Source organism: Rhodoferax sp. RT4P68 (assembly GCF_056521305.1).
Genome location: NZ_JBWMBB010000005.1, coordinates 337,189 through 391,407, shown reverse-complemented (window position 1 = coordinate 391,407; position 54,219 = coordinate 337,189). Strand labels below are relative to the sequence as shown.

Annotated in this window: 58 protein-coding genes (2 of these 58 cut by a window edge); 39 read left to right on the top strand and 19 right to left on the bottom strand. The window is 69.0% G+C overall.

Annotation, left to right across the window (positions count from 1 at the left end; all coding sequences use genetic code 11):
• Positions 1-847: the 3' portion of a glycosyltransferase gene (locus AC099J_RS13810; protein WP_479615926.1), read on the top strand. Its footprint begins 272 nt before the window's first position; the window shows 847 of its 1,119 coding nt (coding positions 273-1,119); the start codon falls outside the window, past its left edge; the stop codon is at positions 845-847.
• A gap of 77 nt (positions 848-924) precedes the next feature.
• Here the strand turns inward: AC099J_RS13810 and AC099J_RS13805 are convergent, their stop codons facing one another.
• A complete protein-coding gene (locus tag AC099J_RS13805; protein ID WP_479615827.1) occupies positions 925-1,680 on the bottom strand; it encodes a glycosyltransferase family 25 protein in 756 nt (251 codons plus the stop codon).
• Complete coding sequence (locus AC099J_RS13800; RefSeq protein WP_479615826.1) at positions 1,677-2,456, bottom strand: hypothetical protein; 780 nt, start codon at positions 2,454-2,456, stop codon at positions 1,677-1,679. The genes AC099J_RS13805 and AC099J_RS13800 overlap by 4 nt, the downstream gene beginning before the upstream one ends.
• Before the next feature lie 137 nt (positions 2,457-2,593).
• On the opposite strand from AC099J_RS13800, the gene AC099J_RS13795 reads away from it, so the two are divergent.
• The 4 genes from AC099J_RS13795 (at position 2,594) to AC099J_RS13780 (ending at position 6,261) form a co-directional block, all read left to right on the top strand.
• Positions 2,594-3,823: an O-antigen ligase family protein gene (locus AC099J_RS13795; protein ID WP_479615825.1), complete on the top strand. Its 1,230-nt coding sequence runs from the start codon at positions 2,594-2,596 to the stop codon at positions 3,821-3,823.
• 15 nt (positions 3,824-3,838) lie between these two features.
• On the top strand, positions 3,839-4,870 hold the full coding sequence (locus AC099J_RS13790; RefSeq protein ID WP_479615824.1) for an NAD(P)H-dependent flavin oxidoreductase: 1,032 nt from the start codon (positions 3,839-3,841) through the stop codon (positions 4,868-4,870).
• A 17-nt stretch (positions 4,871-4,887) separates the two neighbouring features.
• On the top strand, positions 4,888-5,769 hold the full coding sequence (locus AC099J_RS13785) for a LysR family transcriptional regulator (RefSeq protein ID WP_479615823.1): 882 nt from the start codon (positions 4,888-4,890) through the stop codon (positions 5,767-5,769).
• A 243-nt stretch (positions 5,770-6,012) separates the two neighbouring features.
• The gene (locus AC099J_RS13780; RefSeq protein ID WP_479615822.1) at positions 6,013-6,261 is read left to right on the top strand and encodes a CsbD family protein; all 249 of its coding nucleotides are present in this window, start codon (positions 6,013-6,015) and stop codon (positions 6,259-6,261) included.
• A gap of 33 nt (positions 6,262-6,294) precedes the next feature.
• Here the strand turns inward: AC099J_RS13780 and AC099J_RS13775 are convergent, their stop codons facing one another.
• Together AC099J_RS13775 and AC099J_RS13770 are read right to left on the bottom strand one after the other, a co-directional pair.
• Entirely contained in the window at positions 6,295-7,281 is a 987-nt protein-coding gene (locus AC099J_RS13775; protein WP_479615821.1) for a tripartite tricarboxylate transporter substrate binding protein, read from the bottom strand.
• A complete protein-coding gene (locus AC099J_RS13770; RefSeq protein ID WP_479615925.1) occupies positions 7,271-8,137 on the bottom strand; it encodes an amidohydrolase family protein in 867 nt (288 codons plus the stop codon). Before AC099J_RS13770 ends, AC099J_RS13775 begins: the two co-directional genes overlap by 11 nt.
• A gap of 235 nt (positions 8,138-8,372) precedes the next feature.
• Here AC099J_RS13770 and AC099J_RS13765 point away from each other — a divergent pair, with 235 nt between their 5' ends.
• Positions 8,373-8,690 (top strand): hypothetical protein, encoded by a 318-nt coding sequence (locus tag AC099J_RS13765; protein WP_479615820.1) that lies wholly within the window; start codon positions 8,373-8,375, stop codon positions 8,688-8,690.
• Between the two features lie 209 nt (positions 8,691-8,899).
• Here the strand turns inward: AC099J_RS13765 and AC099J_RS13760 are convergent, their stop codons facing one another.
• The 3 genes from AC099J_RS13760 to AC099J_RS13750 all read right to left on the bottom strand — a co-directional run bounded on the left by AC099J_RS13760 (position 8,900) and on the right by AC099J_RS13750 (position 12,430).
• On the bottom strand, positions 8,900-10,162 hold the full coding sequence (locus tag AC099J_RS13760) for a sensor histidine kinase (protein ID WP_479615819.1): 1,263 nt from the start codon (positions 10,160-10,162) through the stop codon (positions 8,900-8,902).
• Positions 10,163-10,251: 89 nt separating this feature from the next.
• Positions 10,252-10,965, bottom strand: a complete 714-nt coding sequence (locus tag AC099J_RS13755; protein ID WP_479615818.1) for a response regulator — start codon at positions 10,963-10,965, stop codon at positions 10,252-10,254.
• Between the two features lie 97 nt (positions 10,966-11,062).
• On the bottom strand, positions 11,063-12,430 hold the full coding sequence (locus AC099J_RS13750) for an AmpG family muropeptide MFS transporter (protein ID WP_479615817.1): 1,368 nt from the start codon (positions 12,428-12,430) through the stop codon (positions 11,063-11,065).
• Positions 12,431-12,479: 49 nt separating this feature from the next.
• Between AC099J_RS13750 and AC099J_RS13745 the strand changes: the two genes are divergently transcribed.
• A complete protein-coding gene (locus AC099J_RS13745; protein WP_479615816.1) occupies positions 12,480-13,310 on the top strand; it encodes a M48 family metallopeptidase in 831 nt (276 codons plus the stop codon).
• 100 nt (positions 13,311-13,410) lie between these two features.
• Here the strand turns inward: AC099J_RS13745 and AC099J_RS13740 are convergent, their stop codons facing one another.
• Positions 13,411-14,409, bottom strand: a complete 999-nt coding sequence (locus tag AC099J_RS13740; protein WP_479615924.1) for a Bug family tripartite tricarboxylate transporter substrate binding protein — start codon at positions 14,407-14,409, stop codon at positions 13,411-13,413.
• 153 nt (positions 14,410-14,562) lie between these two features.
• Between AC099J_RS13740 and AC099J_RS13735 the strand changes: the two genes are divergently transcribed.
• The 4 genes from AC099J_RS13735 to AC099J_RS13720 all read left to right on the top strand — a co-directional run bounded on the left by AC099J_RS13735 (position 14,563) and on the right by AC099J_RS13720 (position 20,747).
• The gene (locus AC099J_RS13735; protein ID WP_479615815.1) at positions 14,563-16,350 is read left to right on the top strand and encodes an IlvD/Edd family dehydratase; all 1,788 of its coding nucleotides are present in this window, start codon (positions 14,563-14,565) and stop codon (positions 16,348-16,350) included.
• Positions 16,351-16,438: 88 nt separating this feature from the next.
• Positions 16,439-16,792 carry a phosphonate transporter gene (locus tag AC099J_RS13730; protein WP_479615814.1) on the top strand — a complete coding sequence of 118 codons (354 nt, stop codon included), beginning with the start codon at positions 16,439-16,441 and terminating at the stop codon, positions 16,790-16,792.
• Entirely contained in the window at positions 16,792-18,558 is a 1,767-nt protein-coding gene (locus AC099J_RS13725) for a putative bifunctional diguanylate cyclase/phosphodiesterase (RefSeq protein ID WP_479615813.1), read from the top strand. Before AC099J_RS13730 ends, AC099J_RS13725 begins: the two co-directional genes overlap by 1 nt.
• Before the next feature lie 167 nt (positions 18,559-18,725).
• Positions 18,726-20,747, top strand: a complete 2,022-nt coding sequence (locus AC099J_RS13720) for a bifunctional 2',3'-cyclic-nucleotide 2'-phosphodiesterase/3'-nucleotidase (protein WP_479615923.1) — start codon at positions 18,726-18,728, stop codon at positions 20,745-20,747.
• 23 nt (positions 20,748-20,770) lie between these two features.
• On the opposite strand, the gene AC099J_RS13715 is transcribed toward AC099J_RS13720, so the two are convergent.
• On the bottom strand, positions 20,771-22,057 hold the full coding sequence (locus tag AC099J_RS13715; protein WP_479615812.1) for a hypothetical protein: 1,287 nt from the start codon (positions 22,055-22,057) through the stop codon (positions 20,771-20,773).
• 515 nt (positions 22,058-22,572) lie between these two features.
• On the opposite strand from AC099J_RS13715, the gene AC099J_RS13710 reads away from it, so the two are divergent.
• The 3 genes from AC099J_RS13710 (at position 22,573) to AC099J_RS13700 (ending at position 23,960) form a co-directional block, all read left to right on the top strand.
• Entirely contained in the window at positions 22,573-22,830 is a 258-nt protein-coding gene (locus AC099J_RS13710; RefSeq protein ID WP_479615811.1) for a PepSY domain-containing protein, read from the top strand.
• A 24-nt stretch (positions 22,831-22,854) separates the two neighbouring features.
• The gene (locus tag AC099J_RS13705) at positions 22,855-23,391 is read left to right on the top strand and encodes a cytochrome b/b6 domain-containing protein (RefSeq protein ID WP_479615810.1); all 537 of its coding nucleotides are present in this window, start codon (positions 22,855-22,857) and stop codon (positions 23,389-23,391) included.
• 80 nt (positions 23,392-23,471) lie between these two features.
• On the top strand, positions 23,472-23,960 hold the full coding sequence (locus AC099J_RS13700) for an acyl-CoA thioesterase (RefSeq protein ID WP_479615809.1): 489 nt from the start codon (positions 23,472-23,474) through the stop codon (positions 23,958-23,960).
• Between the two features lie 7 nt (positions 23,961-23,967).
• On the opposite strand, the gene pdxR is transcribed toward AC099J_RS13700, so the two are convergent.
• On the bottom strand, positions 23,968-25,464 hold the full coding sequence (gene pdxR / locus AC099J_RS13695; protein ID WP_479615808.1) for a MocR-like pyridoxine biosynthesis transcription factor PdxR: 1,497 nt from the start codon (positions 25,462-25,464) through the stop codon (positions 23,968-23,970).
• Positions 25,465-25,581: 117 nt separating this feature from the next.
• Between pdxR and gabT the strand changes: the two genes are divergently transcribed.
• The 6 genes from gabT to AC099J_RS13665 are packed head-to-tail and all read left to right on the top strand — an operon-like array spanning position 25,582 to position 32,809.
• Complete coding sequence (gabT, locus tag AC099J_RS13690; protein WP_479615807.1) at positions 25,582-26,844, top strand: 4-aminobutyrate--2-oxoglutarate transaminase; 1,263 nt, start codon at positions 25,582-25,584, stop codon at positions 26,842-26,844.
• Between the two features lie 34 nt (positions 26,845-26,878).
• Positions 26,879-28,000, top strand: coding sequence for an ABC transporter ATP-binding protein (locus tag AC099J_RS13685; RefSeq protein ID WP_479615806.1), 1,122 nt, complete (start codon positions 26,879-26,881; stop codon positions 27,998-28,000).
• Complete coding sequence (locus AC099J_RS13680; protein ID WP_479615922.1) at positions 27,997-29,118, top strand: ABC transporter substrate-binding protein; 1,122 nt, start codon at positions 27,997-27,999, stop codon at positions 29,116-29,118. Before AC099J_RS13685 ends, AC099J_RS13680 begins: the two co-directional genes overlap by 4 nt.
• 34 nt (positions 29,119-29,152) lie before the next feature.
• Positions 29,153-30,472 (top strand): ABC transporter permease, encoded by a 1,320-nt coding sequence (locus AC099J_RS13675; protein WP_479615805.1) that lies wholly within the window; start codon positions 29,153-29,155, stop codon positions 30,470-30,472.
• An 11-nt stretch (positions 30,473-30,483) separates the two neighbouring features.
• Entirely contained in the window at positions 30,484-31,320 is an 837-nt protein-coding gene (locus tag AC099J_RS13670; protein ID WP_479615804.1) for an ABC transporter permease, read from the top strand.
• Between the two features lie 28 nt (positions 31,321-31,348).
• Positions 31,349-32,809, top strand: coding sequence for an NAD-dependent succinate-semialdehyde dehydrogenase (locus AC099J_RS13665; protein ID WP_479615803.1), 1,461 nt, complete (start codon positions 31,349-31,351; stop codon positions 32,807-32,809).
• A 249-nt stretch (positions 32,810-33,058) separates the two neighbouring features.
• On the opposite strand, the gene AC099J_RS13660 is transcribed toward AC099J_RS13665, so the two are convergent.
• Complete coding sequence (locus tag AC099J_RS13660) at positions 33,059-33,637, bottom strand: hypothetical protein (RefSeq protein WP_479615802.1); 579 nt, start codon at positions 33,635-33,637, stop codon at positions 33,059-33,061.
• A 195-nt stretch (positions 33,638-33,832) separates the two neighbouring features.
• Positions 33,833-34,723, bottom strand: a complete 891-nt coding sequence (locus AC099J_RS13655) for a LysR family transcriptional regulator (RefSeq protein WP_479615801.1) — start codon at positions 34,721-34,723, stop codon at positions 33,833-33,835.
• A 103-nt stretch (positions 34,724-34,826) separates the two neighbouring features.
• Between AC099J_RS13655 and AC099J_RS13650 the strand changes: the two genes are divergently transcribed.
• The 3 genes from AC099J_RS13650 to AC099J_RS13640 are packed head-to-tail and all read left to right on the top strand — an operon-like array spanning position 34,827 to position 38,606.
• Positions 34,827-36,467: an acyl-CoA dehydrogenase family protein gene (locus AC099J_RS13650; protein ID WP_479615800.1), complete on the top strand. Its 1,641-nt coding sequence runs from the start codon at positions 34,827-34,829 to the stop codon at positions 36,465-36,467.
• Positions 36,468-36,495: 28 nt separating this feature from the next.
• Complete coding sequence (locus AC099J_RS13645) at positions 36,496-37,470, top strand: Bug family tripartite tricarboxylate transporter substrate binding protein (RefSeq protein WP_479615799.1); 975 nt, start codon at positions 36,496-36,498, stop codon at positions 37,468-37,470.
• 14 nt (positions 37,471-37,484) lie between these two features.
• Complete coding sequence (locus AC099J_RS13640) at positions 37,485-38,606, top strand: CaiB/BaiF CoA transferase family protein (protein ID WP_479615798.1); 1,122 nt, start codon at positions 37,485-37,487, stop codon at positions 38,604-38,606.
• A 165-nt stretch (positions 38,607-38,771) separates the two neighbouring features.
• On the opposite strand, the gene AC099J_RS13635 is transcribed toward AC099J_RS13640, so the two are convergent.
• Together AC099J_RS13635 and AC099J_RS13630 are read right to left on the bottom strand one after the other, a co-directional pair.
• Positions 38,772-39,437, bottom strand: a complete 666-nt coding sequence (locus AC099J_RS13635; protein WP_479615797.1) for a VPLPA-CTERM sorting domain-containing protein — start codon at positions 39,435-39,437, stop codon at positions 38,772-38,774.
• 523 nt (positions 39,438-39,960) lie between these two features.
• A complete protein-coding gene (locus AC099J_RS13630) occupies positions 39,961-40,341 on the bottom strand; it encodes a hypothetical protein (RefSeq protein ID WP_479615796.1) in 381 nt (126 codons plus the stop codon).
• Positions 40,342-40,461: 120 nt separating this feature from the next.
• Here AC099J_RS13630 and AC099J_RS13625 point away from each other — a divergent pair, with 120 nt between their 5' ends.
• The 5 genes from AC099J_RS13625 (at position 40,462) to AC099J_RS13605 (ending at position 42,586) form a co-directional block, all read left to right on the top strand.
• Positions 40,462-40,887, top strand: a complete 426-nt coding sequence (locus AC099J_RS13625; RefSeq protein ID WP_479615795.1) for a PaaI family thioesterase — start codon at positions 40,462-40,464, stop codon at positions 40,885-40,887.
• A gap of 253 nt (positions 40,888-41,140) precedes the next feature.
• Complete coding sequence (locus tag AC099J_RS13620) at positions 41,141-41,293, top strand: hypothetical protein (RefSeq protein WP_479615794.1); 153 nt, start codon at positions 41,141-41,143, stop codon at positions 41,291-41,293.
• Between the two features lie 32 nt (positions 41,294-41,325).
• Positions 41,326-41,796: an N-acetyltransferase family protein gene (locus AC099J_RS13615; RefSeq protein ID WP_479615793.1), complete on the top strand. Its 471-nt coding sequence runs from the start codon at positions 41,326-41,328 to the stop codon at positions 41,794-41,796.
• 101 nt (positions 41,797-41,897) lie between these two features.
• Positions 41,898-42,152 carry a hypothetical protein gene (locus AC099J_RS13610; RefSeq protein WP_479615792.1) on the top strand — a complete coding sequence of 85 codons (255 nt, stop codon included), beginning with the start codon at positions 41,898-41,900 and terminating at the stop codon, positions 42,150-42,152.
• Entirely contained in the window at positions 42,149-42,586 is a 438-nt protein-coding gene (locus AC099J_RS13605; protein ID WP_479615791.1) for a PIN domain-containing protein, read from the top strand. The genes AC099J_RS13610 and AC099J_RS13605 overlap by 4 nt, the downstream gene beginning before the upstream one ends.
• 57 nt (positions 42,587-42,643) lie before the next feature.
• Here AC099J_RS13605 and AC099J_RS13600 read toward each other — a convergent pair whose 3' ends face one another.
• Positions 42,644-43,456: an N-acyl homoserine lactonase family protein gene (locus AC099J_RS13600; protein WP_479615790.1), complete on the bottom strand. Its 813-nt coding sequence runs from the start codon at positions 43,454-43,456 to the stop codon at positions 42,644-42,646.
• 213 nt (positions 43,457-43,669) lie between these two features.
• On the opposite strand from AC099J_RS13600, the gene AC099J_RS13595 reads away from it, so the two are divergent.
• The 7 genes from AC099J_RS13595 to AC099J_RS13565 all read left to right on the top strand — a co-directional run bounded on the left by AC099J_RS13595 (position 43,670) and on the right by AC099J_RS13565 (position 46,849).
• On the top strand, positions 43,670-44,071 hold the full coding sequence (locus AC099J_RS13595; RefSeq protein WP_479615789.1) for a VOC family protein: 402 nt from the start codon (positions 43,670-43,672) through the stop codon (positions 44,069-44,071).
• A gap of 64 nt (positions 44,072-44,135) precedes the next feature.
• Positions 44,136-44,549, top strand: coding sequence for a DUF1810 domain-containing protein (locus AC099J_RS13590; protein WP_479615788.1), 414 nt, complete (start codon positions 44,136-44,138; stop codon positions 44,547-44,549).
• A 92-nt stretch (positions 44,550-44,641) separates the two neighbouring features.
• Positions 44,642-44,791 carry a hypothetical protein gene (locus tag AC099J_RS13585; RefSeq protein ID WP_479615787.1) on the top strand — a complete coding sequence of 50 codons (150 nt, stop codon included), beginning with the start codon at positions 44,642-44,644 and terminating at the stop codon, positions 44,789-44,791.
• Between the two features lie 69 nt (positions 44,792-44,860).
• Positions 44,861-45,247, top strand: a complete 387-nt coding sequence (locus AC099J_RS13580; protein ID WP_479615786.1) for a YggL 50S ribosome-binding family protein — start codon at positions 44,861-44,863, stop codon at positions 45,245-45,247.
• 11 nt (positions 45,248-45,258) lie between these two features.
• Positions 45,259-45,654 carry a nuclear transport factor 2 family protein gene (locus tag AC099J_RS13575; RefSeq protein ID WP_479615785.1) on the top strand — a complete coding sequence of 132 codons (396 nt, stop codon included), beginning with the start codon at positions 45,259-45,261 and terminating at the stop codon, positions 45,652-45,654.
• 58 nt (positions 45,655-45,712) lie between these two features.
• Positions 45,713-46,303: an HD domain-containing protein gene (locus AC099J_RS13570; RefSeq protein ID WP_479615784.1), complete on the top strand. Its 591-nt coding sequence runs from the start codon at positions 45,713-45,715 to the stop codon at positions 46,301-46,303.
• 33 nt (positions 46,304-46,336) lie between these two features.
• Positions 46,337-46,849, top strand: a complete 513-nt coding sequence (locus tag AC099J_RS13565; RefSeq protein ID WP_479615783.1) for a GFA family protein — start codon at positions 46,337-46,339, stop codon at positions 46,847-46,849.
• A gap of 212 nt (positions 46,850-47,061) precedes the next feature.
• Here the strand turns inward: AC099J_RS13565 and AC099J_RS13560 are convergent, their stop codons facing one another.
• The 4 genes from AC099J_RS13560 to AC099J_RS13545 form a co-directional block, all read right to left on the bottom strand.
• On the bottom strand, positions 47,062-48,354 hold the full coding sequence (locus AC099J_RS13560; RefSeq protein ID WP_479615782.1) for a biosynthetic peptidoglycan transglycosylase: 1,293 nt from the start codon (positions 48,352-48,354) through the stop codon (positions 47,062-47,064).
• Positions 48,355-48,434: 80 nt separating this feature from the next.
• Entirely contained in the window at positions 48,435-49,019 is a 585-nt protein-coding gene (locus tag AC099J_RS13555) for a hypothetical protein (RefSeq protein ID WP_479615781.1), read from the bottom strand.
• Positions 49,003-50,016, bottom strand: a complete 1,014-nt coding sequence (gene xrtQ / locus AC099J_RS13550; RefSeq protein ID WP_479615780.1) for an exosortase Q — start codon at positions 50,014-50,016, stop codon at positions 49,003-49,005. Before xrtQ ends, AC099J_RS13555 begins: the two co-directional genes overlap by 17 nt.
• A complete protein-coding gene (locus tag AC099J_RS13545; RefSeq protein WP_479615921.1) occupies positions 50,013-52,049 on the bottom strand; it encodes a VIT domain-containing protein in 2,037 nt (678 codons plus the stop codon). Before AC099J_RS13545 ends, xrtQ begins: the two co-directional genes overlap by 4 nt.
• 347 nt (positions 52,050-52,396) lie before the next feature.
• Here AC099J_RS13545 and AC099J_RS13540 point away from each other — a divergent pair, with 347 nt between their 5' ends.
• The 4 genes from AC099J_RS13540 to AC099J_RS13525 form a co-directional block, all read left to right on the top strand.
• Positions 52,397-52,705: a hypothetical protein gene (locus AC099J_RS13540; RefSeq protein ID WP_479615779.1), complete on the top strand. Its 309-nt coding sequence runs from the start codon at positions 52,397-52,399 to the stop codon at positions 52,703-52,705.
• Entirely contained in the window at positions 52,702-53,406 is a 705-nt protein-coding gene (locus AC099J_RS13535) for a VIT1/CCC1 transporter family protein (RefSeq protein ID WP_479615778.1), read from the top strand. The genes AC099J_RS13540 and AC099J_RS13535 overlap by 4 nt, the downstream gene beginning before the upstream one ends.
• A 58-nt stretch (positions 53,407-53,464) precedes the next feature.
• A complete protein-coding gene (locus tag AC099J_RS13530) occupies positions 53,465-54,139 on the top strand; it encodes a response regulator (protein WP_479615777.1) in 675 nt (224 codons plus the stop codon).
• A 67-nt stretch (positions 54,140-54,206) separates the two neighbouring features.
• Positions 54,207-54,219, top strand: the beginning of a protein-coding gene (locus AC099J_RS13525; RefSeq protein ID WP_479615776.1) for an ATP-binding protein. The gene runs 1,340 nt beyond the window's last position; the window shows 13 of its 1,353 coding nt (coding positions 1-13); its start codon is at positions 54,207-54,209; its stop codon lies off the right edge, out of view.

The following is a 54,219-nucleotide window of genomic DNA, read 5'->3' as shown; positions in this document are numbered from 1 at the left end:
GGACGTGTTGGTGGCGCATGGTTTCAGCGAACACCTATGGGGGCGCTATGCCGGGCTGCTGGCCGGCGTGCCGCGCATCGTGCATGTGGAGCACAACTCGCGCGAGCGCTACACGGCCTGGCGGCTACGCCAGGCGCTGTGGCTTGCAACGCGTACCCACGCCATCGTCGGCTGCTCGGAGGGCGTGCGCCAGAGCCTGGCGGAGCGGGGCTTCCCCGCAGACAAGCTCGTGGCCATCCCCAACGCCATCCGCCTCGCACCCTATGCGGCCGTGCCGACCTGGAGCGACCGCGCGCCCGGCATCGTGATGGTGAGCCGCTTTGCGCGCCAGAAGGACCACGCCACACTGCTGCGCGCCCTCGTGCTGCTGCGCGAGCAGGGCCTCACCCCTTCGGTGCAACTGGCTGGCGGCGGCAAGGCGAGCGCGCTGCGTGCTGCGCAGAAGCTGTGCACTGCTTTGGGCCTGGACGGTCAGGTGAACTTTCTCGGCCACTGCAAAGACGTGCCCGCCCTGCTCATGGGGCACCGCATCTGCGTGCTGGCCACGCATTACGAGGGCATGCCCCTGTCGCTGATCGAAGGCATGGCCGCAGGCTGCGCCGTGGTGGGCAGCCGTGTGGTGGGCGTGCAGGAGGTGATCGACAGCGGGCGCAACGGTCTGCTGGCCGACCATGCCGATCCAGCAGCCCTGGCGAGCGCCCTGGCACGCATGTTCACGCAGGACGCGGACGCCGCGCGCATGGCGCAGGCCGCGCGCGAGGATGCACACCGTCTCTATGGGCTGGGCACCATGTCCGCCCGCTATGAGGATCTGTTGCTGCAGGGGCTTGCCGCAGCGCGGGCTTGAGCCTCGCCTGGCCATCGAGAAGAATCGCGCCGCAGGTTGGGCCTGTGTGCCAGACAGGCTGCAAGGGCCCTGTCGCATCACAGCGGCGGCTGCTGCCTGCGGTGCAACGCGTTCAGCACCGTCAGGCGCGTTTTCATCATCAGCTTGCGCCATGACCGGCCCCAGGAGGCCTGGATCGGACGCGGGCCGATGGCGCTGGTGAAACTGGTCTCGTCCAGCGCGATCGCGGGTGGCCAGATGCCGTAGATCTGCAGATCGCATTCCCACCAGAAGCGCAGGTCGACGTCGATCGGCCGGCCGAACGGCACACGGTGTTGCAGCAGCTTGCGCGCGCCGCTGCGGCTGACCACGTACCCCGCCGTCAGGCTGGGCACGCGGGTGTATTGCACCAGCCGGTGCTGGGCGCCCAGCGGCAGGCTGGAACGCTGCTTTTCCTGCGCCCGCCCGATCAGCTTGACCATGTCCCAGGGGCGATCGAGTTGGGCGATCGCCTCCAGCGCCGCCACGAAACCGTCCTCCAGGCGCACATCGTCCTCCAGCACGACCATGGCCGGCGCATCGCTGGCCACCAATTGCTGCCACGCCTCGATGTGGCTTGCATAGCAACCCTTTTCGCCATTCACCAGGGGCTGGAAGAACTGGCGGGCGTTGAGCGACTCGCTGTACAGCGCCGCCTGCCGTGCGCTCGGCACGTCGGGCCACCAGACTGCCTGCAGCCGGCGCGAGGGGCAGGGCAGCAACGCCAGTTCGGCCTGCAGCCGCTGGCGGCGGTCCTCGTCGCGGTCGAGGTTGATGAAGACGATGGGCAGTGCGGGCGCCCCGACCTGCGTCATTTGCCGGCGAGCTTCTTCCACCACGAACGCCTGGGCTTGGTCGCCGCCACCTGCTGCAAAGGCTCGGCAATCGACAGATAGCGCTTGAAGTCCAAAGGCCGGTCCGTCACCACGTCGTCGGCGACGGCGGTCAGGATGGCCTCGTATCCCGGCTTGCGCGATTCGAACAGGTGGAAGAACTCGAGCCTTCCATAGAAGGTGCCGATGCCGAACACGCCCTCGTGTCCCAACGCCCATTTGGAGATGAGCGTGCTGGACGGATAGCACAGGTCCACCGGCACGCCCGCGTGCCTGGCGTTTGGCGTAAGAATTTCGGCTGCATCGTGCAGCTTGCTGGACCGCAAGTCCGGCGCGCCCAGGCGTTCCCAGGTCTGGCGCGTGAGCGCCATGAACATCGGCCCGGCGTACACGTCATCGCCCGGCTTGTGGTTGGAGAACTGGGCCAGGCCGAACAGCCCACCCCGCCGTGCACAGTCGATGGCGCGTTCATAGGCGGCCACCGACAGCGGAAACGCGTCGATGTCGCAGAACACGATGACATCGGCGGGGGCGTGCCGCCCGACCACCGCATTCATCCAGTTGCCGTGCACCGTCTTGTTCGCATTGTCCTGGTGCAAAGGCAGTCCCAGATGCGAAAAGACTTCGCGCTGCTTGCGCAGAATCGGTTCGGGTACGTTGTCCCAATACATGCTGTGGACCATGGGGCGCTCGCCCGGCACTGCAGCATCGCTGGCGCTCGCATGCGTGGACGGCGAGAGGGTGTCGTGACGGGCCATGGGCGCGTATTGTGCTCGACCGATCAGGGCGACTTGAGGGACCGGGTAGGATGCTTGGCGCCTATGCCGGCGGCGTCCGGATGTCCGTGTTCCCCTGCGGGGCGGCGGCGTCGCTGGTCACTTTCCACTAATTTCGGATGATTCGCAAGTTCACGTCCACGATGGACCTCGCCGCCGTTTGGTCTCTGGTGGCGGCCTACTTCCTGTTCCCCGTCGCGCTGGCGCCAGGCTATGTCTTCATGGGCCTGGCGCTGCTGTTCGGGCTGCTGTGCGGGCGTTACGCCGAGCGCTGGCGCAGCGTGCGCGGGGAGCCGGTGGTCTATGCGGCGTTGGCCTTGTATGCGGTGATTCTGGTCGGAGCGTTACGCGACGCAGCCCCGCCCGGCGATATCCAGCTGCATCTGACCAAGTACGCCAAGCTGCTGCTGATCCCGGTCTACCTGACCTTGCTCTCGCAAGAGCGCCACCGCCGCTACTGCATGGATGCTTTCGTCGCCGCAATGCTGCTGGTGCTGGCGGCGACGTATGCCAACATCTGGTGGGATCCGCCCTGGTCGAAAACCCGCAACCAGGGCTGGGGCGTGGACCACACCGTGGTCGGCGACTACATCACCCAAAGCGTGATGATGAGCTTCCTCGCCGTGGTGGCACTGACGCGCGCGGCAGCCCCTGGCCGAGCCGGCGTGCGCATCGCCTGGGGCACCGTGGTGTTTTTGGCTGCCGTCAGCGTCACGCAGCTGTCCAGCGGGCGCACCGGCTACCTGCTGTTGTGCCTGGGCGTTGTGACGTTTGCACTGGCCAGCTTCACTGGCCGGCAGCGCATGGTGGTCGCATGCGGCCTGGTGCTGGTACTGCTCGTCATGCTGGGTACCTCCAGTGAAGTCCACCACCGCGTGCTGCTGGGCATGTCCGAGGCGCAGACCAGTGGCGAGATGCACGTCAACAGCATCGGCGGGCGCGTCAATTTCTGGAAGCACACGATGGGCATGATCCTGCAGCACCCATGGCTGGGTTGGGGCACGGGCAGCTACCACTGGCAGTGGTGTGCGCAGGTCACCGAGCCAGGCTGGTGCTGGCTGGGGGGGTGGCATCCGCACAACCAGTTCCTGTTCTTCTGGATGGAGCTTGGTTTGCCCGGGCTGGTTGCCTTCCTCGTGCTGGTGGCGTCGCCGTTTCTCGCAGCCCGAGCCTGCCCTGTCGCCAAGCGCCCGCTGTTGCTCGCGTTCGGCGTGATGTTCGCCGCCGACAGCATGATCAATGCGTCGCTGTGGAGTTCGCGCGAGAGCCATTTCTTCGTGATGATGCTGGTGTTGCTCTACGCCGAGGCGGTGTTCGCCTCGCCGCCACGCGCAGGGGCCGCAGGCTGACGAAAGGTTGATCCCATGACGATCGCATGTACGGGCACGGAGCTGCCCATCATCCAGGCCCCCATGGCCGGCGTCCAGCGCAGCCGCCTCGCGCTGGCCGTCTGCGAGGCCGGCGGCCTGGGCTCGCTGCCTGCGGCGATGTTCGATGCCGCCACCTTGCGTGCCGAGCTGCAGGCCCTCGCCGGCCAGACGACCAAGCCCTGGAACGTCAACTTCTTCGCGCACCAGCCGCCCGCGCCCGATGCGGCGGCCGAGGCCCGCTGGCGTGCGCGGCTGGCGCCTTACTACGCCGAGTTCGGCATCGACCCGGCCGGCGTGCCGGGCGGGGTTGGCCGCCAACCTTTCAGCCACGCGATCGCCGATGTGCTGCAGGAATTCAAACCGGCGGTGGTCAGCTTTCATTTCGGCCTGCCGGCGCCCGATCTGCTGGCGCGCGTGAAGGCGCTGGGCGCGCAGGTCTGGTCGTCTGCCACCACGGTGGCCGAAGCGCTGTGGTTGCAGCAGCATGGCGCCGATGCCGTCATCGCCCAGGGCCTGGAGGCCGGCGGCCATCGCGGGCACTTCCTGTCCGACGACCTGGCCGCGCAGTGCGGCACCATGGCACTGCTGCCGCAGATCGTCGACGTGCTGCGCGTGCCGGTGATTGCGGCCGGCGGCATTGCCGACGCGCGGGGCGTGCTGGCCGCGCTGGCGCTGGGCGCCTCGGCGGTGCAGGTCGGCACCGCCTATCTGACCTGCGACGAAGCCGAGACCAGCGCCATGCACCGCGCCGCGCTGCTGGACCCGCACGCCGGCCCGACGGCGCTGACGCGCCTGTTCACCGGCCGCCCGGCGCGCGGCCTCATGAACCGGTTGATGCGCGAGATCGGCCCCATGAGCAGCGATGCCCCGGCCTTCCCGACGGCCACGCCGGCGCTGGCACCACTGCGCGTTGCGGCCGAGGCACAAGGCAGCGGCGACTTCTCGCCACTGTGGTCGGGCCAGAACCGCAGCGGCTGCGGCCAGGCCAGCGCGGCGCGGCTCACGCGCCTGCTTTCCGGTCGCTGATCGACGGGCGCACGGGCATGGACACCCGGCAGATGCGCTGTGTGGTCGCCATTGCCGAGACAGGCAGTCTCACGCGGGCGGCCGAGCGGCTGGGCCTGGCACAGCCGGCACTGACGCAGACGTTGAACCGGCTCGAAGCCGAGATCGGCGCCAAGCTGTTCGAGCGCAACCGGCGTGGCGCCGCGCCGACCGAGGCCGGCCAGGCGATCCTGGACGATCTGCGCGCCAGCCTGGCGTATGGCGATGCCGCCACCGAACGCGCGCGCGCCATCGGCGCCGGGCGCGCCGGCCGTCTGACCATCGGCTTCGTCACGCACGCGGTCTATGAGGTGTTGCCGCGCGCGCTGCGCCGGCTGCGGGCGGAGCATCCGCAGCTGGATGTGGTGCTGTGCGAGATGAGCAACGCCGAGCAGGTGGCAGCGCTGGAGGGCGGGCGCATCGACGTGGCGCTGTTGCACCCGCCGGTCTCGGTCAACGCGCGCGTGCACGAGCTGCAGCTGGGCGGCGAAACCTTCGTGGCCGCGTTGCCGGTGGCTGATGCGCCGGCAGGCGGGGCGGCGGTGTCGCTGGCCGACATTGCGCGGCATGGGCTGGTGTGGTTCCCCGAGCAGCAGATCCCGGCCCTGCGCGCCCGGCTGCTCAGCGCATTCCGCAGTGCCGGCCATGATGTGCGGGTGGTGCAGGATGCCAACCGCACGCTGACTGTGCTGGCCTGCGTGGCGGCGGGCCTGGGCTGGTCGCTGTTGCCCGGCTCGGTGCGCGCGCTGCAGCACGAAGGTGTGCGCTTCGCCGAAGTGCAGGAGGTAGACGCGCTGCCCCGGTTCGAGTTGTCAGCGCTGTGGCGCATGCGTTCGCGCCCCGGGTTTGCCGATCTGTTTGCCCAGATGTTGGTGGCGTAGGCGCTGCAGCGCGTTCGCGGCGGCACGGCCCGCCCTCAGTCAGGACGACACCGGCGCGGGAAAAAGCCTGACGCGTGGTTGTGACGGCGGGCGCTCGCCACCGCAGCAGCCCATCTCTAGCATTGGTGTACGCGCATTGCAGAGTCGTCGCATTTGCTTCACGTCAACAGCGCCGCAGCAAAAGGCTTCGACAGACGCGTGGTGCGCAACACAAAACCGATACACCCCTGAAGGAATATGAACATGTTGGATCAAGCTGAAGGAACGATGCAGAACATCGCTGGCAAAGTGCAAGACGCTTACGGCGCAGCCACCGGCGACACCACCAGCCAGGTCGAGGGCAAGGCTCGCCAGGCGGCCGGCAAGGCCCAGCAGGCCTACGGCGACGTGCTGGACACGGTTCGCGAATCCGCCGTCGCCAACCCGCTTGGCACCATGGCCCTGGTCGCCGGTGTCGGCTTCATCCTCGGCGCACTGGTCTCCAGGCGCTGAAGCCGCGGCCCGTCCGCTTCATGCGGGCGCGGCCTAGTCCATCTGGATCTTGTTGTCTTTGGCCAACTTGGCCCACTTGACCATTTCGCTGCGCCGAAAGGCGTCCAGCTCTGCTGGTGCGGACCCGATGACTTCTGCGCCCGTGGCTTCCAGCCGCTTGCGCACCTCCGGGTCCTGCAGCACGGCACTGAGTTCTTTGGACAGGCGCTCGGCGATTGCTGCCGGCGTGCCGGTCGGCACGAAGACACCGTTCCACTCGTACACCTCGAAACCCGGTAGGCCGGCCTCGGCCACCGTCGGCAATTGCGGCAGCACGGGTGCGCGCGCCTTTCCGGTCACCGCCACGGCGCGCAGCTTGCCGCCCTGGATGTAGGCCAGGCTCGAGGCCAGGCTGCCGAAGAACACCGGCACCTGGCCGGCCATCACATCCGTCAGCGCCGGGCCACCACCCTTGTAGGCGACGTGCGTCATCTGCACGCCGGCCATCGCACTGAACTGCTCGGCCGCGAGGTGCTGGGCCGAACCGTTGCCCGAAGATGCGAAGTTGATCATTCCCGGCTTGGCCTTGGCCTGGGCGACCAGATCCTGCACGGTCTTGATCGTGGTCGACGGGTTCACCACCAGCACGTTGGGCACCTTGACCAATAGTGAGACCGGCGCCAGGTCGCGCAGCGTGTCGAATGGCATCTTGCTGCGCAGGGCCGGGTTCTGCGCGTGGTTGGATGCGTCCACCAACACCGTGTACCCATCGGGCGCGCTCTTGGCCACGACATCGCCGCCGATGGCTCCGCCCGCCCCGCCCCGGTTATCGACCACCACGGGTTGGCCGAGCCGCTGCGACAACGGCGTTGCGATGATGCGCGCCACGGCATCGACCGTGCCGCCCGGCGGGTAGCTCACGACCAGCTTGATCGGCTTGGTGGGCCAGGCCTGGGCGTGCGCGCCCAGGGTGGCCAGCAGCAGGGCGGCGCCGATGCCGGTCAGGGTCACGCGGCGCAGGGTGGATGTGTCATGGGGCATGGTGGTCTCCGATGGAAAAGTGAAAGAGTTCGGCCGGGGTGTCGGCCAGGATGCGCTGGCGTGCCGCCGCGTCGGGAACCCAATCGCGCAGCGCGGCATGGGTGGATGGGTAGGTGACGCGGTCGCGGTGCTGCGTGTGGGGCCAGTCGCTGCCCCACAGCAGGCGGGCGGGGCCGAGGTCGCGCAGCAGGCGGTGCGCGGCGTTCAGCGCGCCGGCATCGGCGCACTGCGGCCAACTGCGGTATGCCGCCGACAGCTTGACCCAGAGCCGGCCCGTCTGCGCCGCCCGGGCCATCCACTCGGCGGCGTCGTGCGCTGCGGTCGGCAGGCCGAAATGGTCGACCACCAGCTTGCAGCCGGCTTGCAGAACCGCCTGCCCGATCACCTGCAGGTCGGCTGCGCCACGGTGCACTTCGACGTGCCAATCCAGCGCGCGCACACGCGCCAGCAGGACCTGCCAATCGGCCTGCGCCAGGTCCGGCAAAGCTTGTCCGACCAGGTTCAGCCGGATGCCGCAAATGCCGCCGTCGGCCAGTGCCCGCAGCGCGTGCTCATCGATGCCAGGCGCCACCACGGCCACACCCCGCAGGCGTTGCGGTTGCGCGCGGATGGCGTCCAGCATGAAGCGGTTGTCGGTGCCGAGGAAGCTCGGCTGCACCAGCACCGCGTGCGAAATGCCATGCGCATCCAGCTGCGCCAGGTAATCGGCCAGCGGCGCGTCGTACGCGGGCGTGTGACGCCGCTGCGCCGCCATCGGCAGGTCGCGCAGAAACACGTGGGCGTGGCTGTCGATGGCCGTCACGGGCGCGCCTTCGGCTGCGGCGCGGGCCGGGGCCGACGTCTCGACGACACGCATGCCCACCACCGCAGCGGCGTGCGTCGGCTTGGGTTCTACGGGTGAGGGTGGCGCCATGTGGTCTCCTGGAATGCCTGCATCGCGTTGTGCGGTCGGCGGCCAGTATCGAGAGGCGCGGGCAACGCTGAAAGCCAATTTCCGTTGCGTTTGCATCACTGCTGCTTATGGCCCTCGCCCGGTCGCGGCGCCTTCCCGGTTACCCTGCTGACATTCACCGCGCGCCCGAGAGCCCACCATGTACGAACCCAACCAGACCGTCATTCCCGACGCCTTCATGGCGCTGTACAGCAAGAACGGCCGGCCCACCGCCAACCGCGAGGTGGTCGAGGCCCGGCACGACCTGTGTGAGGACATGGCCGCGCAGATGACCACGCTGTGCGCCAGCCTCGAACACAGCCAGGACTTGCCGAAAGAGGAAGTGCTGCGCCGCTGCTGGATGGGCCTGCTGGCCGAGGGCAGTGGTGTCGAGCCACCGGAGGCGCATTGGGTCGTCGCACGCACTGCCGAATTGCTGGAGTGGCCGCAGCCGGGCTTCCTGCAAACAGCGGCGTGAGCAAGCCATGTTCGAAATCTTCCTCTACCTGTTGCTCGCCATCGCGTTCGCCATGGCCATCGGGGCCTGCATGCTGGCGTCACTCATACCTGCGTACATCGCGGTTCGTTGGTACAGCGCCATGAAACCGACCCGTGCCGCCGAGCGCGCGGAGATCGACCGGCTGTTGGCCGAAGAACCTGACTGTCGTTCGCAGATGCCAGCTGCGTTCAGCCCACCGCGCCCGGTAACTCGATCACGAAGCACGCCCCGCCACCCTCGCGCTCTTCACACCGCACCGAGCCGCCGTGGCGTTCGGCAATCGACTTGACCAGCGCCAGACCCAAGCCCACGCCGCCGTTGCTCTCGCTGGCCCCCGGCAGGCGGTAGAACGGCTCGAAGATGCGGCCGCGCAGTGCGGCCGGCACGCCGGGGCCGCGGTCGAACACGCGCAGCACGGCCCGGCGGTCATGCTGTTCCAGGGTGGCCATGACCTCGCCACGGCCATAGCGGCGCGCGTTCTCCAGCAGGTTGCGCACGGCGCGGCGCAGCAGTTTGGGCACGCCTTGCACCTGAACCGGCGGCGCGGTGGCGTCCGCATCGGCGTCTTCGGGGCCGACCGCGAAGGCCACGTCCAGGCGTGCGCATTCCTCGGCGGTAAGGCCGGTCCAGTCAACCTCTTCGACCGTGCCGATGTCGGATTCGTGGGCGTCCAGCCGGCTGGCCAGCAGGATCTCGTCGATGAGCTGATCCAGCTCGCCGATGTTGCGGCTGATCTCGTCGCGGATCGCCGGCGTCGGCGCCGTGCCCATCAATTCCAGCCCCATGCGGATGCGCGCCAACGGCGAACGCAGTTCGTGCGATGCATTGGCCAGCAGCGATTTCTGCGCGCGCACCAGTTGGTCGATGCGCTCGGCCGCAGTGTTGAAGCGCTGCGCCAGAAACCCCACCTCGTCGTCACCCGACATCGCCACGCGCGCCGAGAGGTCGCCCGCGCCCCAGCGCTCCACGCCGCTCTGCAGCCGTTCGAGCCGCCGCGTCAGCCGGCGCGCCACCGGCCACATGACCAGCGCGGCGCCGATGCCCACCATGGCCAGCACCCACAGGAAGCCGGTGGGCGGCCGGTTCCACTGCGAACGCGGGGGGCGCGGCAGGTGGATCAGCAGCTCCTGCCCGTCCTGCATGCGGACGAGGAATTCAGGGCCGCTCTTGTACTGTGCGTAAGGGGCCGAGGCGGCGGTGTCCGGCGCTGTGATGTCGTCGTCCTCCTGCTTCGGCTTGGCGCCTTGCAGGTCGCGCGTGCCGCTCCAGGCGCCCCGGCCGATGATCTCGCCGGCCATGTTCTGCACGACCACGGTGCGCGCCGGTGGGTCGGTGGTGACGCGCCAGACCCAGCCCAGCAGCAGCATCAGCACGGCCACAGTGGCCAGCACCGACAGCCAAATCCGCACATACAGGCGCTGCAGCACGCCGGGCAGAACGCGTTGGGCCATGTCAGAGGCGCCCGGGCGCCCGAAGCGACCGACAGGCCCCCTCGGGGGGCAGCGATGCGCGGAGCGATGAGCGTGGGGGCTGCGTCATCTCAGTCTTGTTGCTTGGCGAACACGTACCCGGCGCCCCGCACCGTCACGATGCGCTTGGGGTTCTTCGGGTCGGCCTCGATCGCCGCGCGGATGCGGCCCATGTGCACGTCGATGGAGCGGTCGAACGCCTCCAGCTCGCGGCCGCGCACGGCCTCCATGATCTGGTCGCGCGTCAGCACCCGGCCAGCGCGCTCGGCCAGCGCCACGAGCAGGTCGAACTGGTAGGCCGTCAGATCACAGGCCTTGCCGGCCACCGTGACGGCGCGCGCATCACGGTCGATCTCCAGTGCGCCGAAGCGCATCACCGCGTTGGTGGTGGGCGCGCCCTCGGTGCGCCGGCGCAGCACGGCGCGGATGCGGGCCAGCAGCTCGCGCGGCTCGAAGGGCTTGGGCAGGTAGTCGTCGGCGCCCAGCTCCAGGCCGATGATGCGGTCCAGCGGGTCGCCCTTGGCCGTCAGCATCAGCACCGGCACGCGCGCGATCTCGCCCTGCGAAGAGCGAATGCGGCGGCACACCTCCAGCCCGTCCATGTCGGGCAGCATCAGGTCCAGGATCACCAGCTCGGGCAGCACGGCGCCAGGCGTCTGCAGGCGCGCCAGACCCTCTTGCGCGGTCGGTGCGTTGTGCACGGCGAAGCCGGACTGGCCCAGGTACTCGCCCACCATGTGGGCCAGGCGGGTGTCGTCTTCGATCATCAACAAAGGTGTACTCATGGGGCGATTCTGATGGGGATCGCCCATGGTGCGGCCGGCGCCGACGTGCGGCGTTGTCGTCGCCGTAAAGAATCGTAAACCCGCGTGCCGGGGTGCTTCAGAAGGGCGCGGGCGTGGGTGTCGATGGCGGGGCGATGGGCCGTGCCCCCTGGACCCGCATGGCCAGCGCCACCAGCACCAGTACCGGTACACCCAGCAGGGCCGTGGTGGTGAAGAAGTCCGCGTAGCCATACGCGTCCACGAACACGCCCGAAAAGCCTGCGATGAACTTGGGCAGCAGCAGCATCAAGGAGCTGAACAGCGCGTACTGCGTGGCCGAGTAGTTCACGTTGGTCAGGCTGGACAGGTAGGCGATGAAGGCCGCCGAGGCAATGCCCCCCGCCAGGTTGTCGGCCGAGACCACCAGCGTCAGCGCCGTCAGGTCGTGGCCGCGCCCGGCCATCCAGGCGAACAGCAGGTTGCTGGCTGCGCTCAGCACGGCGCCCAACATCAAAACGCGCATCACGCCCAGCCGCATCGACAGTACGCCGCCGATGAAGGCGCCCACCAGCGTCATGACCACGCCATAGACCTTGCTGACCGTGGCGACTTCGCCCTCGGTGAAGCCCATGTCGACATAGAACGGGTTGGCCATGATGCCCATCACCACGTCGCTGATGCGGTAGACCGCGATCAGCGCGAGGATCAGCACCGCATGCCAGCGGTGGCGGCGGATGAAGTCGGCGAACGGCTCAACCAGCGTCTGCTGCAGCCAGTCGCGCGCGTTGCGGGCCGGGGCAAACGCGCGCGGCGCCGGTTCGCTGGACAGCAGCACCGTCAGCACGCCCACAGCCATCGATGCGGCCATGACGAGATACGCGGTGGTCCACGCCGCGTTCTCATAGCCCGTGCCGTCTTGCCGGGCCCAGGCCACCACCCACAGCACGCCGGCGCCGGCCCAGATCATGGCCAGCCGATAACCCGTCTGGTAGGCCGCCGCCAGTGCGCCCTGGCGCTCGCTGCCGGCCGATTCAATGCGGAACGCGTCGAGCGCGATGTCCTGCGTGGCCGAGCCGAAGGCCACCAGCAGCGCGCACCACACCAGCGGCTGCAGGCCGGCACGCGGGTCGAGCAGCGCCATGCCGATGAGGCCCGCCACCACCACGCCCTGCGCCAGCAGCAGCCAGCTGCGGCGCCGGCCCAAATGGCGCGTCAGCAGCGGCAGCGGCATGCGGTCCACCAGCGGTGCCCACACCCACTTGAAGCCGTAGGCCAGGCCTACCCAGCTGAGGAAACCGATGGTGGTACGGTCGATGCCGGCGCCGCGCAACCGAAAGCTCAGCGTGCCCAGCACCAGCAGCAGCGGCAGGCCCGCGGCAAAGCCCAACGACAGCATGCGCAGCGTGGCCGGTTCGAGATAAACCTTGAGCGTGTCGGCCCAAGATGGCGCCGCAGCGTTTGTGGTCTTTGCGCTGGCGCGGGTCATCTGGGAATAATACGTTCTCCCTCTCGCCGAGCTCTTGGGAAAGCACTGCATGAAGCGTTTGAAGTCTTCCGTGGGGGCCGGTCTTGCCGCCCTTGTGATCGCCACGACCCCCGCCCTGGCGCGCGACGAGAATGTGCGCGAGGGTGTCGCCATCGGCGAGAACTCCGCCTTCACGCGGCTCGTGTCGGCCGACGACATCGAGCAGATGGCCGAGCAGCAATACCGCCAGACGCTGCAGCAGGCGGCGCAGCAAAAGGCCCTGGCCCCGGCCGGGAATCCACAATTGCAGCGCTTGCGCGCGATTGCCCAACGCATCATTCCGCACGCACTGGAGTGGAACCCCCGCGCCAAAGACTGGAAGTGGGAGGTCAACCTCATCGGCAGCAAGCAGATCAACGCCTGGTGCATGCCCGGCGGCAAGATCGCCTTCTACACCGGCATCCTGAACACGCTGAAGCTGACCGACGACGAAGTCGCCGCCGTCATGGGCCATGAGATCGCACACGCCCTGCGCGAGCATGCACGTGAGCGCGCCGGCAAAAACGCGGCCACCAACCTGGGGGCCAGCGTGTTCTCCGAGCTGCTGGGCCTGGGCGCATTGGGCCGCACCGTGGTGGGCGGCGGCGTGCAGTTGATCAGCCTGAATTTCTCGCGCGACAACGAGTTGCAGGCCGACCTCGTGGGTCTGGAGCTGGCCGCCCGCGCCGGCTACGACCCGCGCGCCGGCATCACGCTGTGGAACAAGATGAGCGAGGCCAGCAAAGGCGCACCGCCGCAGTGGCTCAGCACCCACCCGGCCGGCAAGTCACGCATCGCGGAGATCGAGCGCAACCTGCCCAAGGTGATGCCGCTGTACGAGCGGGCGAAGCAGGGGGGTTGAGCGCCGCGCCGGGTCCACGGGAGCAAGCCCGCTCCGGCTTGGCGGGATAGGCCGCAGACCGCAAGCGGGCCAGTGAGCGCCGCGCGCAGGGCCCCCGCGCTCACTCCACCTTGATGTTCCCCTCCTGCACCACCTTGGTCCACTTCGCCGCCTCGGCGCGGATGGCCAGCGCCGCATCGTCCGGCGTCGTCCAGGTGGCAATCGCGCCTTGCGCCAGCATGTTGTCCACCACGTCGGGCTGACCGAGGATGCTCTTCAGCGCGCCACTCACGCGCTGCACCACGGCCGCGGGCGTGCCGGCCGGCGCGACGATGCCGAACATCGAGCTGACCTCGAATTGCAAACCCGCCTGCGCCGCCGTCGGCACGCCCGGCAGCGTGGACACCGGCTGCGCCGTGGCCGTGGCCAGTGCGCGCAGCCGGCCGGCCTTGATCTGCGGCTGCGCGGCCGGGGCGGTCTCGATCATGGTCAGCACCTGGCCGCCCACCAGGTCGTTCATGGCCGGCCCGCTGCCCTTGTAGGGCACATGCAGCATCTTCACGCCGGCCGCGCGCTGGAACATCTCGCCCGCCAGGTGCTGCGGCGAGCCGTTGCCGGACGACGCATAGGTCAGCGTGCCCGGCGCCGCCTTGGCCAGCGCGATCAACTCGGGCAGCGTCTGCGCCTTCACGCTCGGGTGCACCACGAACACCAGCGGCACGGTGCCGACGATGGCCACTGGCGCGAAGCTCTTCTCGATGTCGAAGCCCGCGGCTTGCCCATACAGCACGGCGTTGATCGAATGGCTGGTCAGCGCGCCCATCAGCAACGTGTAGCCATCGGGCGCGGCGCGGGCCACGGCCGCCGCGCCGATGCTGCCGGCCGCGCCGCCCCGGTTGTCCACCACCACCTGCTGGCCCAGCTCGACCGAGAGCTTTTGCGCCATCACGCGGCCGATCACGTCGGTGGCGCCGCCAGGCGGGTAGGGCACGATGAGCCGGATCGGCTTGTTCGGGTAGTCCTGCGCCATGGCGGGCAGGGCGACCAGGCCCAGCGCCGCGAAGGCCAGGGCCTGCGCCAGGCGTCGGCGCTTGAACGCCGTGGCGGGTGTGGCCGGCATGGTGGTGAAGTAGGCTGCGCGTGGTGGCTGCATCGTGCGGGTCTCCTGGTGGTTTGCTTGTGGGTGAGCGGGCCACGGTAACGAAGACCTGCGGCTGCGCGCAGAGGGTGTTCCACAATGCCCGCTCCCCCACCGCCCGAGACAAGGCCCACGATGACCCCGCCCGACGCGACCGACCCTGATGCCAAGAATGCCCCGCAGGGCATGTCCAAGGGCCTCACCAGCTATGGCGACCGTGGCTTCTCGCTGTTCCTGCGCAAGGCCTTCATCAAGGGCGCAGGCTTCACCGACACGGCGCTGGACCGCCCCGTCATCGGCATCACCAACACCGGCAGCAGCTACAACCCCTGCCACGGCAACATGCCGCAGCTGATGGAGGCGCTCAAGCGCGGCATCCTGATGGCCGGCGGGCTGCCGATGGACTTTCCCACGCTGTCGATCCACGAGAGCTTCTCGGCGCCGACCAGCATGTACCTGCGCAACCTCATGTCCATGGACACCGAGGAGTTGATCCGCGCCCAGCCGATGGACGCCATCGTGCTGATCGGCGGCTGCGACAAGACCGTGCCTGCGCAGCTGATGGGCGCGGCGTCCGCCGGGCTGCCGGCCATCCAGCTCATCACCGGCTCGATGCTGACCGGCTCGCACCGCAGCGAGCGCGTGGGCGCGTGCACCGATTGCCGGCGCTACTGGGGCAAGTTCCGCGCCGACGAGATCGACGCCGAGGAGATCGCCGACGTCAACGACCAACTGGTCGCCAGCGTGGGTACCTGCTCAGTCATGGGCACGGCCAGCACCATGGCCTGCATCGCCGAAGCCCTGGGCATGACGGTGCCCGGCGGCGCCGCGCCCCCGGCCGTCACGGCCGACCGCATGCGTGTGGCCGAGCGCACCGGCGTCGAAGCGGTGCGCATCGCACGCGCGCGCCTGGGCATCGACCAGATCCTGACCGCCAAGGCCTTCGAGAACGCGATGCGCGTGCTGCTGGCCATCGGCGGATCGACCAACGGCATCGTGCACCTGACGGCGATCGCCGGGCGCATGGGCTTCGACATCGACCTGCCCGCGCTGGACCGCATGGGCCGCGAGACGCCGGTGCTGCTGGACCTGAAGCCCTCGGGCGACCACTACATGGAAGACTTTCACCACGCCGGCGGCATGGCCACGCTGCTGCGCGAGTTGAAGCCGCTGCTGCATCTGGACGCGCTGACCGTCACCGGCCGCACGCTGGGTGAGGAGATCGAGGCTGCCGGCCCCGGCTTCAAACAGCATGTGGTGCGCCCGTTTGCCAACCCCATCTACCCGCAGGGCGGCATCGCCGTGCTGCAGGGCAACCTGGCACCCGGCGGCGCCATCATCAAGCAGTCGGCCGCCGACCCGAAACTGATGGAGCACGAGGGCCGCGCCGTGGTGTTCGAAAACGCCGAAGACCTCGCCGCGCGCATCGACGACCCGGCGCTCGACGTGACGGCCGACGACATCCTCGTGCTCAAGAACATCGGCCCCAAGGGCGCGCCCGGCATGCCAGAGGCCGGCTACCTGCCGATCCCCAGGAAACTGGCCAAGGCAGGCGTGAAGGACATGGTCCGCATCTCCGATGGCCGCATGAGCGGCACGGCCTTCGGCACCATCGTGCTGCACGTGACGCCCGAGTCCGCCGTCGGCGGCCCGCTGGCCCATGTGCGCAATGGCGACCGCATCCGGCTGAGCGTGTCAGCGCGCTCGCTGCAGTGGCTGGTCAGCGCCGAAGATCTGGCCCGCCGCGCCGCCGAGTGCCCGGTGCTGACGCCGACGGCCGCGCGGGGTTACCACAAGCTGTTTTTGGACACCGTGACGCAGGCCGACCAGGGGGCGGATTTCGACTTCCTGCGGGCGACTGAATCACGCGGCAGCGTGCCAACGGGGCCGCCCGACGCAGGGGAACATCGCGCTCCTGTCTGACTTGGCAGCACAAGGGGCTCTGATATCCTGACTGGCTCAGAAACTTGATGCGTGCAGCTGAGCACCGGGAGGCGACGTGCAAGAGTCTATGCACACATTAGAGGTCGTGGAGGCGCTGGAGTCTGGCGACGTTGATCGGTTCGCGTTCGGCATCATCGGATTCGATGCCGACTACGCCGTGCGCGTCTACAACCGCGTCGAATCCGTAGCGGCCGGTCTACTGCCGGGCCGCGTGCTGGGGCAACACCTCTTCGATTCGATTGCACCCTGCATGAACAACTTTCTCGTGGCGCAGCGGTTCGAAGACGCTGCGGCGCAGTCGCAACCCCTGGATGACACCATCGCCTACGTCCTGACCTTGCGCATGAAGCCGACGCCTGTGAAGCTGCGTTTGCTCGCACACCCCCGCTTGCGCTACCGCTACGTGCTGGTGCAGCGCTAGTGGAGACGCCCGGCGCTACGCCAGAGGACAGCGATGAGTTCCAGTCGCTGATCCAGTTTCTCTACCGCACCCCGGTCGGGCTGATCGATGCCGACGCCGACGGCCACATCCGCATGATGAACCCGATGGGCGCGCAGCTGCTGATGCCGCTGTCGCGCACCGGCATGCTGGACAACCTGTTCGACGCCCTGCAGGACGCGCTGCCCGATCTGCGGCGCCTGGCCGCGCGGCGCGCTGGGCCCAAGGGCGTGCTGTGCGAGGGCCTTCGTTTCGCGGCGGGCCGCTCCAGCCGCGCCCCGCCCTCGGAGCACCAGCGCACGCTGGCGCTGAGCCTGTTCAGCGCGGAAGCCGGGCGCCTGACGGCCGTGGTGCACGACGCCACGCAGGACGAGCGCCGCATGCGGCGGCGGGTCGATGCGGCGGCCCACACCGACAGCCTGACGGGTCTTGCGAACCGCCAGGCGCTGCACACCTATCTGGCCGCGCGGCTGGAGCAAAACGCCTGGCATTCGCGCCAGATCGCGCTGCTGGTGATCAACACGGACCGGTTCCAGCATGTCAACGACACCGCGGGGCAGACCGCCGGCGACGCCGTGCTGGCCCAGTTGGCCATGCGGCTGCTCAGCGTGGTCGACGCCACGCCGCCCAAGTCGATGGAGACAGTGCCTGCACCGCTCGAAGTGGCCGTGGCCCAGCAAGGGCTGGTGGCCCGCATCGGTGGCGACGAGTTCGCGGTGGCGATCGAGCGCGATCCCCAGCCCGGCCCTGCCTTCGAACTGGCGGCCAGGCTGCTGGCAGTGCTCGACGAGCCGTACCTGCTCGAAGGCCAGTCCCTGCGCTGCCCGGTGAGCATCGGCATTGCCTTCGCCGACGAGAAGTCGCAGACGGCCGGTGATCTTCTCTACCACGCACGCCTGGCCATGGTGGCGGCCAAGGGTGCGGGCGGCAACCGCTCCATCGCGTTCGACCACGCGCTGCAGCAGCGGGCACACCAGCGCAGTTCGATCGAGAACGACCTGCGGCGTGCGGTGGACGATGGTGAGCTGTTCGTGGTCTACCAGCCGGTCGTCGCGCTGCAGAGTGGCGCGCTGCTGGCCGTGGAGGCGCTGGTGCGCTGGCAGCACCCGGTGCGTGGCCTGATCTCGCCGGTCGAGTTCATCGGCATCGCGGAAGAGGCCGGGCTGATCGTCGACCTGGGTGCCTTCGTGCTGCGCACGGCCTGCCGCCAGTTCGTGCACTGGCAGCGCCAGCATGGCGATCGTGCGCCGGGTCTGATGGCCGTCAACCTCTCGCGCGGCCAGCTGCCAGACCCATCCTTGGTGCACGACGTCGCGGCGCTGCTGCGCGAGACGGGCATGCGGCCGGCGCAACTGCAGCTGGAAGTGACGGAGAGCATGGCCGCGCAGGACACGGCTGTCCAGATGCGGCTGCGCGAGCTGAAGCGCCTGGGCCTCACGCTGGCGCTGGACGATTTCGGCACCGGTTATTCCTCGCTCGCCAGCCTCTACCAGCTGCCGATCGACGTGCTCAAGATCGACCGCTCGTTCGTGACCCAGCTGGAGACCAGCCCCCATCACCGCGTGCTGGTCGAGGCGACCATCCGCGTCGCGCAGAGCCTGAATTTCCAGACGGTGGCCGAAGGCATCGAAACGCCTGCGCAGGCGCAGCTGCTGGCCGAGATGCACTGCGACAAGGGCCAGGGCTACCACTTTTCCAGGCCGCTCAGCGTCGCGCAGTTCGATGCGTGGGTGAACGCGCGCACCTGACCTCACCGGCCGACCCGGCGCCCTGGTGTGGCTGCCGACGGCATCTCCACGCCATCTGGCGCCCCCACGTCACACGCCTGTCAACGCTGCGGCGAAGAATCCGAGCTTGCTCTGCCACCGGATTCTTCATGTCAACTCGACCGTTCACCGTTCCCCGCCGCACTGTCATGTCGTGCTCGATTGCGGGCCTGTTTCTCGCGCTGTCCGCTTGCGGCGGTAGCGATGCCGACCCGGCACCCGCGCCGGGCGCCCTGCCGGCCCAGGCCACGCTCGCAATCCTGGAAACCACCGACCTGCACAACAACATCCGCAGCTACGACTACTTCAAGCTGGCAGAAGACAAGTCCTATGGCTTCGAGCGCACGGCTGCCCTGGTGCGCCAGGCGCGCAGCGAGTTTGCCAACACCTTGCTCGTGGACAACGGCGACACCATCCAAGGCACGGCGCTGGCCGACTATGAGGCCGTGGTCCAACCCATCGCCTGCGAGCAGCCGCTGTCCATGTACAAGGCCATGGCCGCGCTCAAGTTCGACGCCGGCACGCTGGGCAACCACGAGTTCAACTACGGCCTGCCGTTCCTGAACCAGGTGCTGGGCGGCGGCCTCGATGTGGAAGGTGTGGACGCCGCGCGCAAGTGCGCCGGCCCGGGCTTCCCGATGGTGCTGTCCAACGTGTACAGCAGCAAGACGCGCGCTCCGCTGGTGCAGCCCTATGCCATCCTGGAGCGCACGCTGGCCGCGCGGCGCGACGACGGCACGCAGGTCACGCTTCCGATCAAGATCGGTGTGATCGGCTTCACCACGCCCGGCATCCTGAACTGGGACAAGCGCTTCCTGGAGAACAAGGTCTATGTCAAAGGCGCGGTCGAGTCCGCGTCCAAGCACGTGCCCGAGCTACGCGCCAAGGGCGCCGACATCGTCGTGGCGCTGCTGCACGGCGGCATGGACGCGGCGGCGTACACGCCCGGTATGGAGAATCCGGGCCTGTATGTGTCCAAGGTGGCCGGCATCGACGCCATGGTGATGGGCCACCAGCACAGCGTGTTCCCCGACAAGGCCGCCACGCCCGCGTTTCGCCAGGCCGGGGTGGACAACGTCGCCGGCACGGTCAACGGCGTGCCTGCCGTGATGGCCAGTTCCTGGGGCAAGGCGCTGGGCGTGATCCAGCTGGCACTGCGCTGGGACGGCGCGAAGTGGGTCGTCGACAAGTCCGCCAGCAAGAGCGAACTGCGCAACATCCAGACCGGCACGGACGCGACCGGCAAGGCAGTCTATGTCGACGCCGACGCCAGCATCGCGCCGCTGGTCGAGGCCCAGCACCAGGCGACAGTGGCGTATGTGAAGCAGCCCATCGGCAGCACCGACTTCCGCATGAGTACGCTGTTTGCCGACGTCGGCGACCCAGGCGCGATCCAGATCGTGAACCTGGCGCAGCAGGCGTATGTGGCGGCCTACATCCAGGCCAGCCTGCCGCAGTACGCCAGCTTGCCGGTGCTGTCGGTGAGCGCCCCGTTCAAGTCCGGTTTCCAGGGCGCGGCCGACTACACCGACGTGGCGGCCGGTCCGCTGGCCATCTACAGCGCGGCCGACCTGTACCTCTACCCCAACACGGTCTACGCCGTGAAGGTGAACGGCGCCGACATCCGCACATGGCTGGAAGCGGCCGCCAAGCGCTTCAATCGCATCGACCCGGCCAACACCGCCGAGCAGGCGCTGATCAGCAGCTTTCCGGGCTACAACTTCGACATGTTCACGACAGCCGATCTGCAATACGAAATCGACGTCACGCAGGCTGAAGGCAGCCGCGTCCGCAACCTCGCCTACAAGGGTGCGCCCATCGACGCGGCGCAAGAGTTCGTGATCGCGACCAACAACTACCGCGCCACCAGCGGCCGCAGCTTCTCGCCCAAACTCGACGGCTCCGGCACGATCTGGGCCTCGCCGGACGCCAATCGCGACGTGCTGATCGACTACATCCGCAAGAACCCCGACGTCACGCGCGCATCCAGCGGCGCCGCCCGCAGTTGGCGCTTCACGCGCGTCGTGACGGCCGGCCCGGTGGTGTTCAGCTCAGGGCCTGCTGCATTGCCGATCGCGCAGGCCGCAGGGCTGGGCAACGTCTCGTTGCTGGCAGCGGACGATGGTTCGGGCAAGGGGACGTCGAAGTACGCGATCGACCTGTCGCAGTAAAGCGCGCAGGCGTCTTGTACCGCCTACCGGTGCAGCGCCAACGCCCCGATGCGCCGGTCGATGTCCGCCACCATGCGCTTGTACGGCGCTGCCTCCACCGTGCCGAAGCGGCGCTTGAACTCCGCCTCCTGCAGAAATTCCGGCAGGTCGCGCACCGGCGGCAACAGGTCCTGGTCGTTCAGGCCAGCGGCCAGCCGGCGCTGCAGGCGCTGCTGCGCAGAGGCCGGGCCCACGGCCAATTCGCCGAGGCGCACGCCGGCACGGTCGGCTGCCAGGTCGGCGAACGAAAAGCCGCTGCCGCCACGCGCGTCGTCGCTTTCCTTGTACAAGCCCACCGCGTCGGCCAGCGGCGTGCCGGCTGCTGCGGCCAGCGCGGCCGAGACGATGAAGTGCTGGGCCAGGTCATGCCGGCCGGCCAGCAGCACGCGGCGCGGCACGGGCGCCGGCCACTCGGCCGCTGCCGGCACCACCGCCGCCAATCCCTTGCCGTTGACATAGAAGGCAGCGGCCACCAGCGCCGCGCGCCGCTCCAGCGCCAGCCGCTCCGGGTCGGCACCGCGCCCGGCACGCTGCGTGGCCAGGTCCAGCAGCGGCTGCAGAACCTGGTGCAGGCCCAGGCCGTCGCCGACCTCGGCGCCCAGCGTCACCAGCCGCGCCTGGTAGGCCTGCAGCCGTTCGGTCTCCTCAGGGTCGACCAGGCGCGCCTTCAACTGTTCGGGCAGCGCCTCGTTCCAGGTGTAGACCACGCTCAGCACTTCGGGCGTGATGCGTACGCGCTGCACGGCATCCGTCGCCGAGCCATAGGCCGGGTCTTGTTGCAGCCAGCGCACGGCCAGCGCCATGGCCCAGCCGTTCAGGCGCTGCGGCACCTGCAGCCGGCCCAGGCGCAGGCTGTCCAGCCGCGGCAGGCCGCCGGTGTCCACCAGCGCGGCGTCGATGTTCAGGTAGCTGCCAAAAGGGTTGCTGGGCAACGGCAGGCTGGCCTGCAGCGTGGCCTGGCTTTGCTGCAGCACCAGGCGGGCGTTGCCGTGGGCAGCGCGTTGCGCGGCGTAGCCCAGCACCAGGTCCAACTCCTCCTGCGTCAGCGTGATGGTGCGCAGCATGCCGCTGCGCGCCTGGCGCGGGTCGTTGCGCTCCAGCAGCCGGCGGGCGCGCTCGACGGTGGCGCTGGTGGGCGCGGCGGCGCGTGCCACGCTGGGGTGGTTGTCGGTGCAATACCAGGCCAGGCCCAGCAGGGCCACAAAGCCCAGCGGCAACGCGACCGCTGCCAGCAGCAGCAGGGCGCCGAGCCATTTCGAGAGAGTGCGCATCGCCGCATGCTAAGCGACGGCCCCGGCGCGTCTCGGGCGCGGTCGGTTGGGGTGACGATGAAGATGTCCCGCAGGTGCGCGCGCCGCGAGGACTTGTCCAGCGTTGCCTTAAATCGGCGTGGGGGTCGGCAGCGGTCCGGTGGGCCCGCTGGGCGGCGTCTGTACCGGTTCCACAGGCCCGGGCGGGGGCCCGGGGGGCATGGTGGCCATGGCCAGCACGCCGGGCGGCGGTGTTGCCCCCGGTTGCAGGTGCAGGGGCGCTGACGGGGATGGGACGTTGGGCATGCAGTCTCCTGGTCGGGTGGATCGTCGTGACAGCTTCGCTGCGCACGCCGCCAGCGTCGCCCGGCCGGGCGCCTCTTGCTCTGTAGTCGCCCACCGACGCTGCCCGTGGGAGCGCGGGGATCGAGGCGCAGGATGCCCGCGCGCAGCCTTAAGGTTCTCTTCATCACGCGGCGATTCAATGGCGGCTCCGGCATCTGCCGGCTTCTCACCCCATGACCAGAGGAACCCCCATGAAGACGCTGATCCTTGCCCCCTTGCTGCTTGCCCTGTCTGCCGCCGCCGTCGCCGGCCCCGCGTGCACCGCGCCCAAAGAGAAGTGGATGGCCGAATCCGATTTCCGCAAGGGCGTGGAAGCCCAGGGCTACCAGATCAAGACGTTCAAGGTCAGCCGCGGCCAGTGCTATGAGATCTACGGCTTCGACAAGACTGGCAAGAAGGTCGAGATCTACTTCGACCCGGTGACCGCCGCCGTGCTCGAAACCAAGTAGCCGCAGAGCGCCGCAGCCCAGGCCATGGCCGTCCATCTGCCTGCGCAGTCCGTGCCCGTCTGGGACCGGTTCGTGCGCCTGTTCCACTGGTCGCTGGTGACCAGCGTGCTGCTGAACCAGTTCGTGCTGGAGGCGGGTGAGACGCCGCACCAGTGGGTCGGCTACACGGCGACGGCGCTGGTCGCGGCGCGCATCGTCTGGGGCTTTGTCGGCACCCGGCATGCGCGCTTCGTGGACTTCTTCCCGAGCCCCGCGCGCCTGTACCGCCACCTGCAGGCGCTGCGGCGCGGCACCTTGCCGCACTACGAGGGCCACAACCCGTTGGGCGCGCTGATGATGCTGGCCTTGATGGGCCTGGTGCTGGCCCTGGGCGTCACCGGCTGGATGCAGACGCTGGACGCCTTCTTCGGCGATGAACGGCTGATGGACGTGCACGAGTTGCTGGCCGACGCGCTGATCCTGTGTGCGGGCCTGCACGCGGCCTCTGCCCTGCTCATGGGCCGGCTGGAGCGCACACGCCTTGTCAAGGCCATGGTGACCGGCGTCAAAGAGCGCTGGTAGGTCCGCGCGGGCCGGCGTGGGACGCCGCAGGGCACATGTTTCGCATGACAATTGACGCCCCCGTTGAGAGAACCGCCACCATGGACATGCCCGCCCACCAACTCACGATGACGGTGCTGATGACACCCGACACCGCCAATTTCTCAGGCAACGTGCACGGCGGCACCATCCTCAAGCTGCTGGACCAGGTGGCCTACGCCTGTGCGGCGCGGTATTCCGGCAGCTACGTGGTCACCCTGTCGGTGGACCAGGTCATGTTCCGCGAGCCGATCCGCGTCGGCGAACTGGTGACGTTCCTGGCCTCGGTCAACTACACCGGCACCTCGTCGATGGAGATCGGCATCAAGGTCATCGCCGAGAACATCCGCACCCAGGCCTCGCGCCATGTGAACAGTTGCTTCTTCACGATGGTGGCGGTCGATTCGGAAGGCAAACCGGTGGCGGTCTCGCCGCTGCGCCCGTTCTCGCTGGACGAGCGGCGCCGCCACGCCCAGGCCAAAGAGCGCAAGGAGTTGCGGCGCGAGCTGGCCAAGCGGTCAGAGGAGATTCGGGCGCAGGAGCCGGGCTGAGAGCGCTTCAGCCTCGCCCCCGCCACCCCGGCCTATCCGACGCATCGATCGCCTGCGCCAGCGTGCCGAACGCCGGCCCGATGCGCTCTGCCGGCACGCTGGCATAGCCCAGGATCAGCCCGCGCCGCGCCGCGCGCGCCGTGCTGTAGTAGCCGCTCAGCGCGCGTGTGAGGATGCCTAGCTCCAGTGCCTTGCCGACCACCGGCAGGTCGTCCTTCAGGTGCGGCAGCTCCAGCGCCATGTGCAGGCCCGATTCGCCGCCGTGCACCGGGAAGCGCTCACCGTAACGCGCCTGCACCGTCGACAGCAGCACCTCGCGCCGCTCGGCATACAGCCCGCGCATGCGCCGGATATGCGAGCCCAGGTAGCCCTCGTCGATGAATTCCGCCAGGATCGCCTGCGTCATCATCTGCCCCTCGCGGTACAGCTCGGCAATGCCCTGCGCAAACAGGTCGGCCATGGTGCCGGGCACGACCATGTAGCCCACGCGCATGCTGGGAAACAGCAGCTTGCTGAAGCTGCTCACGTAGATGACCTGGCCATGCCGGTCCAGCCCCTGCAGTGACGCCAGTGGGCTGATGCCGTAGCGGAATTCGCTGTCGTAGTCGTCCTCCACGATCCAGCAGTCGTGCTGGCGCGCGTACTCCAGCAGCATGCGCCTGCGCGCCAGGCTCATCACGCAGCCCAGCGGGTACTGGTGCGAGGGCGTGCAGATGATGAGGCGCGGCGGCTTCGCCAGGTGGCGCGGCGTCGGGTGCATGCCCTCATCGTCCACAGGGATGGGCACCGTCTTCAGGCCGGACGACAGCAGCAGGTTGCGGATGCCCCAGTAGCACGGCTCCTCGATCCACACTTCGTCGCCCACGTCGCACAGCAACCGGATCGCCAGGTCCAGCGATTGGTGGATGCCGGTGGTCACGATCACCTGCTCGGGCAGGCAGCTGGCCGCGCGCGCCACGCGCAGCCAGTCGGCCAGCGCCCGGCGCAGCGGCCGGTAGCCGCCTCCCTGGGCATAGGTCATCAGCTCGGGGCGGATCTCGCGCCACACGCGGTTCTGCAGCCGGTTCCAGGTCTTCAGCGGGAACTCGGTCACGTCCGGCACGCCGGGCATGAAGGCGCCCCACTGCTGCTTGCCCACGCCCGCCAGCTCGATGGTGCGCCGGCCGCGGCGCGACAGGCGCTGGTGGTCGCGCAACGGCCGGCGGCCGGGGCGCAGGTCGATCTCCAGCAGCCGCTCGGGGCTGGTGTCGGCCACGTAGGTGCCGCTGCCGCTCTGCGCCAGCACATAGCCCTCGGCATGCAGCTGCTCGTAGACCTGCGTCACCGTGTTGCGGGCAATGCCCAAGTCCGCGCCCAGCGCGCGCGAGGACGGCAGCTTGGCCCCGCTGGCCAGCTGGCCCGAGAGGATGGCCTGCTGCAGCAGCTGGGCCAGCCGGCGGTAGGTCGGCTCGGCCGATGGGTCCTGCAGGCGGGCGCGTAGCCATTCGGCCAGGGTCGCTTCCATTGCCCATTCCCTTCGTGTAAACCCGTAAAAAGTGGCTCCATGGAACTGTAGCAAATGGCTCTGCATGAACGGACCAACGCCTGCGCATACTGGGCCACCGATTCACTGGAGCCCCCCATGGACAACCTGTCATTGCAGCAGCGCCGCCAGGCCGCCACCCCGCGCGGCGTGGGTGTCATGTGCTCGTTCTACGCCGACCGCGCCCGCAATGCCGAGCTGTGGGATGTGGAAGGCCGCCGCGTGCTGGACTTCGCGGCCGGCATCGCCGTCGTCAACACCGGCCACCGCCACCCCAAGGTGACGCAGGCCATCGCCGCGCAGCTGGAACGTTTCACGCACACCGCCTACCAGATCGTGCCGTATGCGTCGTATGTCGAGCTGGCCGAGCGCATCAACGCCGCCATGCCCGGCACGCACGCCAAGAAGACGGCCTTCTTCACCACCGGGGCCGAGGCTGTGGAGAACGCCGTCAAGATCGCCCGCGCCGCCACCGGCCGGCCGGCCGTCATCGCCTTCGGCGGCGCGTTCCACGGCCGCACGCTGCTGACCATGGCACTGACTGGCAAGGTCGCACCGTACAAGCTGGGCTTCGGCCCGTTCCCCGGCGACATGTACCACGTGCCGTTTCCCAGCGCGCTGCATGGCGTCACGCCCGCGCATTCACTGGCTGCGCTGCAGCAGCTGTTCAAGAGCGACGTGGACCCGAACCGCGTGGCCGCCATCATCATCGAGCCGGTTCAGGGCGAGGGCGGCTTCAACCCCACGCCTGCCGCCCTGATGCGCGGCCTGCGCGAGATCTGCGATGCGCACGGCATCCTGCTGATCGCCGACGAAGTGCAGACCGGTTTCGCCCGCACCGGCAAGCTGTTCGCCATGGAGCACTACGACGTGCTGGCCGACCTCACCACCTTCGCCAAGAGCCTGGCCGCCGGCATGCCGCTGTCCGGTGTGTGCGGCCGCGCCGAGATCATGGATGCGCCAGCCCCTGGCGGCCTGGGCGGCACCTACGCCGGCAACCCGCTGGCGGTGGCTGCCGCCCATGCGGTGCTGGATGTGATCGCCGAGGAAGGCCTGGCCGCGCGCGGCCAGCGCCTGGGCGACCAGCTGCAGGCGCACCTGAACGCCCTGCGCAGCGCGGTGCCGCAGATCGCGGAAGTGCGCGGCCTGGGCGGCATGGTGGCGGTGGAGTTTCTGGACGCGAACGGCGCCCCGGACGCCGCCTTCACCCAGCGCGTGCAAGCCCGCGCGTTGGAGCGTGGCCTGCTGCTGCTGACCTGCGGCAGCTATGGCAACGTGATCCGCTTCCTGTTCCCGCTGACCATCCCCGACGCGCACTTCGACGAAGCGCTGGGCATACTGCAAGCGGCGCTGACCACCTGAAGCCGGCGCCAGCCACCGCACGGAGACCCAGCCCATGAGCGCTCTACCCCTGTCCGCAGACACCGCGCACGACGACTTGCTCGTCAGCTTTCGCGGCGTGAAGAAGACCTACGACGGCGAGCACCTGGTCGTCAAGCACCTGGACCTGGACATTCGCCGCGGCGAGTTCCTGACGCTGCTGGGCCCCTCGGGGTCGGGCAAGACCACCTGTTTGATGATGCTGGCCGGCTTCGAATTTCCCACCGGCGGTGAGATCCGGTTGGACGGCAAGCTGCTGAACCGCGTGCCGCCGCACAAGCGCAACATCGGCATGGTGTTCCAGAACTACGCGCTGTTCCCGCACCTCACGGTGGCGCAGAACGTGGGCTACCCGCTGCAGGTGCGCGGCATCACCGGCGATGCGCGCACGCGCCAGGTGCACGAGGCGCTGGCCATGGTGCACATGGAGAAGTTCGGCGCGCGCTACCCCGGCCAGCTCTCGGGCGGGCAGCAGCAGCGCATCGCCCTGGCCCGCGCGCTGGTGTTCAAGCCGCAGCTGGTGCTGATGGACGAGCCGCTGGGCGCGTTGGACAAGCAGCTGCGCGAGCACATGCAGATCGAGTTGAAGGCGCTGCACCGCCAGCTGGGCATGACGTTCGTCTACGTCACGCACGACCAGAACGAGGCGCTGACCATGAGCGACCGCGTCGCCGTGTTCGACCAGGGCGTGATCCAGCAGCTGGCGCCGGTCGATGCGCTGTACGAGACGCCGGACAACCTGTTCGTGGCCGGCTTCATCGGCGACAGCAACCAGCTGCGCGGCGAGATTGCGGCGGCGCCCCACGGCGGCCCCTGCCTGCTGGCGCTGCCCGGTGGCCAACAGGTGCAGGGCCTGTCGGTCGGCACCGCCCAGGCCGGCCGCCCCGCTACCGCCAGCATTCGCCCCGAGCGCATGCGCCTGGTCACGCCCGACATGCCGGCCAGCGGCGCCCGCATACGCGGCCAGGCCGCCGGCGTCATCTACTTCGGCGACCACGTGCGGCTGCAGTGCGCGTTCGAGCAGCAGCCCACCTGCTTCGTCAAGGTGCCACTGGGCACACCGGCGCTGGCGCAGATCACCACCGGCGACGCGGTCACGCTGGAGTTCGACCCCGAGCACCTGCGCGTCTACACCTGAACGCGCCCGTTCGCTCCTCCGTCCGCCCCCCGTTTTCGTTCCCCCACCCCGTAACATCCAGAGGCAACCCCATGGCCATCCCCACCTTCCTGCGCACCCTCAGCATCGTTTCCGTTGCCGCCCTCGCATCCGCCGGCGCCACGGCCAAGGACATCACCGTCGTCAATTTCGGCGGTGCCAACGGCAATGCCCAGCGCGCCGCGTTCACGCAGCCGTTCGAGAAGGCTACCGCCCACAAGGTCATCGCCGTCGAATACAACGGCGAGCAGGCCAAGGTCAAGGCCATGGTCGAGGCCAACCGCGTCACCTGGGACTTGGTCGAGGTCGAGAACGGCGACATCGGCCGCGGTTGCGACGAGGGCCTGTACGAGAAGATCGACTACGCCAAGCTCGGCGTGCCCAAGGCCGATCTGCTGCCTGCCGCCGCCACGGAATGCGGCGTAGGCTTCTTCATCTGGTCCACCGTGCTGGCTTATGACGCCAGCCGTTTGAAGACCGCGCCCAAGGGCTGGACCGATTTCTGGGACGTGAAGAAGACCCCCGGCAAGCGCGGCATGCGCAAAACGCCGGTGGGCAACCTCGAATTCGCACTCATCGCCGACGGCGTGCCCGCCAAGGACGTCTACAAGCAGCTGGCCACCAAGGCCGGTGTCGACCGCGCGTTCAAGAAGCTGGACGAGCTCAAGCCCAATATCCAGTGGTGGGAGGCCGGCGCCCAGCCGCCGCAGCTGCTGATCGCCGGCGACGTGGTCATGTCCACCGCCTACAACGGCCGCATCGACGCTGCCCGCCGCGAAGGGCGCAAGCTGGACATCGCCTGGGACGGCAACCTGTACGACATGGACTTCTGGGCCATCCCCAAGGGCTCGCCCAACAAGGATGTTGCGCTGCAGTACATGGGCTACACGCTTGCCGCCGCGCAGCAGGCCAACTACTCCAGGAACATCGCCTACGGCCCCACCAACCAGACCGCGCTGAAGCAGCTGGACGCCAAGGTGCTGGCCGACCTGCCCAACGCGCCGGCCAACAGCGCCAACGCGGTGATGATGAACGGCCAGTTCTGGGCCGACCATGGCGAAGAGCTGAACAAGCGCTTCACCGCCTGGGCGGCCAAGTAAGCGCCCTGCGCGTCGGATTGCGCAAGAGGCCGCCATGTCCCACGAAGCCGCATTGACGCCAGCCACCGCGTTGGCCGAACCTGCGCTCGCGCCCCCGCAGCGCTCCGCCAGCGTGCCCTCGGGCGACGTGCCGCAGCGGCCCGACGACGTGCGCCAGTTGAAGCGCGCACTGCGCCGCGCCGAGTGGCGCCGCAAAGCCCAGGCACTGACGCTGGTGGCCCCGCTGGCGCTGTTCCTGTTGATCGTGTTCGTGGTGCCGATCGCCACACTGCTGCAGCGCGCCGTGGCCAGCCCCGAGGTGCACGACGCACTGCCGGCCACCGTTGCGGTGCTGGCCGCGTGGGACCGCAAGGCCCTGCCCGGCGAGAGCGCCTTCACCGCGCTGGCCAGCGACCTGGCCGCCGCGCGCGAGCGTGACGGCGTGGGCAATCTGGCGCGCCGCCTCAACAACGAGATCAGCGGCTACCGTTCGCTGATCACCAAGACCGCCAGGGCGCTGCCGCTGGAGGGACCGGCACAGCCCGCACTCGTCGCGCTGGACGAGCGCTGGGGCGATGTCGCCTACTGGCGCGCCATCGCCAAGAACGGCGCGCGCAACACGCCGTTCTTCCTGCTGTCCTCGCTGGACTTGAAGCAGGACGATTTCGGCAAGATCGAGAAGGCCGAGCCCGATGCCGCGATCTACCTGGACATCTTCGGCCGCACGCTGTGGGTCTCGGCCGTGTGCACGCTGCTGACGCTGGTCATCGCGTTCCCGCTGGCGTACTGGACCAGCACGCTGCCTCCGCGCGGCGCCAACCTGGTCATGATCTGCGTTCTGATCCCGTTCTGGACATCCGTGCTGGTGCGCATCGCCGCGTGGATCGTGCTGCTGCAGCGCAACGGCGTCGTCAACTCGGCGCTGCAGGCGGGCGGGCTGATCGACGAGCCGCTGGCCCTGCTGTTCAACCGCACCGGCGTCTACATCTCGATGGTGCACATCATGTTGCCCTTCATGATCCTGCCGCTTTACAGCGTCATGAAGGCCGTGCCGCCCACCTACCAGCGCGCCGCCATCTCGCTGGGCAGCCACCCGTTCGCCGCGTTCTGGCGCGTCTACGTGCCGCAGACCTATGCGGGCGTGGCCGCCGGCGTGCTGCTGGTCTTCATCACCACCATCGGTTACTACATCACGCCCGCGCTGCTGGGCGGCCCGGGCGACCAGATGGTGAGCTACTACGTCGCCTACTACACCAACACGACCGTCAACTGGGGCATGGCCTGCGCGCTGGGCGCGCTGCTGTTGGCCGCCACGCTGGTGCTGTATGCGTTCTACCAGCGCATCGCCAAGCCCGGCGCCACCACCGTGCGCTGAGGAGCCATCGCATGACCCGCTTGCTCCCCACCTTCCCGCCCTACACCTCGCTGGCCGAACGCGCCTGGTACTTCGCGCTGCGCGGCATCTGCGTGGCCGTGCTGATGTACCTGGTGCTGCCGATCTTCGCCATCGTGCCGCTGTCGTTCTCCAGCAGCAGCTTCATGGCCTACCCGATCCCCGGCTGGTCGATGCGCTGGTACCAGAACCTGTTCGAGGCGCCGGAGTGGATGCGCGCCGCGAAGAACAGCTTCATCGTCGCGCCGGCCGCCACATTGATCGCCACCGTGCTGGGCACACTGGCCGCCACCGGCCTGGCCAAGGCCGAGTTTCGCGGCAAGGGGCTGTTGATGGCCGTGCTGATCTCGCCCATGGTGGTGCCGGTGATCGTGGTCGGCGTCGGCATGTATTTGTTCTTTGCGCCGCTGGGTTTGTCGGACAGCTACACCGCGCTGATCCTGGCGCATGCCGCGCTGGGCGCGCCCTTCGTGCTGACCACCGTGCTGGCCACGCTGCAGGGCTTCAACCACAACCTGGTGCGCGCCAGCCTGTCGCTGGGCGCCAGCCCGTTCACCACGTTTCGCCGCATCACGCTGCCCATCATCGCGCCAGGTGTCATCAGCGGCGCGCTGTTCGCGTTCGCCACCTCGTTCGACGAAGTGGTGGTCACGCTGTTCCTGGCCGGTGCCGAGCAGGTGACTTTGCCGCGACAGATGTTCACCGGCATCCGCGAGAACATCAACCCGACGATTGCCGCGCTGGCCACCATCCTGATCGTGATGTCCACGGGCCTGCTGCTGACGTTGGAATGGCTGCGCGGCCGCATGGCGAAGAAGACGCGCGCCTGACGATTCCCTTCACCCAAAAGCCTTCCCCATGCTCCAACTGAAGAACCCCTCCCTGCTGCGTCAGCAGGCCTACCTCGACGGCCGCTGGGTCGACGCCGACAGCGGCGCCACCATCGCCGTGACCAACCCCGCCACCGGCGAGACCATCGCCCGCGTACCGCAGATGGGCCAGGCCGAGACGCGCCGCGCCATCGCCGCGGCCGACGCCGCCTGGCCCGCCTGGCGCCGCCAGACGGCCAAGCAGCGCGCTGCCATCCTGCGCCGCTGGCACGATCTGATGCTCGCCAACGCCGACGATCTGGCCGCGATCATGACGGCCGAGCAGGGCAAGCCACTGGCTGAGGCCAAGGGCGAGATCGGCTATGCCGCGTCCTTCATCGAATGGTTCGCCGAGCAGGGCAAGCGCGTGCAGGGCGACACGCTGGCCACGCCAGCTGCCGACAAGCGCCTCATCGTTCTGAAAGAGCCCATCGGCGTCTGCGCCGCCATCACACCGTGGAACTTCCCGGCAGCGATGATCACGCGCAAGGCCGGGCCGGCGCTGGCCGCCGGCTGCCCCATGGTCGTCAAGCCGGCCGAGGCCACGCCGCTGTCGGCGTTGGCGCTGGCGGTGCTGGCCGAGCAGGCGGGCGTGCCGGCCGGAGTTTTCAGTGTGTTGACCGGCAAGGCGCGCGAGATCGGCGGCGAGATGACGGCCAACCCCACGGTGCGCAAGCTCACGTTCACCGGTTCGACCGAGGTCGGCCGGCTGCTGTTCAAGCAGAGCGCGGACACCATCAAGAAGCTATCGCTGGAGCTGGGCGGCAACGCGCCCTTCATCGTGTTCGACGACGCGGATCTGGACGCGGCGGTGGAGGGCGCCATCGCCAGCAAGTTTCGCAATGCCGGCCAGACCTGCGTCTGCGCCAACCGGCTGTATGTGCAGGCCGGCGTGTACGACGCGTTCGCGGACAAGCTGGCCACGGCCGTGCGCAAGCTGAAGGTGGGCAACGGCATGGAGGCCGGTGTCGAGCAGGGCCCGCTGATCGACGCCGACGCCGTGGCCAAGGTGCGTGCGCACATCATGGATGCCGTTGCGCAGGGCGCGCGCGTGCTGGTCGGCGGCAAGCCGCACGCATTGGGCGGTACCTTTTTCGAGCCCACAGTGTTGGCAGGCGTCACAGCCGCCATGCAGGTGGCGCGCGAGGAAACGTTCGGCCCGCTGGCGCCGCTGTTCCGCTTCGAGACCGACGACGAAGTCATCGCCGCCGCCAACGCCACCGAGTTCGGCCTGGCCAGCTACTTCTTCAGCCAGAACATCCGCCGCGTCTGGCGCGTGGCCGAGCGGCTGGAATACGGCATGGTCGGCATCAACACCGGCTTGATCTCCAACGAGGTCGCGCCCTTCGGCGGTGTCAAGCAATCCGGCCTGGGCCGCGAGGGCTCGCACCTCGGCATGGACGACTACCTGGTCACCAAGTACCTGTGCCTGGGGGGCATGGACGCCTGAGCCTCAGCGCCAGCCAGCGCCGCATGTCCGCGCCGCCATGCGAGGAGGGCGTAGGGCGCATGCGGTGATCCATTCTTCGTCGGGTTGCTGGTGCCGCCTTGGCGCCGGGCTCGGGATGAAGACGCATGGGTACTGCGCTCATTCCTTCGCCAGCAGCGCGCGCCCCGCCTGTGCGTCCAGCGGTTGGCCGGCGCCGGTGGCGGCCAGGAAGGCGTCGAGCACCGAGCCGACGCCGGCGTGTACTGAGGCTTACGGGCAGCCTGCCGGCACCGCGATCTGGTGCTGCTGCGCCAGCTCCCTGGCACGCGCCAGCACCGAGGGCTCGGTGAACGACGGCCCCAGCACCAGGGCGATGAATTTGAAGTCGACGGGTGCCGTCGCGCCCTCCGCAGCCTGGAACAGCGCGGCCACCATCACCGGGCTCTTGCACGACACCCGGATCACGTCGCGGTAGTACGCACGCCACAGGCGGCCAAACACCAGGGGGTTGAGCTCGCGCGTGATGATCCACTCGTCGAACGCGTACTGCCAGTACTTGACGAGGTGCGCGAACTGCGCGGGCTCGGGCATCTCGGTCAGCGTCCAGAACCGTGTGGGCATGGACGCGCGCAGCGCATTGAAGCCGACGCGCAGATTGCGGAACGTGTCGGCGCGCGACGCCAGCAGCGTGAACGACAGGCCCACGAACGCCACCGTGGCCGAGCACGTGAGGATGATTGCCGTCAGCAGCGGCATGCTGAGCCAGCCGAAGAGCACCGGCGACGCCGCCGCTGGCGGCACGGCGCTGGCAGCGAACTGGGCGATGGCGGGAACGGCGGACGTCGACATGGGTGCTGGGCAATGGGTTGGCTATGGCTGCCGGTGGCGGCCTTTGCATCAGTTTAACTGTATTAATAAACAGTAGTTGGCAGCTTTGCAACGGATCGTTTCCGGTCCGGGATTGGCGCTGGAGCCTGTTGCGGGCGGGTTGCCCGATGCGGTCGAGCGCTCTCGTCTGCGCGCGCGATGGGCCGCGCTGTGGGCTCACGTTGCCGGCGCCAGGCCTCGCACCACCTCCGCCAGCAAGCCCTCCACCAGCACGTTCTGCGGCCCCGGTCGCCACACGCCGTACGCCTCCGAGCGCGCCGCCACATCCTGCAGCGGGCGGAACACGGCACCGGGCAGCGCGCAGTGCTGCATCGCCTGCGGCACCAGCCCCACACCCAGGCCCTGCGCCACCATCGACACCACGGCCAGCCAGTGGCGCACCTCGTGCCGCACCTCGGGCAGAAAGCCGGCCTGCGCGCAGATCGCAAGGATGCGCTCGTGGTAGTCCGGCGACGACGCGCGCGCGAACAGCACGAAGGGCTGCTGGCGCAACGCCGCCGGTGCCAGGACGCGCTTGCGGGCCAGTGCGTGGCCGGCCGGCACGCAGGCGACGAAGGGCTCGTCCAGCAGCAGACGCGAGGCCAGCTCCTGCGGCAGCCGCGCCATGTGCATGAAACCCAGGTCGAGCCGGTCGTGCAGCAGCTCGGTGATCTGCTCGGCCGAGTTCAGCTCCGCCAGGCTGATGCGCACGGCCGGGTGCTGCGCCTGAAACGCGCGCAGCGCCTGTGGCAACCCGCGGTACAGCATCGCGCCGACAAAGCCGATGCGCAGGCTGCCGGCCGATCCGGCGGCCACGTCGCGCGCCTCCAGCGCCGCCTCTTCGGCCTGGCGCAGCAGCCGCCGGGCGGAAGCGCGCAAGGCCTGGCCGGCCGGCGTCAACCGCACGGACTTGCTGTTGCGCTCGAAGAGCCGCGCGCCCACGCTGTCTTCCAGCTGGCGGATGGCCACCGACAGCGGCGGCTGCGAAATCGCCAGCCGCTGCGCAGCGCGGCCGAAGTGCAGTTCATCGGCCAGCACCGAGAAGTAGCGCAGGTGACGCAGTTCCATGGATACGTGATTCCTATTGACCCAGACCAGAACGATATTGGACACGCATCGCCGTGGGTTGCACCATCGCGCTTCCCCTCAAGGTGCCCCCAGGAGACAAGCCATGACCGAAGCCGCCGCACATCCCATCCCCGATCGCCACGGGCAAAACCTTTTCACCACCGATGCCGAACTGCACGGCCTGCTGGCGCTGTACCTGCCCGATGCGCTGCGCCAGCACATGCAGCCGCACTTCGAGCGCCTGGGCGCACTGGCCGGTGGCCGGCTGGACGAGCTGGCCGGCATCGCCGACCACAACCCCCCGGTGCTGGAGCACCGCACCCGCACCGGGCTGGACCAGCAGCACATCGTCAAGCACCCGGCGTATGTGGAGATGGAGCGGCTCGCCCTGTCCGAATTCGCCATGGGCGCCGTGTCGCATCGCGAAGAGAGTTTCGGCTGGCAAGGCAAGATGCCGCCGGCCGTCAAGTACGTGCTGTTCTATCTGTTCGTGCAGGCCGAGTTCGGCCTGTGCTGCCCGGTCTCGATGACCGATTCGCTGACGCGCACGCTGAAGAAGTTTGGGGACGCCGACCTCGTCGCCCGCACACTGCCGCGCCTGACGTCTCTGGATTTCGACGAGCTGGCCCAGGGCGCCATGTTCATGACCGAGCAGGCCGCCGGCTCGGACATCGCCGCCACGCAGACCACCGCCGCGCAGCAGCCTGATGGCAGCTGGCGGCTGGCCGGCGACAAGTGGTTCTGCTCGAACCCCGATGCCGATTTCGCGATGGTGCTGGCCCGGCCCGACGGTGCGCCGGCCGGCATCAAGGGCGTCTCGCTGTTCCTGCTGCCGCGCCGGTTGGACGATGGCAGCCTGAACCACTACCGCATCGTGCGGCTCAAGCACAAGATGGGCACGCGTTCCATGGCCTCGGGCGAGATCCGGCTCGAAGGCGCGGTGGCGTATCTGGTGGGCGAGCGCGGCCGCGGCTTTGTGCAGATGGCCGACATGGTCAACAACTCGCGCCTGTCCAATGGCGTGCGCGCCGCCGGCCTGATGCGCCGCGCCGTGGCCGAGGCCGAATACATCGCCAGCCACCGCCAGGCGTTCGGCAAACGCCTGGCCGACATGCCGCTGATGCAGCGCCAGCTCGACAAGTTGCGCCTGCCGTCCGAGCAGGCGCGCAGCATGGTGTTCCAGACCGCGCAGGCGCTGGCCCGCTCCGACGCCGGCGAGCCGGGTGCCTACGCGCTGCTGCGCATCCTCACGCCGCTGATCAAGTTCCGCGCCTGCCGCGATGCGCGCAAGGTGACCGGCGACGCGATGGAGGTGCGCGGCGGCTGCGGCTACATCGAGGAATGGGCCGACGCACGGCTGGTGCGCGACGCGCATCTTGGCTCCATCTGGGAAGGCACGAGCAACATCGTGGCGCTGGATGTCATCCGCGCCATCCAGCGCGAAGACGCGCTGCCCGTGCTGCAGGCCCATGCGATGGCGCTGCTGCAAGAGACCGACCTGGCCCCCGCCTTCGCCCAGGCGCTGCGCGACGCGCTGGCCCGCGCCGCCGCTTTGGCCCGCAGCGCTGCAGCCGTGGGCGGCGACCGCCTGGCGCGCCAGGCCGCCTCCGGCCTGTACCACGTCACCAGTGCCATCGCCATGGCCTGGGAGGCGCAGCGCACCGGCTCCGCCGACCGCTTGCGCTGGGCGCAGCTGGTGCTGCAACACCGCGTGCTGCCGCGCGACCCGCTGGCCATCGACTGACCCCGCCATTCCATAGGAGACAACCCCCATGCGCATCCTCACCACCGCCCTCGCCACCGCCCTGCTCACCGCCATCCCCACCGCGCAGGCCCAAGCCCAGGCCTTCCCCGACAAGCCCGTGATGCTCGTCGTCCCCTTCCCGCCCGGCGGCCCCACCGACGCCATGGCCCGCACCCTCGCCGCCGAGATGCGCGACAAGCTCGGCCAGCCCATGGTGGTGGAGAACCGCGCCGGCGCCGGCGGCAACATCGGTGCCGACTTTGTCGCCCGCGCCACCCCCGATGGCCAGACGTTGCTCTTCGGCACATCCGGCCCGCTGGCCATCAACGCCAGCCTGTACCGCAAGATCAGCTACGACCCGATCAAGAGCTTCGCCCCCGTCATCCAGGTCGGTCACCTGCCCAACATCCTCGTCGTGCACCCGAGCGTGCCCGCGCAGAACGTGAAGGAGCTGATCACCTACGCCAAGGCCAACCCCGGCAAGCTGAGCTACGCCTCGTCCGGCAACGGCGCCTCGTCGCACCTGGCCGGCGTGCTGTTCAACGAGAAGGCCGGCGTCGACCTGCAGCACATCCCCTACAAAGGCACCGGCCCGGCGCTGAACGACCTGCTGGGCGGCCAGGTGGCCATGAGCTTCACCGATGTGCTGACCGCGCTGCCCTACGTCAAGGCCGGCAAGCTGCGCGCGCTGGGCATTGCCACCGCCACGCGCTCGCAGGCGCTGCCCGAGGTGCCGACCATCGCCGAGCAGGGCGTGACCGGCTACGACGTCAGCGTGTTCTTCGGCATCGTCGCGCCCGCGGGCACGCCGCCTGACCGCATCGCCAAGCTCAACCAGGCCTTCGTCGAGGTGCTGGCCAGCCCCAAGGTGAAGGAGTTGTTCGCCTCGCAGGGGCTGGAGAGCGCGCCCGACCACGCGCCCGCGCAGCTGGCCAAGTTCATCGCGGCACAAAAAAGCAGCTGGGCCGGCGTCGTTCAACGCTCGGGCGCGCAGCTCGATTGAGCGGGAGATCGGACATGACCACTCCAGCCAATACCGGTGCCCTGGCAGGCATCCGCGTGCTCGACCTCTCGCGCATCCTCGGCGGCCCGTACTGCGGCCAGATCCTGGGCGACCACGGCGCCGACGTGCTGAAGGTCGAGCCACCCGGCGGCGACGACACGCGTACCTGGGGGCCGCCGTTCAAGGACGGCGTGGCTTCGTATTACCACGGGCTCAACCGCAACAAGCGCATCCAGCACCTGGACCTGACGGCGCCTGAAGACCGCGACAAGCTGATGGCGCTGGTGCGCGAGGCCGACGTGCTGGTCGAGAACTTCAAGACCGGCACCATGGAGCGCTGGGGCATCGGCTACGCGCAGTTGTCGCAGCAGTTCCCGCGGCTGATCTGGTGCCGCGTCTCTGGCTTCGGCGCCGACGGCCCGCTGGGTGCGCTGCCCGGTTACGACGCCGCCGTGCAGGCCATGACCGGCATCATGAGCGTGAACGGAGAAGCCGGCGGCGACGCGCTGCGCGTGGGCCTGCCGGTGGTCGACATGGTGACCGGGCTGAATGCGGTGATCGGCGTGCTGCTGGCGCTGCAGGAGCGGCACAAGAGCGGCCAGGGCCAGTTCGTCGAAGCCGCGCTGTACGACAGCGGCCTGTCGCTGCTGCACCCGCACGCCGCCAATTGGTTCATGGACGGCCGCGCGCCGCGCCGCACCGGGAATGCGCATCCCAACATCTACCCGTACGACGCGCTGCGCACCGGCACCGATCCGATCTTTCTGGCAGTGGGCAATGACCGCCAGTTCGCCGCCTTCTGCCGCGTGGCAGGCGTGCCGGAGTTGGCGCAGCACCCGGACTACTGCACTGCCGGTGGCCGGTCGGTGCACCGCGAGGCGCTGAAGCCGCTGCTGGAAGAAGCGTTGGCCAAGTTCGACGGACGGCAGCTGGTCGACGACCTGATGGCCGCTGGCGTGCCCGCCGCGCCGGTGTTACCCGTGGACGCGGCGCTGCAGCATCCGCACACGGCACACCGGGGGATGGTGGTGGAGATGGAGGGCGGCTACCGGGGGCTGGGGTCGCCGGTGAAGCTGAGCCGGACGCCGGCGAGCTACCGGTATGCGCCGTTGGCGCAGGGGGAGCGGTTTTTGTAGCGGGGAATCTGGTCGGAGGTGGGCGCTGGGGAAGCTGACTGATGACCACGCCCCCTTGTCTAGCCATCGCACCCGCCGCCTGTACCTGATCTGCTTTGCTCAGGGCGCTTGAACGATGCTGCATCCAGCTTCGGCATTGGGCTTCGCCCAAATATTCACAAGCTCTCAGCCGTGACGACGGCGCGCCAGTGCGAGGCCGGCCAGGCCGGCGGCCAGCAGGGGGATGGAGGCGGGCTCGGGCACGGTGGAGACTTCCAGAATCAGCTGGCGCTGTTCGTCAGTGTTGGTTCTGCCAAATGCCCACAGACCACCAGAAAAGCTTCCGCCGAGGGCGAAGAAGTCAGGCGCCGCATTGATGGCCGCGATGGCACTGTCATTCAGCACGATGTCGGTGAGCGTCGGTGTTGTCGCAGCGCTGGAAGGAAGTGTGGCGCTTCCGTATCCCAAGCCCGTACCCAGGTCTTCGTAGATGCCCAGCGAGTTGAAGTGCAACCCGACGAGGGTTCGAACCGGCGTGACCACGTCAAACAGGGAGTAGATGCCTGGCTGGGGGACATTGCCGTTGCGCAGTCGCAAAACACCGGAGGTCACCGATCCGGCGACCGCACTGGTGTCAAACACGAAGAAGTTGTGATGGGTAGCGTCTGCGTCGACGCCAACGCAACTCGGTGCCGGACAGAAGCCTGCGAGATAGTTCGTGTTGATATTGGCGTGATAACCGCTGTCGGTGTACCAGCCCGAATCAACCCAATTTAGGGTGACCGTGCCCGCGTTGGCAGGGTTCCACAGTAAGGAGGCACAAGTGAACAAAGAAGCAAGAAGACGATACACGACAGTTCCCAATGAGGTTGATCGAATACAAGTGTATTCTTATTGGAGTTTATGTGTAAAGTTGTGCACGATCAACACCGCATTTTTGTGTACACGGAATGTGGCGGCTGAGGGTCAGGTCTCACATTTCCAGACGTTGCATCGCACTTTCGCAACATAGTCTGATGAGTCGCTAGGCAGTGAGTGTGAGAAGGAGCCGCGCGTGCGCGGTCAGGGCCAGTTCGTCGAAGCGGCGCTGGGCGACAGCGGGTTGCGGCCGCCGCACCGCCAACTGGTTCATGGACGGCCGCGCGCCGCGCCGCACCGGAAATGCGCTTCCCATCATCTAGCCGTCCGACGCCCTGCGCACCTGTACCGCCCGAGTCTTCCTGGGGGTCGGCAATGACCGCCAGTTCGCCGCCTTCGGCTGCGTGGCGCCAGCCCGGGCGCTGATCGATGCGCCAGTCGGCGCACTGAAGGCCCCGGCCGGCGCAGCGCGCGCATAGGCGCTGCGCGCCGGCCGGGATGGCGTGTGGCGCGCGGTTCAGTCGGCTGCTCGCGCGCGGGCGGCGCGGCGGCCCAAGCCCACCAGGCCGAGGCCCAGCCCCAGCAACGCCACGGAGGAGGTTTCCGGCACCTCGGCGATCTCCAGGATCAGTTGCCGCCGCTCATCGGTATTGGTGCCGCCGAACGCATGCCAGGCACCCGAATAGCTGCCGCCGAGTGCGAACAGGTCGTCGCGCGCATTGAGCGCAGCGAGCGCCGCGTCGCTGAGCGCCACGTCGATCAGTGCGCTTCCGGTGGTGTCGGTGCGCTCCAGGAAGGCGCTGCCGTAGGCCACGCCAGAGCCCAGATCGTCGTAGGTCGCGAACTGGCCCTCGCCACCCTGCAAAAGCGTCGCGACGGGCGTGGTCACGTCGAACACCGAGTACAGCCCCCGGCTCGCCACGGTTGTGGCGATCTGACGGCCAACTGGCCAGCAAGGCAGCGGTGGCGTCGAACGCGTTACGCTGCAATCCTCTTCTCTTCCCACTGAGTCAAGCCAATGACCTTCTTCAGCAACGAAGCCCCCGACACCCTGTTCAGCCTGCGCATGCCCATGGTGCAGGCCTTTGGCCTGCAAGGCGTGCGCATCGGCGATGACCAGGCCACCGTGCTGATGCCGGCCAACCCCATGCACACCAACAGCCGCGGCGACGTGCACGGCGGCGCCTTCGCGGTGTTGATGGACTGCGTGCTGTCGTGCGCCGCGCGTTCGCACGAGCCGGCGCGCTTCGGCGTCATCACCGTCGACATGTCGCTGCATTTCGTGGCCGGCACGCGCGGCGATGTGGTGGCCACGGCCCGCTGCGAGCGGCGCGGCAAATCGCTGTGTTTCGTGCGCGGCGAGGCGCACGACGCCGACGGCAACCTGCTGACGCTGGCCACCGGCACCTTCAAGCTGGTGGAGCGGGCGCCGGCAGGCGTCTGAGGCTTTCTTTACTGCTGGCGACGACATGCGCACCTGGGACGGCCATTCAAGGACGGTGTCACCCCGTGCCAATCGCCGTCTTCTGCCACGGGCTGTGCGTGCCGATGGTGGCGGAGCATCCGGACGCCTGCGATGCCGGCCGGCGAACGGTGCGCCGCAACGCGCTGGCGCTGCTGGAGGATGCGTTGGCGTTGCCATCTGGCCAGCGCCGCGATGACGCAGTTTGCGCAATGCATCAACGTTGAAGTACACCATGACCATTCTTGGCGTCAGTCATTTGACATTCGTCGTTCGCGACGTTGAGCGCACCGCAACGCTATTGTCAGAAGGGCTTGGGGCGGAAGAAGTCAATGACAGCAAAGCCCACCATCAGTACGCATGCCACACACCGTTGCCCGTCGCCTGATCCCCTCCGACGCCCCGCTGTACCGCGCGCTCATGCTGGAGGCCTTCACGCTGTCACCCGAAGCGTTCACATCGTCTGTAACCGAGCGCCAGAATCTCCCGCTGCAGTGGTGGGCCGCGCGCATGGCGGACGACGCGAACGCAACCGAGTTGGTCGTCGGCGCCTTCGTGGGTGAAGAACTCGTGGGCGCGGCGGGCCTGACGTTCCATCAGAGTGAGCGCACGCGCCACAAGGCCAAGCTCTTCGGCATGGTCGTGCGCCAGGCGGTGCGCGGCCAAGGCATCGGCACGCTGCTGGTCGAGCAGATCCTGCGTTCCGCCCGCGCCTCGGGCCACGTCGAGTTGGTCCAGCTCACGGTCAGCGAGCCCAATCGCCGCGCCATCGCGCTGTATGAGCGCTGCGGGTTCGTCCCCTTCGGCACGGAACCCATGGCCGTCAAGCTGGGTGAGGCGTACATCGCCAAAGTGCACATGTGGCAGCGCCTCGCCGCGCATGAGTCTTGAGCGCTGTCGTCGGCCGCCACGCCTGCATCGACTTGCTCTTGACGCAATGTCGGCATGTAATGACAATTCGGGCATCGTTATTGCGTGGGAGCACCCGAGTCATGATCACCACCATTTCCGCGCGCGACTTTGCGCGCGACTTCGCGCAAGCCAAACGGTCCGCTGGTCAAGGGCCTGTGTTCATCACCGACCGAGGCCAACCGAGGTATGTCCTGATGACCGTGGACGAATACCACCGCAGCACCGGCGCGGGCAAGCGCTCGCTGCTTGCCCTGATGGATGCGCTGCCCTCCACCGAAGGCATCGAGTTCGATCCTGTTCCGTTGAACATGCGTCTGCAGGATCTGGATCTGTGACGCTGCTGCTGGATACCAACGTGCTGTCCGAGCTGAGGCCTGGCAAGCCAGGGCAATCGCCTCGTGTGCGGGCGTGGGCAGCCAGCATCACGGAGTCCGATCTGTTCATCAGCACGGTCACCGTCATGGAGATCGAGCGCGGGGTGCAGTTGCTCGAAGCCAGACTGCCGCCTCAGGGGCAGGCGATCAGGCGTTGGGCGGATGCGGTGAAGCAGGCGTTCCGCTCTCGCATGCTGGCACTCGATGAAACTTCTGCGGCCTGCGCCGCGACGGTCCTGGTGCGCAATCCGACGATGGAAGTCCGCGATGCCATGATCGCTGGCATCGCTCTGGCGCATGGCCGAACGGTAGTGACCCGCAACGTGCGCCATTTCGCGGGCGCGGGCGTGCCGCTGATCGATCCCTGGGAGTATGCGGACGACAGCGGAAGTTGAGGGACACCGGTCCTGCGCCCCGCCCGCAGGATCGCATCACTTATGCCGGCCGACCCCCTACCGCGCCGCCGCCGGAAACGCCGGCAGCCTGTCGATGTCCCGTCTGTCGTGCTGGATGATCACCGTCGCCTTCAGGTTGGTCGCCACCTCTTTGAAGCGTCCGATGGACGCCATGGTCTGCGCGCGATCGAAGTTGAAGCTGGGCAAGCCGCCGGTTTCGTAGTTCTCCCGAAAGTGCACCAGATCACCGCTGAGCAGCACCGGGCCCTTGTCCTTCAGCCGCACCAGCAGGGTGCTGTGGCCGGGTGTGTGGCCGGGCGCGCGCAGCACCACGACGCTGCCGTCGCCGAAGACATCCTTGTCGGCGGTCAGCGGCTCGACCTTGCGGCCTTCCGCGATCCACTGCTTGAAGCCGGCGGCATTAGCGCCACCGGCCGGCGGATTGGCCGTGACGCCGTCCCAATCAGGCTTGCCGATCAGCAGCGTGGCGCTGGTGAAAGGCGCGAGCTGGCCAGTGTGGTCGCCGTGGAAGTGGCTGATGCCCACGTACTTCACCTGCTCGGGCGTGACCTTGACCTGCGCCAGATAGTCGGCGAGGCCGGTCTTCGGTGCATTCGCGTTGGAGCCCGGCGCAAAGCCCGTGTCCCACACCATGTAGGCGTCACCGTTCTTGATGAGGTAGCAGCTGTACGTGAAGGTCAGGTTCAGCCCGGGAAACGCGAACGTGTCCGAGAACCGCTCGTTGACCACTGTGGGCTTTTCGGCGGTGCCACAGTCGATGCGCCAGAGCGCCACATCGGCTTGCGCCCACGCACCTGTGCTGATGAATGCACTGGCACCGAGCACCAGCCAGCTGAAGACTTTTCTCAAGGCAAATCCCCTCTGTGTAAATGAAGACCACCATCACGGCGCGAAATCATAGGGCTGCATGGCGTCCGGGTGCGATGCCCACACGGACCCAATGGGCGCCGCGCCATCCACGGCATGCCCTGATCTTGTTCTGCGCCGCGGGCGACACAGCCGCGCGAACCGCCTGGTCACAATCCAGACGCCACTTCCCCAACACCAACCCGGAGACAACACATGTTCAGCCACATCATGGTCGGTACCAACGACATCGAACGCTCGAAGCGCTTCTACGACGCGGTACTCGGCGTACTCGGCGCAGGTGAGCCGGCCCGCAACCAGGCGGCCACCGGCCACACGCGCCTGTTCTATCGCCACGACGGCGTTGCCTTCTGCGTCAGCGAGCCGATCAACGACGACGCCGCAACCTGCGGCAACGGCAGCACCATCGGATTCAAGTGCAGTTCCCCCGAACAGGTCGTCAAGTTCCACGACACGGCGGTGGCCCACGGCGGCACGTCCATCGAGCAGCCGCCCGGCCCGCGCGGTGCGGACGCCGGTGCCCTGTATCTGGCGTATGTCCGCGACCCCGACGGGAACAAGCTGTGTGCGCTCCACAGGCCAGCCGCGCCGCGCTGATCTGGCCTTTGGGTCCGGATGGGCTTGACCAGCAGCAGGTGGGGGCGTTGACCGGCGTTGCGCCATGAGCTCCCTCGAACGCTTCGTCGATGCCCAGCAGCGCGACTACGCGCGCGCCCTGGCCGAACTCGCCGCCGGCCGCAAGCGCAGCCATTGGATCTGGTACATCCTGCCGCAGCTGAGCGCGCTGGGCCGCAGCCAGATGGCGCGCGACTACGGGATCGAGGGCCGCGCAGAGGCCGTCGCCTACATGGCGCACCCGGTCCTGGGGCCGCGGCTGGTCGAGTGTGTCGATACGATCCTGCGCCACACCGATCGCACTGCGGTCGAGATCCTGGGCGATGTGGACGCGATGAAGTTCCGCTCCTGCCTCACCCTGTTTGCGCAAGCGGCGCCCACCGAGCCGTGCTTCCAGAAAGCCCTGGCCGCGTTCTACGGCGGGCAGGCAGATACGCAGACGTTGCGTCTGCTGCAGTAGTCGATCCGCAGCCTTCGCCGCCCTATGATTGGCCGGGCTGCGCCGGTCCGGCGCGCCACCCCCACATTCAACCCGTCAACGAGGAACACGAAATGGCCAAGGGCGAACAGCGAAGCAACAAGATGGCGAAGAAGCCGAAAAAGGACAACTCCCCACCGCCGAGCGCTCCCGGCACATCGGATCGGCCCATGCCGCCGACCACGGCGGTGCAGCCAAAGGGCAAGCTGAAGAACAAGTTGTAGGGCGCGAGGCGCGCCGCCGGCCGGTCTGCCCGCACAGCCCGGCGCTCCCCGCTCAAACGCCGTACGGCCATGACCAGCAAGAGTTCTTCGGTTTTCCCCCGCGCGCCTGCCGCGCGGCGCCGCAGCAGGCGGCTGCAAAAAAAGCTCCGCGTGGGTGAATTCCAGGAGCACGGGTTTGCCGCGAGTTTTCGTCTGGCCGAATCGTTGACCTCGAAGGAACAGGACGACTTCTGGTCGGCGTTCATCAGCGACCTGATCGAAGCGCGCGGCCTGGTTTTCGGTGGCAGCGAGGATGGCTACATTGCCAAGTCCGGCCGCGGCTCTGCGACGGAAGAGGACCGGACTGCGGTCTCCATCTGGCTGCAGGGCCGTGCCGGCGTTGAGCACATCACCGTCAGCGCCCTCGACGACGCCTGGTACGGGCACGCGCAAGCGACGCCTGACGCACAACCCTGAGGTACACGCCCATGCCCGCACCGACCCCAGCCGTGACCACCGAGATGCTCCAGGCGTTTGCCGACGCCTGGAACCGGCACGACGTCGACGCGCTCATGTCGTTCATGGGCGAGGACTGTGTCTTCGAAGCCTCCGCTGGGCCCGATGTCTGCGGGACGCGCTACGCCGGCCGAGACGCAGTGCGCGCCAGTTTTTCCGAGGTGTGGGCGACGTTCCCGGATGCCCACTGGGGCGGCGCCCGGCACTTTGTTCAAGGCGACCGGGGCGTCTCGGAGTGGACTTTCACCGGAACCCGCCACGACGGCACGCGCGTCGAGGTGCACGGCTGTGATGTCTTCACATTCGCGGGCGACAAGATCGCGCTCAAGAACTCGTATCGCAAGAATCGCCAGCCCGCCGCCAAGTGAGCGCGTTCGCGCCCGCATTCTTGGAGAGCGCTTCACCCAGTACACCCAAGGAGACCCCATGAACGCCCGCGCCACCTTCACCCGCATGGAACACAGCACCCAACAGGACTGGGCGCTGATCGTCCCCGAAGCCATGCAGATGGCCAAGTCTTTGCCCGACCGCGTGCTGGCCCACCTGCGCCTGCTCGATGGCGACTTCGGCGGCTTTCCCGTCGACCGGCTCACGCACAGTTTGCAGACCGCCACGCTGGCGATGCGCGATGGTCGCGACGAGGAATACATCGTCTGCGCGCTGTTGCACGACATCGGTGACACGCTGGGCAGCTACAACCACCCGGACATCGCGGCCGCGATCCTGAAGCCGTTCGTGAGCGAGGCCAATCTCTGGATGATCCAGAACCACGGCATCTTCCAGGGCTACAACTTCTTCCACCACATCGGCATGGACCGCAACATGCGCGACATGTTCAAGAGCAGCCCGCATTTCGAGCGGACGGCGGAGTTCATCGCGCTGTACGACAACCCGGCGTTCGACCCGGCTGCCGAGACCTTGCCGCTGGAGGCGTTCGAGCCGATGGTGCGGCGCCTCATGGCCGCACCGAAGAACAGCGTCTACAAGGCGGCGATGGAGCAGAAGGCGGCGCGGTAGCCGTTCGACCGCGCTCCCACGGCGCGACCCACATTGCCCCGCCCCCCATTTCCGGCCGAAGGCGGCTGCACTTGCCGCACCGTGCGCTACCGCCTGCAGTCGCGCCCGCTGTTCGTGCACTGCTGCCATTGCCGCTGGTGCCAGCGCGAAAGCGGCGGGGCGTTCGCGCTCAACGCGATGATCGAGAGCGACAACGTCGTCCACCTGGGCGCCGCGCCGGAATTCATCCTCACGCCCTCGGCCAGCGGGCTCGGCCAATCGATCGCGCGCTGCCCGCAGTGTCAGGTGGCCGTGTGGAGCCACTACGCCGGCGCCGGCCCGGTCGTGAGCTTTGTGCGCGTAGGCACGCTCGACGATCCCGATCTGTGCCCGCCGGACATCCACATCTTCACCGCGTCCAAACAGCCCTGGGTGCAACTGGCCCCCGATGTGCCAGCCGTGCCGGAATACTACGACCGCGAGCAGTTCTGGCCGCCGGAAAGCCTCGAGCGGCGCGCGGCGCTGCTGCCGGCCATCGCCGCCTACCAGGCAACGCGCGCAGCGTGACGCCTGGCATGCGCCGGAGCGTTCATGCGATTCCGCGATTTTTCCAACTCTGTATCGAGGTTCGTATGAAATCCAGACCCATGCAGGCGTTCGCTGCGGTGAACGTGCTCGCCACGCCGGGCAAAGTGCTGGCGCGGGCGCCTGTTGTGTCGCGGGCGCGGCGTGCTGCATCGGGATGCCCTGCTGCATGTAGGCCAGTGGGCTGAACAGCCCTACGGCCCGGGCCCGGTCTTTCGCAAGAGAGGCCGGGCCTTGTTGCTTGTTTCAGCGGGCGTGGCCTGCATTCGCGGCGCCTGCAACGCCTGCACCAGCGCGGCCCGCTCGCGGGGCCTGGCGCGCACGCCCTGGGCCACCCACTCGGCGCGCGCCAGCGCGGCGCCGTCGCCCTCGGCCCAGCGCTGCGCCTCGGCCTGCGGGTTGTGCAGCAGGGCGGCCATCCACACGGCCTGGGCCGGTGACAGGCGCTGTGCGCTGCGGCCGAAGTAGTGCTGTGCGGCGGACTCGGCGCCGCAGATGCCGGCACCCCAGGGCGCGTTGTCCAGGTACAGCTGCAGGATGCGGGCCTTGCCCAGCGTCTGCTCCATCTCCACGGCGTACATCAGCTCGCGCAGCTTGCGGCTGGCACTGCGCGCGTCGCCGGTGACCAGGCGCTTGGCCAGCTGCTGGGTGAGCGTGCTGGCGCCACGGCGCACGCCGCCGTGCTGCCGGTTGGCGCCCAGGGCGGCCTGCAGTTCGCGCAGGTCATAGCCGGGGTGTTCAAAGAAGCGCTGGTCTTCGGCTGCCAGCACGGCGCGGGTCAGCCAGTCGCTGCGGCGCAGGCCGGCGGGCGGGCCGCAGCTGGTGCCGGCATGGGCCAGTGCGGCGGTGCCCAGGCCCTCGACGGTCATGCCCTCGACCTGCGGCGACAGGTGCAGCGGGCCGGATGGCAGCGTCGCATCGACCTGCAGCGCCAGCGTTCCGCCGATGCGTGCCTGGCCCCGCTCAGGCAGTTGCGGGGCCAGCACGGCGTAGACGTCGGCGATCGGCGTGGCGGCCATCCGCAGCTGCAGCGCCAGGCCGCCGCCGTGCAGGCGGGCGCTGAACCAGGCCTGAAGCGTCGGCCCGTGCGCGGCGCCGGTGCCGGCGCGCAGAAGGCCGTGCAGCACCTCGACATCGCGGAACACCGCGAGCGTCAACTGCGGCACCGCCAGGGCTTCGCTGCCCAGGGCGGGGACGGGCACGCGGCAAGGTGCGCACTGCAGGTGCAGGCTGCCGTCTGCGGCCATCCACTGCAGCTGCACCGGCCCCCAGCGCGTCTGCACGCGCCGGCCGTCCAGCCAGTAGGCGAACGCCGGCGTGGTGGCCAGCCGCAACAGCGTGGGCACGCCGACCTCGGGCCGCCACGGGCCGATGCGCACGGGCACCGCCCACTCGCCCGGCTGCGGCGCCACCATGCGCAGGGCCAGCCAGGCGCTGAGGGGCAGCAGCAGCACGATCGTCAGCAGCCCCCACAGGGCGGTGCGCAACAGGTGGGCCGTGCGGGAGGCAGCAGGGCCCTTGTGCCGCGCACTGCCGTGCCGAGCGCCCTCGGGTGGCCGGGCCGCGCTCACCACACCGCCTGCGCAGGGACGGCTTGTGCCGTGGTCACCGCCAGCCACGGGCCGGTGGACCGGCCGCCGACCGCCGCCCAATACCAGGCCGAGGTGTCGGTAAACGCCTGGCCCTGCACGTCCGTGATGCGCTCGCAGACCCGCAGCGCCGTACCGCCAGCGCGCGTCGCGGTGAAGCAGCGCCAGCGGCGTTGCCGGGCATCGTCTTCAAGGCGAATGTCGGCCACGCGGTAGCCCAGCGCGCGGTAGCAGTCCACCGCCGGGTGCAGCATGCGCGTGGGCGCGGTGACGTGGCGCATGACCAGCACGTGGCGCTCGTCGGTCAGCCGCGCCAGTGCGCCGGGGAAGTGGCGCGCGAAGCGCTGCTCCACCGCGCTCAGGGCCAGCGGCCGCAGCGGCGCGCCGTCCCATTGCGTGGGCCATTCCCAAGCGGATGTGGACGCCGGCTGCGGTGCCGGTGGCCAGCCCGCCTGGGCCACGGCCCAGACGGCGCACAGCAGCAGCGTGGCGGCAAAGGCGCTCTTGTGCAGCACGCGCTGCACGAAGCGGTTGGCGAACAGCGTTTCAAGCCGGGTGGGCATGGCGGACTCCAGCAGCGTGACGAGGCGGTGTGTGCAGTGGCACGGGCCGCTGCATCCACAGCGCGATGGCGCCGCACACGGCCGCCAGCACTGCCAGCCCCAGCGCCTCGTGGCCCCAGGCCGGCAGCGGCTGGCTGGCGCCCTCGGCCGCCACCAGCAGGCTGTTGCGCAGCACGTTGCCCGCCAGCACGGCCAGGCCGACGACCGGCAGCCGCGCCAGCACCGTGCGGTCGCGCTGCCGCGCCCACAGCGCCACGGCACACGCGGTGCAGTAGCCCAGCCAGACCATCTGCACGCCCGAGCAGGGCGCATCCACGATGACCAGCCGGCCGTCCACCAGCAGCGTGCTGCCTTCGCGCCAGACCGTGAAGAAGGGCGCCAGCAGCCACCGTGAGGCCTCGGCCGTGAGCACGCGCAGCGGGTAGCCGGCATAGAACTGCAGCGAGGACAGCAGCGGCAACGCCAGCACCGCGAGCCCCAGCACCGGCGTGGCCGCCACGTGGCGCGGCAGAAAGGCCAGCAGGGCCGATGCGAGCGCCAGCACGGCCAGCAGGCTGCTGACAAGCGGCGGCAGCGGGCCGCGCAACAGCGTGGCTGCGATGGTCAGCAACGTGGCCCCACCCAGCCACGTGAGCGCGGGCGAGGCACGCAGTGCGCGGCGGTGCACGGTCACCAGGGCGGCGAGGCCGGCCAGCGCCAGCAGGCCCAGCGGGTCGTCCGAGCCATCGGCCAGGCGGCGTGCCATCCAGGCCCAGGTCGGCAGCAGCACCAGCGCCTGCAGCGCGAGCCAGCCCCAGGCGGGCAGCCTGTCGAGCGCGATGCCCCAGCGCACGAAATGCGGGTTGCGGATCAGGCTGTGCGCGGTCAGGGGGCGTCCTTCGCCCTGGCGGTCTGCGGTGCGGGCTTGCCTGGGGCGGCTCGGCGTGGCGTGCGCGGGGGTTCCTGCGCACTGCGTGCCGCGGTGTTGAGCACCTTGGGGTGGCCCGGCGGTGCTCATGATGTGAACCTCTGCACGCGGTTGCGGCGTGCGCGCCGGTGCAGCATCGCCAGCATCGACAGCACCAGGAACACGGCGCCCAACGTCTCGGGCTCGGGCGTGCTGGGCACTTCAGCCCCGGCGATGACCGTGGCGGTCTCGCCCACGGCCAGCGCTCTCACGCCCTGGGGCAGCGGCTGGGGCTGCTGCACGCCCACGCTGCCGGCCGGGTCCAGGTTGCGCACCACCTGGTCCACGGCGATGAAGCTGGTGTAGGGCGTCAGCAGCGCATGGCGCAGGCCCAGTTGCGTGATGGCGGCCCGGTAGGCATCGCCGCCTTCCAGCGCCTCCTGGTCGCCCAGCGCAGCGATGCGGTGGCGCGCCCACAGTGCGGGAAGGGCTGCGCCGTCGCCCGGCTGCGTGGTCGGCACGGCCACGGCCTGCTGCCAGGGGCCGGCGGCGGTGTGGCCCTGCACCAGCATGCGGCCCTGCGGCTGGCCGCGCCACTTGCCGAACACCAGCACCGGGCGTTCGCCCAGCACGTCGGGCTGCACGGCGGGCTCCAGGTCATACACGTCCAGCCCTTCGAAGCGCAGCTGCACGCTGGTCAGCACGGGCGACTCGACCATGCGCCGAAAGCGCGCGGCCTGCTCGGGCGCCTGCACCGGGTCGGTGATGATGAAGGGCTCGCCGCGCCCCGCGCGCGCCAGGCCTTCGAGCAGCGCGCGGTTCACCGACGAGCCGATGCCGAACGCGAACAGGTTGGCCTGGTCCAGGTGCTTGCGCACCAGCGCGAAGGCTTCTGCTTCGACCGTCACATAGCCGTCGGTCACCACCACGATGGTGCGGGCCACATCGGGCGCCTTGGGCTCGGCGTAGACGCGGCGCAGCGCGGGGATCAGTTCGGTGCCGCCGCCGCCCTGGGTCTGGCCCAGCGTGGCCAGCGCACGGTCGATGTTGGCTTGCGTGGCCGGCACCGATTGCGGCGCCAGCATGCGGCTGCTGCCCGAGAACAGCAGCACGTTGAAGCGGTCGCTCGGCCGCAGGCCGCCGATCAAGCGCTGCAGCATGGCCTTGGCCGTATCCAGCGGAAAGCCGTGCATGGAGCCCGAGATGTCAACCACGAAGATGTACTCGCGCGGCGCGATCTGCGTGGCGGCCACGGCCCGGGGCGGCTGCACCAGCGCGAGGAAGAAGTTCTCGGCGCCCGGCCCCTGGCCTTGCGACAGCATCAGGCCTGCGGCCAGCGCGTCACCGTCCAGCCGGTAGCCCAGTACGAAGTCGCGGTCGTTGGCCGGCCCCGCGCCACCCGCCAGGCGCACCGTGGCGCGGGTAGCGTGTTCGCCGGCCTGCTCCACCTCGATGGCATGGGTGTGCGAGCGGATGTCGTGGATGGCCAGCGGTGCGTCCAGCGTGGCCTGCAGCGTGAACGCGCTGGCCGGTGCCTCGCCCTGGCGCAGCGTGGGCTGCGCGGCCCACGCGTTGCGGCCGTCGGGGGTGCCGGCGCCGGCATAGCGCGGGCCCACGACGGTGGGGAACACGAACTCGTAGCGCCCGCCATCGGGCAGCAGCAGCTCGGTGTAGCGCAGCTCCACCTGCACGTCGTCGCCGGGCAGGATGTTCGCCACGCGCATCTGGAACACGTTGGGCCGGTGCTGTTCCAGCAGCGCGGCGGTCTTGCCTTTCTGCCTGGCGGTGGCGAACTCGATGCGGGCCTGCTGCTTCTCGCGGATCTGCGCCGTCACCACGCGGTCGGCCAGGCGCACCTGCATGCCGCCCACGGCAGCGCGCGTGGAGCCGGGGAACACATAGTCGGCCTCGATGGCGCGGGTGCCTTCGTTGCGGTAGTGCTGCACCACGCGCACCTCGGCGATCACGCCGGCCACGTGCACATCGACGGTGGTGCGCTTGAGCGGCAGCGCGTCCACGCCCGGCGTGCCGCCGCGCACGGAGAAGTAGGGGCTCTCAGTCTGCTGGCGCGGTCCGTCGTCGGCGCGTGGCTGCGCGGCGAGTGGGCGGTGCAACAGGGCGGCGGCCAAGGCGAAGGCGGCCATGGCGAGCCAGCGCCCGAGGGCGCTGCGTGGAAGGAGGGGAGGGGCGTTCACGTGGGGTCCGCTGAAGGTGGCCGTGCGACGGTGCACAGCAGGCACTGTGTTCGGCCCATGCGAAGCGCGTGCGAAGTGAAGGCGCCCGTGTGAAGTCCGTATGAAGTCCCGGTGCGGGCCGGCTGGTGCCAGCACGGGCCGGCGCGTCTTGAGGTGACGCTGAACAAGTCCCGCGAGTGCGCGCGCCGCATGGACTGGTTCTGCGTTGCCTTAAGCCAAATCCAAGGTTGTGGTGCCAAGATGCGCAGGCGCCGCGACGACTGTCTGCGGTGTGCCACAGCGCAAGGAGATCGATGGTGAACGAACACGCAAGAGTTGAAGCATCCGCAACCCAGCCCGCAGTGGCCATGGGGCACGCGGCCCCAGGGCTGCAGGCGCCCAGCGTGGCAACGGCCGTGGCCTCGGTCTGCGCCGCGCTGTGCCTGGGGGCGGTGGTGTGGTCCACCTATGCCGCGTTCGACCAGCACGGCTTCGACCTGCAACAGTCGGTGCTGCGTCCCATGGGCGCGCTGGCGACGGTACGCGCGGCGCCTCCACCGGCCCAACCGGAGGCCGCCGTCCTCGCGCATGCGCAGGGGCACGACCCCGGGCACGTTGCGCGATGAGGGGCGCTGTTCGCCGCCACATCGAGGGCCACCGCACGGCGCGCATCGGCTGGCTGCGGGCCTCCGTGCTGGGTGCCAACGACGGCATCGTCTCCACCGCCAGCCTGATCGTCGGCGTGGCCGCGGCCAGTGCCAGCCACGACAGCGTGCTCACGACCGGCCTGGCCGGCCTGGTGGCGGGCGCCATGTCCATGGCGGCGGGCGAGTACGTCTCCGTGCATTCCCAGGCCGACACCGAGCAGGCCGACCTGGCGCGCGAGCGCCGCGAGCTGGCCGATGACCCCGCCGCCGAACTGCGTGAACTCACCGCCCTCTACGTGGGGCGCGGCCTGCCGTACGCACTGGCGACCCAGGTGGCCCAGCAGCTGACGGCGCACGACGCGCTGGGCGCGCATGCGCGCGACGAGCTCGGCATCTCGGACGCGCTGAGTGCGCGGCCGCTGCAGGCGGCTGCGGCGTCGGCGGCCAGTTTCGCGGTCGGCGCGGCCTTGCCGCTGGCGGTGGCCTGGCTGGCCGCAGGCCCGGCGCTCCTGTACTGGGTGGCGGCAAGCTCGACGCTGTTGCTCGCGTTGCTCGGCATGTTGTCCGCCCGTGCCGGGGGCGCGCCCATGCTGCCGGCTGCGTGGCGCGTCACACTGTGGGGCGCGCTGGCCATGGCGGTGACGGCAGGGGCGGGCGTTCTGTTCTCAGCCGTCGGATGAGCTGCGGCTGGATCAGGTGTGCGAGAAGTGCCCGGCGGGTCGGGCGGATCGGGGTGCGATGCGTTTGTTGATCGTGGAAGACGATGTGCTGCTGGGCGACGCCCTGGCCACTGGCCTGCGTCAAAGGGGCCATGCGGTGGACTGGTTCGGCGACGGTGCCCAGGCTGACGCGGCGCTGGCCGGCGCGGCCTTCGACGCCGTGGTGCTCGACCTCGGCCTGCCGCGCGGCGACGGCATGGAGTGGCTGCGGCGCTGGCGTGGGCGCGGGCTCAAGCTGCCGCTCTTGATCCTCACCGCGCGCGACGGGGTCGAGCAGCGCATCGAAGGGTTGGACGCCGGGGCCGACGACTACCTGGTCAAACCCATCACCATCGACGAGCTGGCCGCGCGGCTGCGTGCGCTGGTGCGGCGCTCCGCAGGCCAGGCCCAGGCCGCCTGGCAGCACGGCGCGCTGGAATACGACCCTGCGACCAAGGTGGTGCGCTGGAAGGGCGCGCGGGTCGAGCTGACCGGGCGCGAGCTGGCGCTGCTGGAGGCGCTGCTCGGCCAGTCGCAGCGCGTGCTGTCCAAGGCGCATCTGCTGGAGAAGCTCTACGACTGGAGCGGCACCGAGCCGGAGAGCAATGCACTCGAGGTGCACATCCACCACCTGCGGCGCAAGATCGACCCGAACATCGTGCGCACCGTGCGCGGCGTGGGCTACGCCCTGGGCTCGGGCGAGGCCGCAGCGTGAGCGCAGTGCCAGGTCGGCAAGCGCGCATCCGCCCGGCCGGACGGGCCGGCAGCCGCAGGGTGCGGCCGTGAGCCTGCAGC

Excerpts from the sequence above, each read along its gene's own strand:
- gabT (WP_479615807.1), top strand. The coding sequence starts at position 25,582 with ATGGACAACCTGTCATTGCAGCAGCGCCGCCAGGCCGCCACCCCGCGC.
- AC099J_RS13795 (WP_479615825.1), top strand. The coding sequence starts at position 2,594 with ATGATTCGCAAGTTCACGTCCACGATGGACCTCGCCGCCGTTTGGTCT.
- AC099J_RS13585 (WP_479615787.1), top strand. The coding sequence starts at position 44,642 with ATGGCCAAGGGCGAACAGCGAAGCAACAAGATGGCGAAGAAGCCGAAA.
- AC099J_RS13790 (WP_479615824.1), top strand. The coding sequence starts at position 3,839 with ATGACGATCGCATGTACGGGCACGGAGCTGCCCATCATCCAGGCCCCC.
- AC099J_RS13735 (WP_479615815.1), top strand. The coding sequence starts at position 14,563 with ATGACCCCGCCCGACGCGACCGACCCTGATGCCAAGAATGCCCCGCAG.
- AC099J_RS13805 (WP_479615827.1), bottom strand. The coding sequence starts at position 1,680 with ATGACGCAGGTCGGGGCGCCCGCACTGCCCATCGTCTTCATCAACCTC.
- AC099J_RS13580 (WP_479615786.1), top strand. The coding sequence starts at position 44,861 with ATGACCAGCAAGAGTTCTTCGGTTTTCCCCCGCGCGCCTGCCGCGCGG.
- AC099J_RS13590 (WP_479615788.1), top strand. The coding sequence starts at position 44,136 with ATGAGCTCCCTCGAACGCTTCGTCGATGCCCAGCAGCGCGACTACGCG.
- AC099J_RS13530 (WP_479615777.1), top strand. The coding sequence starts at position 53,465 with ATGCGTTTGTTGATCGTGGAAGACGATGTGCTGCTGGGCGACGCCCTG.
- AC099J_RS13765 (WP_479615820.1), top strand. The coding sequence starts at position 8,373 with ATGTACGAACCCAACCAGACCGTCATTCCCGACGCCTTCATGGCGCTG.
- AC099J_RS13700 (WP_479615809.1), top strand. The coding sequence starts at position 23,472 with ATGGACATGCCCGCCCACCAACTCACGATGACGGTGCTGATGACACCC.
- AC099J_RS13555 (WP_479615781.1), bottom strand. The coding sequence starts at position 49,019 with ATGCCCACCCGGCTTGAAACGCTGTTCGCCAACCGCTTCGTGCAGCGC.
- AC099J_RS13775 (WP_479615821.1), bottom strand. The coding sequence starts at position 7,281 with ATGCCCCATGACACATCCACCCTGCGCCGCGTGACCCTGACCGGCATC.
- AC099J_RS13665 (WP_479615803.1), top strand. The coding sequence starts at position 31,349 with ATGCTCCAACTGAAGAACCCCTCCCTGCTGCGTCAGCAGGCCTACCTC.
- AC099J_RS13660 (WP_479615802.1), bottom strand. The coding sequence starts at position 33,637 with ATGTCGACGTCCGCCGTTCCCGCCATCGCCCAGTTCGCTGCCAGCGCC.
- AC099J_RS13800 (WP_479615826.1), bottom strand. The coding sequence starts at position 2,456 with ATGGCCCGTCACGACACCCTCTCGCCGTCCACGCATGCGAGCGCCAGC.
- AC099J_RS13610 (WP_479615792.1), top strand. The coding sequence starts at position 41,898 with ATGATCACCACCATTTCCGCGCGCGACTTTGCGCGCGACTTCGCGCAA.
- AC099J_RS13650 (WP_479615800.1), top strand. The coding sequence starts at position 34,827 with ATGACCGAAGCCGCCGCACATCCCATCCCCGATCGCCACGGGCAAAAC.
- AC099J_RS13640 (WP_479615798.1), top strand. The coding sequence starts at position 37,485 with ATGACCACTCCAGCCAATACCGGTGCCCTGGCAGGCATCCGCGTGCTC.
- AC099J_RS13595 (WP_479615789.1), top strand. The coding sequence starts at position 43,670 with ATGTTCAGCCACATCATGGTCGGTACCAACGACATCGAACGCTCGAAG.
- AC099J_RS13575 (WP_479615785.1), top strand. The coding sequence starts at position 45,259 with ATGCCCGCACCGACCCCAGCCGTGACCACCGAGATGCTCCAGGCGTTT.
- AC099J_RS13570 (WP_479615784.1), top strand. The coding sequence starts at position 45,713 with ATGAACGCCCGCGCCACCTTCACCCGCATGGAACACAGCACCCAACAG.
- AC099J_RS13705 (WP_479615810.1), top strand. The coding sequence starts at position 22,855 with ATGGCCGTCCATCTGCCTGCGCAGTCCGTGCCCGTCTGGGACCGGTTC.
- AC099J_RS13615 (WP_479615793.1), top strand. The coding sequence starts at position 41,326 with ATGCTGGAGGCCTTCACGCTGTCACCCGAAGCGTTCACATCGTCTGTA.
- AC099J_RS13785 (WP_479615823.1), top strand. The coding sequence starts at position 4,888 with ATGGACACCCGGCAGATGCGCTGTGTGGTCGCCATTGCCGAGACAGGC.
- pdxR (WP_479615808.1), bottom strand. The coding sequence starts at position 25,464 with ATGGAAGCGACCCTGGCCGAATGGCTACGCGCCCGCCTGCAGGACCCA.
- AC099J_RS13770 (WP_479615925.1), bottom strand. The coding sequence starts at position 8,137 with ATGCGTGTCGTCGAGACGTCGGCCCCGGCCCGCGCCGCAGCCGAAGGC.
- AC099J_RS13750 (WP_479615817.1), bottom strand. The coding sequence starts at position 12,430 with ATGACCCGCGCCAGCGCAAAGACCACAAACGCTGCGGCGCCATCTTGG.
- AC099J_RS13645 (WP_479615799.1), top strand. The coding sequence starts at position 36,496 with ATGCGCATCCTCACCACCGCCCTCGCCACCGCCCTGCTCACCGCCATC.
- AC099J_RS13760 (WP_479615819.1), bottom strand. The coding sequence starts at position 10,162 with ATGGCCCAACGCGTTCTGCCCGGCGTGCTGCAGCGCCTGTATGTGCGG.
- AC099J_RS13685 (WP_479615806.1), top strand. The coding sequence starts at position 26,879 with ATGAGCGCTCTACCCCTGTCCGCAGACACCGCGCACGACGACTTGCTC.
- AC099J_RS13655 (WP_479615801.1), bottom strand. The coding sequence starts at position 34,723 with ATGGAACTGCGTCACCTGCGCTACTTCTCGGTGCTGGCCGATGAACTG.
- AC099J_RS13730 (WP_479615814.1), top strand. The coding sequence starts at position 16,439 with ATGCACACATTAGAGGTCGTGGAGGCGCTGGAGTCTGGCGACGTTGAT.
- AC099J_RS13620 (WP_479615794.1), top strand. The coding sequence starts at position 41,141 with ATGACCATTCTTGGCGTCAGTCATTTGACATTCGTCGTTCGCGACGTT.
- AC099J_RS13710 (WP_479615811.1), top strand. The coding sequence starts at position 22,573 with ATGAAGACGCTGATCCTTGCCCCCTTGCTGCTTGCCCTGTCTGCCGCC.
- AC099J_RS13745 (WP_479615816.1), top strand. The coding sequence starts at position 12,480 with ATGAAGCGTTTGAAGTCTTCCGTGGGGGCCGGTCTTGCCGCCCTTGTG.
- AC099J_RS13780 (WP_479615822.1), top strand. The coding sequence starts at position 6,013 with ATGTTGGATCAAGCTGAAGGAACGATGCAGAACATCGCTGGCAAAGTG.
- AC099J_RS13720 (WP_479615923.1), top strand. The coding sequence starts at position 18,726 with ATGTCGTGCTCGATTGCGGGCCTGTTTCTCGCGCTGTCCGCTTGCGGC.
- AC099J_RS13670 (WP_479615804.1), top strand. The coding sequence starts at position 30,484 with ATGACCCGCTTGCTCCCCACCTTCCCGCCCTACACCTCGCTGGCCGAA.
- AC099J_RS13715 (WP_479615812.1), bottom strand. The coding sequence starts at position 22,057 with ATGCGCACTCTCTCGAAATGGCTCGGCGCCCTGCTGCTGCTGGCAGCG.
- AC099J_RS13755 (WP_479615818.1), bottom strand. The coding sequence starts at position 10,965 with ATGAGTACACCTTTGTTGATGATCGAAGACGACACCCGCCTGGCCCAC.
- AC099J_RS13740 (WP_479615924.1), bottom strand. The coding sequence starts at position 14,409 with ATGCCGGCCACACCCGCCACGGCGTTCAAGCGCCGACGCCTGGCGCAG.
- AC099J_RS13625 (WP_479615795.1), top strand. The coding sequence starts at position 40,462 with ATGACCTTCTTCAGCAACGAAGCCCCCGACACCCTGTTCAGCCTGCGC.
- xrtQ (WP_479615780.1), bottom strand. The coding sequence starts at position 50,016 with ATGAGCACCGCCGGGCCACCCCAAGGTGCTCAACACCGCGGCACGCAG.
- AC099J_RS13545 (WP_479615921.1), bottom strand. The coding sequence starts at position 52,049 with ATGGCCGCCTTCGCCTTGGCCGCCGCCCTGTTGCACCGCCCACTCGCC.
- AC099J_RS13675 (WP_479615805.1), top strand. The coding sequence starts at position 29,153 with ATGTCCCACGAAGCCGCATTGACGCCAGCCACCGCGTTGGCCGAACCT.
- AC099J_RS13535 (WP_479615778.1), top strand. The coding sequence starts at position 52,702 with ATGAGGGGCGCTGTTCGCCGCCACATCGAGGGCCACCGCACGGCGCGC.